Raw genomic sequence first — 56,357 nt, forward strand, 5'->3', positions numbered from 1 at the left:
GGCGATCCACTCGGCGCCCTCGTCGGGGATGAGGTCGGGCGTGATCAGGCCGGAGCCGCCCGCCTCCGCGAGGTCCGTCGCGAAGCGCTCGACCCCGTACTGCAGCACGGGGTTGTAGTACGTCATCACGAGCACGGGGACGTCGACGCGCGCGCGGATCTCGCGGACCGCGTCGAAGCCGTGGCGCAGGCGGAAGCCGCCGGCGAGGGCCGCCTGGGTCGCCTCCTGGATGACCGGGCCGTCCATCACCGGGTCGGAGTAGGGCAGGCCGAGCTCGATCGCGTCGACGCCGTTCTCCGCGAGGGCGACGGCGGCGTCGATGCTCGTCGCGAGGTCGGGGAAGCCGGCGGGCAGGTAGCCGATCAGGGCGCCCGCCGACTCCTGGTTGCGCCGGCGGACGGTCTCGGCGACGCTCGGCCCGATGCCGCTCACGACTGCACCGCGCCCTGGTCGACCAGGCCGAAGTAGCGCGCGGCGGTGGTCATGTCCTTGTCCCCGCGGCCCGAGAGGTTGACCAGGATGGTCGCGTCGGGGCCGAGCTCGCGGCCGAGCTCCAGCGTGCCGGCCAGGGCGTGCGCCGACTCGATCGCGGGGATGATCCCCTCGGTGCGGCTGAGCAGCATCAGGGCGTCCATCGCGGCGGAGTCGGTGACCGCGCGGTAGTCGGCCCGGCCGATGCTGGCGAGCCAGGCGTGCTCGGGACCGATGCCCGGGTAGTCGAGGCCGGCCGAGATCGAGTGCGACTCGACGGTCTGGCCGTCCTCGTCCTGCAGCAGGAGGCTGCGGGCGCCGTGCAGGACGCCGGGGCGGCCCTTGCTGATGGTCGCGGCGTGGCGCGGGGTGTCGATCCCCTCGCCGCCGGCCTCGAAGCCGACGAGCCTCACCTCGGGGTCGTCGAGGAACGCGTGGAAGATGCCCATCGCGTTGGAGCCGCCGCCGACGCAGGCGGCGACCGCGGTCGGCAGGGCGCCGGTGAGGGCGAGGACCTGCTCGCGCGCCTCCTCGCCGATGATCTTCTGGAAGTCGCGGACGAGCGCCGGGAACGGGTGCGGACCGGCGACGGTGCCGAAGACGTAGTTGGTGGTGCCGACGTTGGTGACCCAGTCGCGCATCGCCTCGTTGATCGCGTCCTTGAGAGTGCGCGAGCCGGTCGTCACGGGGATGACCTCGGCGCCGAGCAGGCGCATGCGGGCGACGTTGAGCGCCTGGCGCTCGGTGTCGACCTCGCCCATGTAGACGACGCAGTCGAGGCCGAAGAGCGCGGCGGCGGTGGCCGTGGCCACGCCGTGCTGGCCGGCGCCGGTCTCGGCGATCACGCGGGTCTTGCCGATGCGCTTGGTCAGCAGCGCCTGGCCCAGCACGTTGTTGATCTTGTGCGAGCCGGTGTGGTTGAGGTCCTCGCGCTTGAGGATGATCCGCGCGCCGCCCGCGTGCTCGGCGAAGCGCGGCACCTCGGTGATGATCGAGGGCCGGCCGGTGTAGCTGCGGTGCAGCTCCGCCAGCTCGGCCGCGAACTCGGGGTCGACCTTCGTGCGCTCGTACTCGGCGCTCAGCTCGTCGAGCGCCTCGACGAGCGATTCGGGGACGTAGCGCCCGCCGAAGTCGCCGAAGTACGGGCCGAGTTCATCCCGGAGTGCCATGGCAGTGCCGCCTATCAGTGGATCGTGGATCAGTGCGGATCGTGGCTCGCGCGGTTCGCGGCCCTCTGCGCCGGAAGGGGCTCAGTGGGCCAGGAAGCCGGCGAGGGTGGCGACGGGGTCGCCACCGGTGACGAGGGCCTCGCCGACGAGGACGACGTCCGCGCCGGAGCGGCGGTAGTGCGCGACGTCGTCGGCCGAGAGGACCGCCGACTCCGCGACCTTGACCGCGTCGGAGGGGAAGCGCTCGGAGAGGCGGCCGAAGAGGTCGCGGTCGAGCTCGAAGGTGGAGAGGTCGCGGGCGTTGACGCCGATCAGGCGGGCACCGATGTCGGCGGCCCGCTCGAGCTCGTCGCCCGAGTGCGTCTCGACCAGCGGGGTCATCCCGAGCTCGAGGACAAGGGCGTGCAGCTCGGCCAGCACGGGCTGCTCGAGCGCGGCGACGATGAGGAGGACGAGGTCCGCCCCGGCGGCGCGCGCCTCGAGCACCTGGTACGGCTCCGCGATGAAGTCCTTGCGCAGCACCGGGATCGAGACCTTCGCGCGGACGGCCTCGAGGTCGGCGAGCGAGCCCTTGAAGCGGCGCTCCTCGGTGAGGACGCTGATCGCGCTCGCTCCCCCGAGCTCGTACCGGCCGGCGAGCAGCGCGGGGTCGGGGATCGCGGCGAGAGCGCCGCGGGACGGGCTGGAGCGCTTGACCTCGGCGATGATCCGCACGCGCTCGGCGGGGGCCAGCGCAGCGAGGGCGTCGAGGGCGGGCGGGCGCTCGGCGGCGCGGCGCTCGAGGACCTCGAGCGGGACGGTCTCGCGACGCCGGGCCGCATCGGCCAGGGCGCCGGCGGTCAGATCGCCGAGCACTCTACGCGCGCGCCTTCGGATTGGCCTTCGCGCCGTCGACCCCGTAGCCCAGGCGGGCCAGGATCACGCCGACGAGGAGGCCGATCACGACGACGCCGGCGGACAGCCAGACGACGAGCGGCAGGTCGAACCAGAAGGCGATCGTGCCGACCGTGAAGCCGACCAGCATGATGACGACGGCCGTCCACGCTGCGGGCGAGTGGCCGTGGTTGTCGTCGTCGTGCTCGGTGCTCATGGCTCTCCTCCTGGACGTGCATCGGAACCACAGCAGTCTAGCGGCTCGGGGCTGAAGGGCTCCGCCGCCGGGCGGGGTCTGCGGAGGGCTTGCTCAGCGGGCGGACGTGGGGTCGTCGCCGCGGGACAGCTCGTCCCAGGAGACGACGGGATCGATGTCGCCGTCGTCGGTCCGCACGGTGGTCGCGCCGTGGCCGTAGCCGTCGGCGGGCTCGAACCGGGAGACGCGCTTCTTCCTCGCGCCGGGCCAGCGCCGGACGGTGACGAGCACGACGACCCCGATCACCGCGGTCAGCACTCCGGCGACCAGTGCGACGAGCGGCCAGGCGGTGACGGAGGACGAGGCGACGAGCGCCGCGACCGACTCCCGGCCCGCGATCGCGGTCGCGTCGGTGACCAGCGACGAGCCGGCGCGCACGGGATCGGCGAGCGCGGTCGAGGCGGCCAGGACGACGGAGCCGCCGAGGACGATCTGCAGCAGCCCGAGGACGATCCGGAAGGCCGGCCCGGCGATGGCGAGGGCGGCCGCGAGAGCGAGCCCGGCGAGGGCCAGGGCCGACAGGGCCGGCGCGGCGACGGTGCCGACGACGGAGAGCGCCCGGCCGTCGCCGACGCCCGGGGTGAGCACGAGGGTCGCCCAGGGCTGGGTGGAGGCGGTGAGCTCGAGCGCGGCGAGCAGCACGATCCCGAGGATCGCGGAGTACTTGAGGCGCCGGCCGCTCACGCCTGCGGCCCGAGGTCCGTCACCGGGGCGAGCGGATCGACGTCGAAGCAGGAGTGCTCGCCGGTGTGGCAGGCGGCGCCGATCTGCTCGACCTGCACGAGCAGCGTGTCGGCGTCGCAGTCGAGCGCGGCTCCGCGGACGTACTGGGCGTGACCGGAGGTGTCGCCCTTCCGCCAGTACTCCTGGCGCGAGCGCGACCAGAAGGTGACCCGGCCCTCGGTCAGCGTGCGGCGCAGCGCCTCGCGGTCCATCCAGCCCAGCATCAGCACCTCGCGGGTGTCGTGCTGCTGGATCACGGCGGGCAGGAGGCCGCTCGCGTCGAAGGCGGCGCGGTCGAGGACCGCGGTCAGGTCGTCCGGAGCGGTCGTGTCGGTGCTCATCGGCGGATCTCGATCCCGGAGTCGTCGAGGGCGCGCTTCACGTCGCCGATCGTCAGCTCGCGATTGTGGAAGACGGAGGCGGCGAGCACCGCGTCGGCGCCCGCCTCGATGGCGGGGGCGAAGTGCTCGACCGCACCGGCGCCGCCCGAGGCGATCACCGGAACGGTGCTGAGCTCGCGCATCGCGCTGATCAGCGGCAGGTCGAAGCCCTGCTTGGTGCCGTCGGCGTCGATGGAGTTGACCAGCAGCTCGCCGGCCCCGCGCTCGACGGCCTCCGCCGCCCAGGCGAGGGCGTCGAGCGTCGTCTCGCGGCGACCGCCGTGGGTGGTGACGACGAAGCCGGAGGGCGTGGCGTCGCTCCGCTTGACGTCGAGCGAGAGCACCAGCACCTGCGCGCCGAAGACGTCGGCGATCTCGCCGATCAGCGCGGGGCGCGCGATCGCGGCGGAGTTGACCCCCACCTTGTCGGCGCCGTGGGCGAGCAGGCGCGAGACGTCCTCGACGCCGCGCACTCCCCCGCCGACGGTGAGCGGGATGAAGACCTGCTCGGCGGTGGCCCGCACGACGTCGTAGGTGGTGGAGCGGTCGTCGACGGTGGCGGTGACGTCGAGGAAGGTCAGCTCGTCGGCGCCCTGCTCGAAGTAGAGGCGGGCGAGCTCGACGGGGTCGCCGGCGTCGCGCAGGTTCTGGAAGTTGACGCCCTTGACGACGCGGCCGGCGGCCACGTCGAGGCACGGGATGACGCGGACGGCGAGACTCATCGCTCCCCCTCCTAGAGGCGTGCGGCGTGGATCGAGGTGACCAGGATCGCGCGGGCGCCGAGGTCGTAGAGCCGGTCCATCACCTGGTTCATGTCGGCGCGCGGCACCATGACCCGCACGGCGACCCACTCGGGGTCGTGCAGCGGCGAGACGGTGGGCGACTCGAAGCCGGGCGCGAGCGCGGTGGCGGTCTCGAGCAGCGCGACGGGGCAGTCGTAGTCGAGCAGCACGTACTCGCGGGCCACGAGGACGCCCTGCAGGCGGCGCAGCAGGACCGGGATGCCCTCGGGCTCGCCCGCGCCGGAGACGAGGACGGCGGTCGACTCCAGGATGACGGGGCCGAAGATCTCCAGGCCCGCCTTGCGGAGGGTCGTGCCGGTCTCGACGACGTCCGCGATCACGTCGGCGACGCCGAGCTGGATGGCCGACTCGACCGCGCCGTCCAGGCGGATGAGGGTGACCTCGACGCCGTGCTCGCGGAGGAAGCGGCCCACGAGGCCCGGGTAGCTGGTCGCGACGCGGAGGCCGTCGATCTGCTGCAGCTCGGTGTAGCGGCCGGCCGGTCCGGCGAAGCGGAAGGTCGAGTCGGCGAAGCCGAGGCTGGCGATCTCGCGCGCCTCGGAGCCGGAGTCGATCAGGAGGTCGCGGCCGGTGACGCCGACGTCGAGCGCGCCGGAGCCGACGTAGGTGGCGATGTCGCGCGGGCGGAGGTAGAAGAACTCGACGCCGTTGCGCTCGTCGACGACGTGCAGCTCCTTGGGATCGCGGCGGCCGGTGTAGCCGGCCTCGGCCAGCATCTGGCCGGCGGTCTCGGAGAGCGAGCCCTTGTTCGGGACGGCGACGCGCAGGAGCGCGGGCGCGGCGGTGGTGCCGGTGGTCTCAGGAGTGGTGGGGGTGGGGGTGGTCGTGGTCACGACGGGACGTCCTCTGGAGGTCGAGGGTGATTCGGTGAGCGGAGGCGCGACGGCGCCTCGGAGAGCGTGGGAGCGCGCGGCGACGTGGCGGCGGCGCACTCCGGCGAACGGGGGGACGCTCACAGATGTCGGTAGACGTCGGCCGTCGTCAGGCCCTTCGCGAGCATCAGCACCTGCAGGTGGTAGAGCAGCTGCGAGATCTCCTCGGCCGTGCGCTCGTCGCCCTCGTACTCGGCGGCCATCCACACCTCGGCGGCCTCCTCGACGATCTTCTTGCCGATGAAGTGCACACCGGCGTCGAGCTCGCGGACCGTGCCCGAACCCTCGGGACGCGCGGCGGCCTTCTCGCCCAGCTCAGCGAAGAGGTCGTCGAAAGTTTTCACCGGGGAAGTCTATACGCGGCGGCGGACCGGCGAGGGCGGCCGGGTCAGTGGCGGTGCAGGAGGGAGGACGCGGTGTCGCGGAGGGCGGCGATGGCCGCCTCCGGGTCGTCGGCGCCGAAGACGGCGGAGCCGGCGACGAAGGTGTCGGCGCCCGCCTCGGCGGCGATCTCGATCGTGCCGGGGGCGATGCCGCCGTCGACCTGGAGCCAGACGTCGAGGCCGGTGCGGTCGACGACCTCGCGCAGCGCGTGCAGCTTCGGCATCGTCTCCGCCATGAACGACTGGCCGCCGAAGCCGGGCTCGACGGTCATCACGAGCACCTGGTCGAACTCGGGCAGCAGGTCGAGGTAGGCGTCGACGGGGGTGCCGGGCTTCAGCGCGATGCCGGCGCGCGCGCCGATCTCACGGAGACGGCGCGCCAGCGCGACGGCGTCGCGTGCGGCCTCGGCGTGGAAGGTGACGGAGTAGGCGCCCGTCTCGGCGTAGCCCGGCGCCCAGCGGTCGGGGTCGTCGATCATCAGGTGCACGTCGAGCGGGCGCGGCGAGACCTCCTGCAGGCGCTGCACCATCGGCAGGCCGAAGGTGAGGTTCGGCACGAAGTGGTTGTCCATCACGTCGACGTGCACGAGATCGGCCCCGGCGATCCGCTGCAGCTCGGCCTCGAAGTTCACGAAGTCGGCGGACAGGATGCTGGGGTTGATCCGTGCGGGCATGCTCCCCAGCCTAGGCCGGGCGGCCGGGCCGTCAGGCCGGGCTGCGGCGCAGCAGCTGGATGAACATCGCGTCGGTCCCGTGCCGGTGCGGCCAGAGCTGCGCGTGCAGCGCGCTCTCGGCGAGCGGCAGCGGCGCGCGGGTGATGCCGCGGAGGACCGCCGGGGTGTCGACGAGCTCGAAGCCGCCGGGGTGGCGCTCCGCGGCGAGGGCGAGCACGCGCTTGGTCTCGCCGAGGTGCGGCGAGCAGGTGACGTAGGCGAGCAGGCCGCCGGGCGCGAGCGCGGCGAGGGCGGAGTCGAGCAGCTCGCCCTGGAGGGCCGCGAGCGGGGCGACGTCGTCGGCGGTCTTGCGCCAGCGCGCCTCCGGACGGCGGCGGAGGGCACCGAGTCCGGTGCACGGGGCGTCGAGCAGGATGCGGTCGAAGGCACCGGGCTGCTCCTCGCCGAGGGTGCGGCCGTCACCGGTGCGGACCTCGACCGTCGGGTCCACGGCGGCGAGGGCCTGGCGGACCAGTCCAGCCCGCGCGGGCACGACCTCGTTGGCCAGCAGCGTCGCGCCGCCCGCGCGTGCCTCGGCGGCCAGCAGCGCCGCCTTGCCGCCGGGGCCGGCGCAGAGGTCGAGCCAGCGCTCGCCCTCGCGGACCGGCTCCGCGCGGGAGAGCGCGAGCGCGGCCAGCTGCGAGCCCTCGTCCTGGACGCGCACCCGGCCCTCGTGCACGGGCGCGATCGCCTCGGGGTCGCCTCCGGTGCTGACGAGGCCGACCGGCGAGTAGCGGTCGGGCTCCGCGTCGGGCAGCTCGGCGGCCTCCGCGAGACCGGGCAGGGCGACGAGGTTCACCCGCGGCGCCGCGTTGTCGGCGGCGAGCAGCGCCTCGAGCTCGTCGGCGGCGCCCTCCGCGGCGAGGGCGCGGCGCAGGGCCTTGACGATCCAGACGGGATGCGAGGTCGCCGCGGCGAGCCGGTCGTCGCCCGAGGTCGCGGCGTCGGCGACGCGCTGCTGCCACTCCTCGTCGCTCGAGCGGGTCACCGAGCGCAGCACTGCGTTCGCGAAGGCGACGGCGCCGCGGGAGGAGCCGCCCGCGACGAGCGCGACGCTCTCGTTCACGGCGGCGTGCGCGGCGACGCGGGTGCCGAGCAGCTGGTGCACGCCGAGCCGGAGCGCGTCGAGCACCGGGGCGTCGATGGTCTCGACGGCGCGGCCGGCGGCGAGGGCGATCACCCGGTCGTAGTAGCCGGAGAGGCGGAGCGTGCCGTAGCAGAGCTCGGTGGCCAGACCCGCGTCGGCCGGCGACAGCTCGGCGGCGCGGATCCGGGCGGGCAGCACGAGGTTGGCGTAGGCGTCTCCGCCGCTGACCGCGAGCAGGACGTCGTAGGCGACCTGCCGCGCCGGAGCGACCGCGGTCCGGGCGCTCACGCGAGCACCGTGCTCTCGCGGAGGCCCCGGGCCCAGGCGGCGCCGGGCATCGCGGTCTTGCCGGCGGGCTGCACCGAGACGAGCTCGACCGCGCCGTCGCCCGTGCCGACCAGGGCCCTGCCGGCATCGAGGAGCACGGCGCCGGGCGCGAGGGGAGCGTCCGTGCGCGCCTCGTCGACGGCGAGCACCTTGAGCCGCGCGTCGCCGACCGTCGTCGACGCGCCGGGTTCAGGAGTCACCCCGCGGACCAGCGCGAGGATCCCCGCGGTCGGCAAGGTCCAGTCGATCCGGCCGTCGGTCACGTCGAGCTTGGGCGCGAGGGTCACCTCGCCCGACTGCGGCACGGCGACCGCGGTGCCGGCGGCGAGCCCGTCGACGACCTCGCCGGTCAGCCCGGCGCCCCGCTCCGCGAGCACCTCGAGCAGCTCGCCGGCCGAGCGCCCGGCGACCTCCTCCTGGATCACGGCGAAGACGTCGCCCGCGTCGAGCTCGGCCACCAGCTGGAAGACCGCCGCGCCGATCCGCTGCTCCCCCGCCATCAGCGCGCGCTGGACCGGTGCCGCCCCGCGCCAGCGCGGCAGCAGCGAGAAGTGCAGGTTGATCCAGCCGAGGCGCGGCACCGCCAGCAGCCGCTCGCGGACCAGGCCGCCGTAGGCCACGATCACGCCGAGGTCCGGCTCGAGGGCGGCGATCCGGTCGGTGACCTCCTCGTCGAGGCGGTTCGCCGTGAGCACCGGCAGGCCGAGCTCCTCGGCGACCGCGGCGATCGGCGAGGGCGTGAGCACGCGCTTGCGACCCACGGGCGCGTCCGCCCGGGTGACCACCCCGACGATCTCGTGCTCGGAGGCCGCGAGGGCGCGCAGGGTGGGGACGGCGGCAGCCGGCGTGCCGGCGAAGACGAGGCGCACGAGGAGCTCCTGAGCGTGGGGGTCGAGCGGAGAACGGGTCCGGGAGGGACGGGTCTAGAGGATGTCGGGGTCGTCGAGCCGGACGCGCAGCTTGGGCGCCGGCCGGAAGCGGCCCGGCGTGGTGGGCGGCCGGCGGCGGCGGGTCGCGTTGCGGATCACGGCGGACCGGAGGCGGGCGGCGACCTCCGCCCCGCGAGCGTAGTCGAAGCGCACGATCGCCCGGACGGAGCCGTCCTCGAGCCCGACCGGGCCGAGCACCTCGTGCCGGTCCGCCTCGTCGAGCGCGTCGAGCGCCTCCGTCACCGCGTGCGCGTCGCCGCTGACGGTCGCGAGCCGGACGGCCGGCGGGAAGCGCAGCTCGCGCCGCTCGATCAGCTCGGCGCGGAGGTACTCGTCCTGGCGCCAGGTCGCGAGGGCCGTCGCGAGGCGCCCGGCGACGCCGACCAGCAGCACGGGAGCGCCGGGGCGGGCCAGCGCGGCCGCGTTCGACCAGGTGCGCAGGGCGTCGTCGGCGACGCGCAGGCTCTCCCGCGCGAGCATCCGCTCGCCGTCGAGCAGCAGCACGGCGTGGTAGCCGCCGTCGGCCCGGGGCTCGCCGCCGCGGGTGGCGACGACGAGCGCCGGTGTCCCGGGCACGGTGAGGATGGGGTGCGCGCCGTCGGCGACGACGACCTTGACACCCGGGAACGCGCGGCCGAGCTCCTCCGCGGTGCGGCCGGCGCCCAGGCTCACCAGGCGCAGCGCCGTCGCCTCGCAGACGGAGCAGTGCCAGTCGGCGGCGATCAGTCCGCACCAGCCGCAGCTCGGCCGCGCGCCGGCCGCGTGCACGGCGAGCGGACCCTGGCAGCGGTTGCAGCGCGCCACGGTGCGGCAGCGCGCGCAGGCGACCACCGGTGCGTAGCCCGGGCGGGCGACCTGGACGAGCACGGGACCGGCGTCGAGCGCGATCCTGGCCTGCCGCCAGGCGGTCGAGGGGATGCGCGCGGCCTGGTCGTGCTCGTCGGCGGCCGTCTGCTGCGCGGTGGGCACGACGTGCGGGCGCCGCGACGGGCGGGGCTGCACCGGAGCGGCGAAGCCGAGGCCGACCAGCCGCTCCACCTCGACCGTGCGGGTGTTGCCGAGCAGGACCAGCCCGGCACCGCTCTGCTCCTGCCGGACGAGTGCGACGTCGCGGGCGTGCGCGTAGGGCGCGAGCGGCTCGGCGAAGAGCGGATCGCCGTCGTCCCAGAGCGCGATCAGACCGAGCGCCGAGGACGGCGCGTAGAGCACCGAGCGGTTGCCGACGATCACCCGCGGGCCGGGAGTGAGGCAGCGCAGGAACGCGGCGTACCGGCCCGCGCCCTTCTGCCGCGCGTCGAGGCGGACCACCGCGGCCTCGGGCACGTGCTCGGCGAGGGCCTGCTCGAGCTGCTCCTGGTCGCGGTAGTCGGGCACCGCGAGGATCGCGTCGCGGCCGGCGTCGAGCGCGGTGCGGGCGAGCTCGGCGAGCGTCACCGCCCAGCCGCCGACCCAGGCGCCCGAGGCCAGCTGCACGGGCGCGGGCACGGCGTTCACCGCGAGGCGACCGCCGTCGAGGAGACCGTCGAAGGTCTCCGCAGGGTAGCCGGTCACCGTGCCGGGCACGGTGCCGTCCGCGACCGGGTCGGCCGGGGCGGAGTCCGCGTCCGCCTCGGACGGGGTGGCGGCCGCGTCCGCCTCGGACGGGACGGCGGTCGCCGCCGCCTCGGCGAGGGCCGCGAGGTGCGCCCGCTCGACACGGACGTGGCGCCGCGGCACGGCGAGGCGCAGCACGTCGCTCGCTCCCCCGGCGGCGCGGTCAGCGACGCGCCGGGCGAGAGCCCAGACCTCGGGAGTCAGCACGACGAGCGGCGAGACGAGCTCCTCGAGCTCGCTCAGCGCCCCCGCGTGCTCGGAGCCCTGGCCGACCTCGACGACGAACGCGTCGGCGATCCGCCCGCCGGTGCGCAGCGGCACCCGTACCCGGACGCCCGGGCGCACACCCTCGCGCAGCGCCTCGGGGATCGCGTAGTCGAGCAGCCGGTCCAGCTGCGGGAGCGGCGAGTCGAGGAGCACGCGCGCGACGCGCCCCTCCGGACCGGTCACCGCCTCCCCCGCCGCGGCGGCGCCTACGAGAGACCCGCGGCGGAGCGGAGGTCGTCGACGCGGTCGAGGCGCTCCCAGGTGAAGTCGGGCAGCTCGCGGCCGAAGTGCCCGTAGACCGAGGTCTGCGAGTAGATCGGACGCAGCAGGTCGAGCGCGTGGATGATCGCGGCGGGACGGAGGTCGAAGACGGAGCGGATCGCCTCGGTGATCTGCTCGTCGGGCAGCGTGCCGGTGCCGAAGGTCTCGACGTAGAGGCCGACCGGGGCGGCCTTGCCGATCGCGTAGGCGACCTGCACCTCCATCCGGCGGGCGAGCCCCGCGGCGACCGCGTTCTTCGCCACCCAGCGCATGGCGTAGGCGGCCGAGCGGTCGACCTTCGACGGGTCCTTGCCCGAGAAGGCACCGCCGCCGTGGCGCGCGGCCCCGCCGTAGGTGTCGACGATGATCTTGCGGCCGGTGAGCCCGGCGTCGCCCTGCGGGCCGCCGATCTCGAAGCGGCCGGAGGGGTTGATCAGCAGGCGCACGGCGGAGGAGTCGAGGTCGACGCGCTCGAGGACGGGTCGGATCACGTGCTCCTCGATGTCCGCGTGGATCGTGGCGGTGCTGACGTGCTCGGCGTGCTGGGTGGAGAGGACGACCGTGTCGATCGTGGCCGGCGTCGTGCCGTCGTAGCCGATGGTGACCTGCGTCTTGCCGTCGGGCCGGAGGTAGTCCAGCTCGCCGGTCTTGCGGACCTCGGCCAGGCGCTCCGCCAGGCGGTGCGAGAGCCAGCTGGGCAGCGGCATGTACTCGGGGGTCTCGTCGGTGGCGAAGCCGAACATCAGGCCCTGGTCGCCGGCGCCCTGGCGGTCGAAGGCGTCGTCGTCGGTCGCGTCGCCGCGCACCTCGAGGGCCGTGTCGACGCCCGCGGCGATCTCGGGCGACTGCTGACCGATCGAGACGGACACGCCGCAGGAGCGGCCGTCGAAGCCCTTGAGCGAGGAGTCGTAGCCGATCTCGACGATGGTGTCGCGCACGATCGCGGGGATCTCGACGTAGCCCGAGGTGGAGACCTCGCCGGCGACGTGCACGAGGCCCGTGGTGACGAGCGTCTCCACGGCGACCCGGCTGCGCGGGTCCTCGCGCAGGAGCGCGTCGAGGATGCGGTCCGAGATCTGGTCGCAGATCTTGTCGGGGTGACCCTCGGTCACGGACTCGGAGGTGAACAGGCGGAGGGGGCCGGAGGTCATGTCGAGCGTCTCATTCCGTAGGGCGCGGCAGCCGGAGCTGTCTCGATCCGGTGCAGTCCCGCACCGGGCTCGCCCTCTCACCGGGGGCGGACCGGGCCAGGGAGGCGCCCTAGCGCGCGACCACGTCGAGGACGCGATCGGCGACCGACGCCTTGCTGCCGGAAGCCTCGATCACTATATCTCCGGCCCGATCGAGGACCACGACGGTGTTGCTGTCGCTCTGGAAGCCCTCGGCCCAGCCGACCCTGTTGAGGACGAGCAGATCGCAGCCCTTGCGGGCGATCTTGGCGCGGCCGAGCGCGAGCATCGCGTCACGGTCGGGCTCGGTCTCGGCGGCGAAGCCGACGATCACCTGCCCGTCGGTCTTGGCGGCGGAGATCTCGGCGAGGACGTCCGGGTTCTTCACGAGCTCGAGGACGAGGCGGTCGCCCTGCTGCTCCTTCTTGATCTTCGCCTCGGAGACGTCGGCCGGACGGTAGTCGGCGACGGCGGCGGCCATGATCACGATGTCGGCGTCGCGGGAGGCGACCAACGCCGCCTCGCGCAGCTCGAGCGCTGTCCCGACGGGGACCACTTCGACGCCGCCGGGCGCCTCGATGTCGAGGTTCGCGGCGAGGAGGACGACCCTCGCTCCGCGCGCGGCCGCGGCGACCGCGAGCGCGACGCCCTGCCGGCCGCTGGAGCGGTTGCCGACGAAGCGGACCGGGTCCAGCGGCTCGCGGGTGCCGCCGGCGGTGACGAGGACGCGCAAGCCCTCGAGGTCGCGCCGGGCGGCGGTGGCACGCGCGTGGACGGCGAGGGCCTCGGCGACGATCGTCGCGGGCTCCTCCATCCGGCCGGCTCCCGAGTCGGCACCGGTCAGCTGGCCGACGGCGGGGCCGACGACGTGGACGCCGCGGGAGCGGAGCGTCGCCATATTGGCGACGGTGGCGGCGTTCGCCCACATCTCGGTGTGCATCGCCGGAGCGACCACGACCGGAGCGGTGCTGGCGAGCACGGTGTTGCCGAGCAGGTCGTCGGCGAGGCCGGTGGCCAGCTTGGCCAGGGTGTGCGCCGTCGCGGGGGCGATCACGATGAGGTCGGCCGCCTGGCCGATCGCGACGTGCCGCACCTCGGCGACGCCCTCGTAGAGCTCGGTGTGCACCGTGTTCCGCGAGATGGCCTCGAGCGTGGGCTTGCCGACGAAGCGCAGCGCGGCCTCGGTGGCCACGACGTGGACGTCGTGGCCCTCGAGGACCAGTGCGCGGACGACACCGACAGCCTTGTAGGCGGCGATGCCGCCGGTGATCCCGACGACGACGTTCAGCCGTGCGGCCCGTCTCGATGACCGCATGTCGCGGAGCGCCCCCGGCCGGGACTACTCGTCGAGGGGCTCGGCGACGGGACGGGCGACGAGCTTGTCCTCGTTGATCTCGTGCAGGGCGACGGAGAGCGGCTTGTCGTCGATGGTCGAGTCGACCAGCGGGCCGACGTTGTCGAACAGGCTGCCCTCGTGCAGGTCGGCGTAGTAGTCGTTGATCTGGCGCGCGCGCTTGGAGGCGAAGATGACGAGCGCGTACTTCGAGTCGACCTTCGAGAGCAGCTCGTCGATGGGCGGGTCGATGATGCCGAGGTTGTTGGCCATGGTGTCTCCTAGCGTGGCGCGAAGCGCCGATCTGCGGCTCCGGAGCGGCACGGCGCGCGATCACCGGGGAGGGCGATCGGGGCGTCGGCCCGGAGGTGGTCGGTGGTCTCGGTCTCAGCGGCCCGGATCGGCGGGCGTGCTGTCGGCACGAGGCGACATCAATTCTACGACCTCGCGGGCCGCTTCGGGCACGGTGCTGTTCACGACGGCGAAATCGAACTCGTCCTGCGCGGCCAGCTCGACCTTCGCGGTCGCGAGCCGGCGCTCCTGCTCCTCCGCGCTCTCGGTGCCGCGGCCGACCAGGCGGCGGACCAGCTCGTCCCAGCTCGGCGGCAGCAGGAAGACCAGCCGGGCGTCGCTCATCCGCTCGCGGACCTGCCGCGCGCCCTGGATGTCGATCTCGAGCATGACCTGGCGGCCGGCGGCGAGGGCGGCGTCGATCGGGCCGCGCGGCGTGCCGTAGCGGTAGGCGTTGTGCACCGTCGCGTACTCGAGGAACTCCCCCGCCTCGACCATGCGGTCGAACTCGGCGTCGTCGACGAAGTAGTAGCTGACGCCCTCGACCTCGCCGGGGCGCGGGGCGCGGGTGGTCGCCGAGACCGAGAGCAGCACCTCGGGGTAGTTCTCGCGGATGTAGCTGGAGACGGTGCCCTTGCCGACCGCGGTCGGGCCGGCCAGCACGACGAGCCGGTTGCGCTCACCGCGGCGCTGACGCGACTCGCGCTCCTCCAGGAACGCGCCGAGGCCCTCGACCTGGCGGCGGCCGAGACCGCCCAGGCGCTTGGACGGCGCGATGCCGAGCTGCTCCATCACCCGGGGCGTCTTGACCACGCCGAGGGCGGGCACCGCGCGCAGCAGCTCGCTGACGCGCATCCGTCCCTCGACGCCGGTCGGAGCCTCCTGCGCGGCCGCGAGCACGGCGGTGGCGGGGCGATCGCCGGCGGCGACGCCCTTCTTCACCTGGGCGCGGGCGCGGCGGGCGGCGATCGCGGCCTCCGAGGCGGCGCGGCGGTCCACCGCGGGCGGCGCCGGGCGGCGCGCGGCGGAGGTGCCGTCGGGGGCGTCGGCGGCGGGATCGATCGGGCTGACGGCTTCAGCGGACAAGGGTCTCCTGGAGGTGTGCGGCTCGGCGGTCGATCTCGGCGGCGATCCCGTCGGGTCCGGCGCCGAGGACACTGCGCGATTCGCTCACGATCGTCGAGGCGGCCAGCGCTCCGAACAGCCTCGACGCGTCCGCGGTGTCGGCGCCCTGGTGGCCGAAGCCGGGCGCCAGCACCGGCAGTGCGGGGCGGAGCGGAGTGCCCGTGCCGATGCCGTAGTCGCCGAGTGCGACCGTGGCCCCGAGCACGACGCCGACCGAGCCGATCGACGAGCGCGCGTGTCCCGCGTTCCAGGATGCCACGTCGGCCAGCACCGCGTGCGCCACCGTCGAGCCCGCGGCGGGGCCGTCCTGCAGCAGCGCGCGCTGCACCGGCCGCGCCTCGGCGTTGGAGGTCGCGGCGAGGACGAAGACGCCCTTGCCCGCCTCCTCGGCCAGCGCGAGCATGCCCTCGAGCGAGCCGACGCCCTGGTAGGCGGCGGCCGTCATCGCGTCGGCCTCGAGCGGCGAGCCGGGGCGCAGCCACGCCTCGGCGTAGGCCGTGACGCTCGTGCCGATGTCGCCGCGCTTCGCGTCCGCGATGACCAGCAGGCCCGCGGCGCGCGCGTCGGAGAGGACGCGCTCGAGCGCCGCGTAGCCCGCCGAGCCGTGCCGCTCGAAGAACGCGACCTGCGGCTTGACCAGGCCGACCCGGCCGGCCGACGCCTCGACGACGCGCCGGCCGAAGGTCTCCAGTCCCGCCGCGCTGTCGTCCAGACCCCAGGCGTCGAGCAGGAACGCGTGCGGATCGATCCCGACGCAGAGCTGGCCGAACGCGTCGAACGCGGCCTCGAGCCGGGCGCCGAAGGATCCGGCGCCCGGCTGTGCGGCGGCGTCCGTCACGCCGTGCGCTCCGCCCGGCGGATCGCGTAGTCCTGCAGGCTGGTCACCTCGAACGGCTCCGCTCCGGCGTCGAGCGAGGCGACGGCCGCGGCGAGCTGGGCGATCGTGGTGAACAGCGGCTTGTCCGCGGCGACCGCGGCGGCGCGGATCTCGTAGCCGTCGGCGCGGGAGGCGCCGCCGCTCGGCGTGTTGATCACCACGTCGACCTGGTCGCGGTTGACGAGCTCGACGATCGACGGCGCGTCGTCGACGGCCTCCTCGCTGTACTTGCGCACGACCCGGGCCTGGATGCCGTTGCGGTTGAGCACCTCCGCGGTGCCCTCGGTGGCGAGGATCTCGAAGCCGAGCTGGCGCAGGCGCAGGGCCGGCAGCACGATCGAGCGCTTATCGCGGTCGGCGACCGAGATGAAGACGGTGCCGCTCGCGGGCATGCCGCCGTAGGCCGCCTCCTGGCTCTTCGCGAAGGCGCGGGGGAAGTCGCGGTCGATGCCCATGACCTCGCCGGTCGAGCGCATCTCGGGGCCGAGCAGCGAGTCGACGATCTTCCCCTCCTTGGTGCGGAAGCGCTTGAACGGCAGCACCGCCTCCTTCACCGCGATCGGCGAGTCCATCGGCACGTCGGAGCCGTCGCGCTCGGGCAGCAGGCCCTCGGCCTTGAGCTCGGCGATCGTCTCGCCGACCATCAGGCGCGAGGCGGCCTTCGCGAGCGGGATGCCGAGCGCCTTCGAGACGAACGGCACGGTGCGCGAGGCGCGCGGGTTCGCCTCCAGGACGTAGAGCACGCCCTGGCCGATGGCGAACTGCACGTTGAGCAGGCCGCGGACGCCGACGCCCTCGGCGATGGCGAGGGTCGCCTCGCGGACCTTGTCGATCTGCTGACGGCCCAGGGTGACCGGCGGCAGGGTGCAGGCCGAGTCGCCGGAGTGGATGCCGGCCTCCTCGATGTGCTCCATCACGCCGCCGATGTAGAGCTGCTCGCCGTCGTAGAGCGCGTCGACGTCGATCTCGATCGCGTCGTCCAGGAAGCGGTCGACGAGCAGCGGGTGCGTCGCGTCGATGATCCCCTCGTCGGCCATCCGGGCGAAGTAGTCCTCGAGCTGCGGGGAGCCGTAGACGATCTCCATCCCGCGGCCGCCGAGCACGAACGACGGGCGGACGAGAACGGGGTAGCCGATCTCGACCGCGACCGCGAGGGCGCCCTCGAGGTCGGTCGCCGTGCCGTTGCGCGGGGCGAGCAGGCCCGCCTCGTCGAGGATGCGGGAGAACGCGCCGCGCTCCTCCGCGAGGTCGATGTTGGCGGGCGTGGTGCCGAGGATCGGCACGCCCTCGGCCTCGAGGCCGGCGGCGAGGCCGAGCGCGGTCTGGCCGCCCAGCTGCACGACGACGCCGACCAGCTCGCCGGACTGCGACTCCGCGTGGATGACCTCGAGCACGTCCTCGAGCGTCAGCGGCTCGAAGTACAGGCGGTCGGAGGTGTCGTAGTCGGTCGAGACCGTCTCGGGGTTGCAGTTGATCATGATCGTCTCGAACCCGGCGGCCGAGAGCGCGAAGGACGCGTGCACGCAGGAGTAGTCGAACTCGACGCCCTGGCCGATGCGGTTCGGACCGGAGCCGAGGATGACGACCTTGCGGCGGTCGGCCGCGACGACCTCGGTCTCCTCGTCGTACGAGGAGTAGTGGTACGGCGTGAGCGCCGGGAACTCGCCCGCGCAGGTGTCGACCGTCTTGTAGACCGGGCGGACGGCGAGGTCGTAGCGGGTGCGGCGCACCTCGGCCTCGTCGAGACCGCGCAGCTGCGCGATCTGCACGTCGGAGAAGCCGTGGTCCTTCGCCAGGCGCAGGACGCCGGCGTCGAGGCCGTCGTGCTCGCGCACCAGCTCGGCGATCTCGTTGATCAGCACGATCTGGTCGAGGAACCACGGGTCGATCTTGGTGGCCTCGAAGGCCTGCTCGACGCTCGCGCCGAGGCGCAGCGCCTGCTGCACGGTGACGATGCGGCCGTCGGTCGGGGTCTTCGCGATCTCGAGCAGCTCCTCGACCGAGCGCGACTGGTCGCCCCAGTGGAAGGAGGAGCCGCGCTTCTCGAGCGAGCGGAGCGCCTTCTGCAGCGCCTGCGCGTAGTTGCGGCCGATCGCCATCGCCTCGCCGACCGACTTCATGGTCGTGGTCAGCGTCTTGTCGGCGGCCGGGAACTTCTCGAAGGCGAAGCGCGGCACCTTGACCACGACGTAGTCGAGGGTCGGCTCGAAGCTGGCCGGCGTCACCTTGGTGATGTCGTTCGGGATCTCGTCGAGGCGGTAGCCGATCGCGAGCTTCGCGGCGATCTTGGCGATCGGGAAGCCGGTCGCCTTCGACGCGAGCGCCGAGGAGCGCGAGACGCGGGGGTTCATCTCGATCACGATGATCCGGCCGTCGGCGGGGTCGATCGCGAACTGGATGTTGCAGCCGCCGGTGTCCACGCCCACGTCGCGGATGATCCGGATGCCGATGTCGCGCAGCTTCTGGTACTCGCGGTCGGTCAGGGTCAGCGCCGGGGCGACCGTGATCGAGTCGCCGGTGTGCACGCCGACCGGGTCGACGTTCTCGATCGAGCAGACGACGACCGTGTTGTCGGCCGTGTCGCGCATCAGCTCGAGCTCGTACTCCTTCCAGCCGAGGATCGACTCCTCGAGGAGCACCTCGGTGGTCGGGCTCTGGTGCAGGCCGTCGCCGACCATCCGCACGAGCTCGTCGACGGAGTGCGCGAAGCCGGAGCCGAGGCCGCCCATGGTGAAGGACGGGCGGATGACCAGCGGGTAGCCGAGGTCCTCGGCGAAGCCGATCGCCTCCTCGACGGTGTGCGCGATGTACGACTTGGCGACGTCGGCGCCCGCGTCGAGCACGAGCTGCTTGAAGATCTGGCGGTCCTCGCCGCGGTTGATCGCCTCGAAGCTCGCGCCGATCAGCTCGACGTCGTACTTCTCCAGGATCCCGAGGTCGTGCAGCTGGATCGCGGCGTTGAGCGCGGTCTGGCCGCCGAGGGTCGGCAGGATCGCATCGGGGCGCTCCTTGGCGATGATCGCCTCGATCGCCTTCGGGGTGATCGGCTCGACGTAGGTCGCGTCGGCGAAGTCCGGGTCCGTCATGATCGTCGCCGGGTTCGAGTTGACGAGGATGACGCGGACGCCCTCCTCGCGCAGCACGCGGCAGGCCTGGGTGCCGGAGTAGTCGAACTCGACCGCCTGGCCGATCACGATCGGGCCGGAGCCGATGACGAGGACGCTTCTGATGTCTTCCCTGCGGGGCATTACTTCTGCTCTCCGGTGGTCGAGGCGGTGGTGGTGTCGGTGGAGTCCGCGCGGGCGGGCTCGGCGCCGCCCTGCTCGGCCGTGCGCTGCACGACCATGGCGCGGAAGCGGTCGAAGAGGTGGTTGGAGTCGTGCGGACCGGCCGCCGCCTCCGGGTGGTACTGGACCGAGAACGCGGGGATGTCGAGGCAGCGCAGCCCCTCGACGACCGAGTCGTTGAGGCTGTAGTGGCTGACCTCGACCCGGCCGAAGCCCTCGGGCGAGTCGAGCTCGCCGTCGATCGGGGCGTCCACCGCGAAGCCGTGGTTCTGCGAGGTGATCTCGACCCGGCCGGTCAGCTTGTCGAGCACCGGCTGGTTGATCCCGCGGTGGCCGAACGGCAGCTTGTAGGTGCCGAAGCCGAGCGCGCGGCCGAGCAGCTGGTTGCCGAAGCAGATGCCGAAGAACGGCAGGTCGGCGCGGAGCGTGGTGCGCAGCAGGTCGACGTGGCGATCGGAGGCCTCCGGGTCGCCGGGACCGTTGGAGAAGAACAGCGCGGAGGGGTCGAGGGCGAGCACCTGCTCCGCGGTCGTCGACTCGGGCAGGACGTGCACGTCGAAGCCGCGCTCGGAGAGGTAGTGGACCGTCGAGGTCTTGACGCCCAGGTCGATCACGGCGACCGAGCCCACGCGCTCGCCCTGTGCGGGCACGGTGTAGCGCTCCTCGGTCGAGACGGAGGAGGAGAGGTTCAGCCCCGCCATCTGCGCGCCGCCGAGCACCAGCGCGAGCTGCTCCTCCTCGGGGAGGGCGAGGTCCTCGCCGGAGAACACGCCGGAGCGCATCGAGCCGAGCGAGCGGATGTGCCGCGTGATCGCGCGGGTGTCGACGCCGGAGATGCCGACGATGCCGTCCTTCTCCAGGTCGTCGTCGAGCGAGCGCTGCGAGCGGAAGTTCGAGACCACGCGGGAGGGGTCGCGGACGACGTAGCCGGCGACCCAGATGCGGCGCGACTCCTCGTCCTCGTCGTTCATCCCGGTGTTGCCGATGTGCGGGGCGGTCTGCACGACGATCTGACCGGCGTAGGACGGGTCGGTCAGCGTCTCCTGGTAGCCGGTCATGCCGGTCGCGAAGACGATCTCACCGAGCGTGCGGCCGCGTGCGCCGTAGGCCTGACCCGAGAATCGTCGCCCGTCCTCGAGGACGAGGACGGCGGTGGGTTCGGTGCTGAGGCGTGTGGTTGGCACGGACTAGGAGCCCTTCTGGGTCGAGTCGGAGCCGCCGTCGGCGGATCCGGGGTGGGAGGGGGAGGAATCGGGGCCGGCGAGCCGCTGGAGCTCGTCGATCAGGCGTCGTCGGAGCGCCGGGTCGGCCACGCGGAGGTAGCTGTCCACGACATCGTCGCCGCGGGGTGACCAGGAGAGCACGAGCAGCCCGCCCTCCTCGACGACGCGGTCGATGGCGTAGGAGCCCTCGCCGGCGCCGCGCAGGAGCGCCGCGGGGATCACGGTCTCGCGCTCGCCGACCGGGGCGATCACGACGCCGCGCTCGTGCAGCCGGAGCGTCGCCCGGCCGCGGAAGCCGAGGCCCGGCAGCACCACGCGCTCGAGCGGCTGCTCGAAGCGGGTGGTCGCGACGTAGGGCAGCTCGACGGCCTCGCGCTCGGCGCCGAGCGACGCGGCGGGCACGGCCTCGGGCGCGAGGGCGGCCGAGCGGCGCCGGCGCGCGCGCCAGGACAGCGCCATCCCGAGGAAGACGAGCGCGACGACCGCGGCGATGACGAGCGCGATGGCGGTCCTATCCACGGGCGACCCTCGCTGCCGCGGCGACGGTGGCCGCGTCGACGAGCTCGCCGTCGAGAACCGTGGGGACGCCCCGGTGCAGCGTCGCGACGACGCGGCCCGGCAGCTCGCGACCGAGGTAGGGCGAGTTGGTGCTGCGCCCGCGCAGGTCCTCGGTGGAGAAGCGGCGGCGCACCTCGGTGTCGTAGAGCACGACGTTGGCGGCGGCGCCCACGGCGAGGCCGTGCTGGTAGCCGTCCAGCCGGCCGATCCGCGCGGGGGCGGAGGAGAGCACGCGGGCGACGTCGGCCCAGCTCAGCCGGCCGTCCTCGACCACCGCGGCGTGCACGACGCTCAGGGCGCTCTCGAGGCCGACCATGCCGAACGCGGCGGCGTCCCACTCGCAGTCCTTCGCCTCGACCGGGTGCGGGGCGTGGTCGGTGGCCACGATGTCGATCGTGCCGTCGGCGAGGGCCTCGCGGAGGGCGAGCACGTCCTCGTCGCGGCGCAGCGGCGGGTTGACCTTGAAGCGGGCGTCGTAGCCGGCCGCGCCGTCCACCCCGGCGATCAGCTGCTCGGAGAGGAGCAGGTGGTGCGGGGTGACCTCGGCCGTCACATCGATGCCGCGGGCCTTGGCCCAGCGGATCACGTCGACGGAGCCGGCGGTGGAGACGTGGCAGACGTGCAGGCGCGAGCCGACGTGCTCGGCCAGCAGCACGTCACGGGCGATGATCGCCTCCTCCGCCACGGCCGGCCAGCCCTGCAGCCCGAGGGCGCTGGAGACGGCACCCTCGTTCATCTGCGCGCCGACGGTGAGCCGCGGCTCCTGCGCGTGCTGGGCGACGACGCCGTCGAAGGCCTTCACGTACTCGAGCGCGCGGCGCATCAGCAGGGCGTCCGAGACGCACTTGCCGTCGTCCGAGAACACGCGCACCGCCGCCCGGCTGCGGGCCATCGCGCCGAGCTCGGCGAGCGACTCCCCCGCGAGGCCCACGGTGACGGCGCCGATCGGGCGGACGGTCGCGTAGCCGGCGTCCTCGCCGAGGCTCTGCACCTGCTCGACGACGCCGGCCGTGTCCTGCACCGGCGAGGTGTTGGCCATCGCGAAGACCGCGGTGAAGCCGCCCGCGGCCGCGGCGCGCGTGCCGGTCAGCACGGTCTCGCTCTGCTCGAAGCCGGGCTCGCGGAGGTGGGTGTGCAGGTCGACGAGGCCCGGCAGCGCCAGGAGCCCGTCGGCGTCGATCACGCGAGCGCCGCTCGAGTCGACATCGGTGCCGATCTCGACGATCGTCCCGCCGTCGATCAGGACGTCGGCCGTCGACTCGTCGGCGAGCGTCGCGCCCGAGAGGAGGATCCTCGTACCGGTCATCACAGGACCTCCCTTTCACCGGACAGCAGCAGGTACAGCGCCGCCATCCGCACGGACACCCCGTTCGCGACCTGCTCGAGCACCGTGGAGCGGCTCGAATCGGCGGCGGCCGAGGAGATCTCGACGCCCCTGTTCATGGGTCCGGGGTGCATCACGATGGTATCCGGGCCGAGGCGGGCGAGCCGCTCGTCGTCCAGGCCCCAGATGCGCGCGTACTCGCGGCCGTTGGGGAAGAAGCCGCTCGACATCCGCTCGAGCTGGATGCGCAGCAGCATCACCACGTCGGGCAGCCCGGAGTCGATCGCGTCGTCGAGGTCGAAGCGGATCGTGGCCGGCCAGTCGAGCGTGTCGACGGGGACGAGCGTGGGCGGGGCGACGAGGGTGACCTCCGCCCCGAGCGCGGTCAGCAGCCAGACGTTGGAGCGGGCGACCCGCGAGTGCAGGATGTCGCCGACGATCGTGACCGCGACGCCGTCGAGGCTCTTGCCGCGGGAGGCGGACGCGCCGTGCAGCCGGCGGCGGATGGTGAAGGCGTCGAGCAGCGCCTGGGTCGGATGCTCGTGCGTGCCGTCGCCGGCGTTGAGGATGGCGGCGTCGATCCAGCCGCTCGCCGCGAGCACCGCCGGGGCGCCGGAGGCGTGGTGGCGGATCACGACGCCGTCGGCGCCCATCGCCGCGAGGGTCTGCGCGGTGTCCTTGAGGCTTTCGCCCTTCGAGACGCTGGAGCCCTTGGCGCTGAAGTTGATGACGTCGGCCGAGAGCCGCTTCGCCGCCGCCTCGAACGAGATCCGGGTGCGGGTGGAGTCCTCGAAGAAGAGGTTGACCACGGTCTTCCCGCGCAGGGTCGGCAGCTTCTTGACCTCGCGGTTCTGCACGTCCGACATGTCCTCGGCGATGTCGAGGAGGCCGATCGCGGTGGCGCGGTCGAGGTCGCGGGTGGAGAGCAGGTGCCTCATCGGGTGCCCCCGTCCGGGGCGGACTCGATCGCGACGGTCTCGATCGCGACCAGGTCCTCGCCGTCGGTCTCGACCAGGCGGACGTTGATCCGCTCGCTGAGGCTGCTGGGCAGGTTCTTGCCGACGAAGTCCGCGCGGATCGGCAGCTCGCGGTGGCCGCGGTCGACCAGGGCGGCGAGCCGGACGGCGCGCGGGCGGCCGATGTCGCTGAGCGCGTCGAGGGCCGCGCGGATGGTGCGGCCGGAGAAGAGCACGTCGTCGACGAGGACGACCGTGCGGCCGTCGATTCTCGCCGGGACGGCGGTGCGCGCGGGCGTCCGCGTCGGGTGGTGGGCGAGGTCGTCGCGGTACATCGTCACGTCGAGCGAGCCGGAGAACACCGGGGCGGCCCCGGGCTCGATCCTGGCGATCGTGTCGGCGATCCGCCGCGCGAGCGCGACTCCGCGGGTCGGGATCCCGAGGATCACCAGCGACTCCGCGCCGCGATTCGACTCGAGGATCTCGTGAGCGATGCGCGTCAGAGCGCGCGTGATGTCAGCGCTGCTGAGCACGATTCGTGCCGTCACACCGACCTCCTTCCCCGTCTCTCTGGACGGCCTTAAAGGAAATGCCTCCCCGAGTATAGGGGTCCGCCTGCTCCCGCCCGGCCGCAGCAGCATGCTGGTCGAGGAGCCGTCCGCAGGACGGCGTCTCGAGAGCCACCACCGTCGGCACGGCGGTCTGCACCGCACCCGTCCGGTGATGGTGGACCTCGATACGCTCGCTCCGCGGGCTACTCGATCATCATGCGGGCGCGCACGGCCCGCATGCTCCCGATCGAGCAGCGCCGCAGGCGCCCCTCGACCGCGGCGTCACGCCGTGGCGCGCGACTCGGCGACGGAGGCGAGCAGGCCGTTGATGAAGCCGGCCGAGTCGTCGGTCGACAGCAGGGTCGCCGCCTCGACGGCCTCGGAGATCGCGACGCCGTCCGGGACCGCGTCGTTGTGCAGGATCTCCCAGACGCCGATCCGGAGGATCGCGCGGTCGACCAGCGGCATGCGCGACAGCGTCCAGCCCTTGGCGAGCTGCGCGATCAGCGCGTCGATCTCGTCGGCGTTGTCGATGACCCCGTCGACGATCTCGCGGGCGTACAGCCAGGAGGCCTCGCGCGCCGGCTCGTTCGCGGCCCGCTCGGCCTCCGAGCGCAGCGACTCCGAGAAGGAGATCTGCCGGACGTCGGCGTTGTAGATGATGTCGAGGGCGCGCTTGCGCGCCTTCGTCCGAGCACTCACGGGAGCCCCGGCTCAGCTGACGCGGCCGAGGTAGTCGCCCGTGCGGGTGTCGACCTTGACCTTGGTGCCCTGCTCGAGGAAGAGCGGGACCTGGATCTGGTAGCCGGTCTCGACGGTCGCGGGCTTGGTGCCGCCGGTCGAGCGGTCGCCCTGCAGGCCCGGCTCGGTGTAGGTGATCTCGAGCACGACGGAGGCGGGGAGCTCGACGTAGAGCGGGTCGCCGTCGTGCAGCGCGAGGGTCAGGTTCTGGTTCTCGAGCATGAAGTTCGCCGCGTCGCCGACGACGGCCTCGGGGACCGTGATCTGGTCGTAGTCCGAGGTGTCCATGAAGACGAAGTCCGCGCCGTCGCGGTAGAGGTACTGGAAGTCGCGACGGTCGACGTTGGCCGTGTCGATCTTGGCGCCGGCGTTGAAGGTCTTGTCGACGACCTTGCCCGTCAGCACGTTCTTCATCTTGGTGCGCACGAACGCGCCGCCCTTGCCCGGCTTCACGTGCTGGAAGTCGATGACGTTCCAGAGCTGACCGTCGATGCTGAGGACGGTGCCGTTCTTGATGTCGGTGGTAGAGGCCATGCGAAGGGGGATCCGTTTCGTGGAAGTCTGCTGATCGGCCGATCCGGCCAACCCATCGAGTGTAGTCGGTCCGGCCCGCAGGCGGCCGGGCGGCCTCCCCCGGCCGGACGATGCGGTCCACGGGCGCCCGGAGCAGACTGGAGGGACGCCCACGACCGAGGAGGTCGCATGATCCTCAGCACCGCTCACTCCGGGAGCGTCTCCGCGGCGCTCCGCTCGGACTTCTTCGCACCGACTCTCCCGGGCCAGAACATCGTCCCGCCCTGGTACTCCGCCGTCTTCGTGATCGTCCCGGTCGTCATCGTCGCCGTCTTCGTCCTGATCATCGCGCTGATCGTCCGCAACGCGCGCCGGGCGAAGCAGCTCGGCGTCGACCCCACGACGATGCAGACCGACATGGCCGCCCGCTACCTCCGGCACGGCGTCGGGCCGGCGGAGTCCTCGCTCACCGACCGGCTGGCCGAGCTCGACCGCCTGCGCGCCGCCGGCACGATCAGCGCCGAGGAGCACGCCCGCGCCCGCGAGGCCGCGCTCACCGGCGACCGCGGGGCGGACGACCGGCGGGGCTGACCCCGCGCGGCGCTGCTACGCGCCGATCTCCTGGTACGCCGCGAACAGCAGCGACGTCTCCGGTCCCTGCAGGATGCTCGGGCGCGCGAGATCGTCGAGCACCACGAAGCGGAGCATCCCCGCGCGCGACTTCTTGTCGCGCTGCATCGCGGCGAGCAGCGTCTCCCAGCGGCCGAGCGGGTAGCTCGTCGGCAGCGTCAGCGACTCGAGGACGCTGCGCTGGCGATCGACGACCGCGTCGCTGAGCGAGCCGGTGAGCCGTGACAGCTCGGCGGCGAACATCATGCCGACCGAGACCGCCGCGCCGTGGCGCCACTGGTAGCGCTCGGCGTGCTCGACCGCGTGGCCGAGGGTGTGCCCGTAGTTCAGGATCTCGCGGAGGCCCTTCTCGGTGAAGTCCTCGCTCACGACGCGCGCCTTGATGCCGATCGACAGCTCGACCAGGCTGCGGAACTCCTCGGACGTCGGGTCGGTCGCCAGGTCCACGTCCGACTCGATGATGTCCAGGATCCGCGGCTCGGCGATCATGCCGTACTTCACGATCTCGCCGAAGCCGGCCAGGATCTCGTTGCGCGGCAGGCTCGTCAGCACGTCGAGGTCGGCGACGACGGCGCGGGGCGCGTGGAAGGCGCCGACCAGGTTCTTGCCCTCGGCCGTGTTGATGCCGGTCTTGCCGCCCACGGCCGCGTCGACCATGCCCAGCAACGTGGTCGGGACCTGCACGAGATCCACCCCGCGGAGCCAGGTCGCGGCGACGAAGCCGGCCAGGTCGGTGATCGCGCCGCCGCCGAAGCCGACGACCGCGTCCGTCCGGGTGAAGTCGGACTGGCCCATGACCTGCCAGCAGAAGGCCGCGACCTCGACGCGCTTCGCCGCCTCGGCGTCCGGCACCTCGGCGAGCAGCACCTCGTAGCGGTCGAGGAGGCTCTCGCGGATCTCCGCGGCCAGCACCGCGAGCGTCGGCGGGTGCACGATCAGCACCTTGGCCGCTCGCGGGCCGATCGCGTCGGCGAGGCCGTCGAGGAGGCCGCGGCCGACCGTGATGTCGTAGCCGTTCTCTCCCGTGACGGTGAGGGCGGTGGCGCCGTCGTTCATGCTCTTCTTCCGGTCGGGCGGCCGGTGGGGGCCGCCGGTTCTGTGGTGCTGGTGGCTTCGGTGGTTCTGGTGGAGTCGGTCGTGCTGGTGCTGGTCGGTTCAGTGGCGGCGGGTGCGGGACCGGGGTCGCCGGCGGCCGCCTCGCGCTCGCGCACCCAGGCGGTCACCTCCGCGGCGAGGGTCGTGATCGGCCGGCGCGAGGAGTCGACGACGGTGTCGGCGAGGGACTCGTAGACCGCCCGCCGCGATTCGAAGATCCGCGTCCAGTCCGCGACACCGCCGCGCACCAGGGGGCGGCCGGAGCCGAGCCGGTCGCGCACGGCCTCGGCGGTCGTGGTCAGCAGGACGACGGGGACGCCGGCCAGATCCGCGCGGGTGCCCTCGTCCAGCACCGCTCCCCCGCCCAGGCTCAGCACGACGCCGCGGCGGACGGCCTGCTCGACGACCCGGCGCTCCTCCACGCGGAAGGACGCCTCGCCGTGCAGGTCGAAGTACGCGGCGATCGGACCGTGCCTGCGCACGAACTCGGCGTCGGAGTCGATGAACTCGGCCGCGAGGGCCTTCGCGACCCGCTTGCCGATGGTCGTCTTGCCGGCCCCCATCGGGCCGATCAGGACGACACGGGCTCGGGCCGCGCCGGTATCGTGACCCGCCATCAGCGGGCCCGGCCCGGTAGGTGCTCGGGCATCAGACGAGACCGAGCGCCGGATCGCTGGCGGCGAGCGTGCGCAGCTCCTCCGGGATCGCGTCGAGGTAGCCCTGCAGGTTGCGGCGGGTCTCCGTGACGCTGTCGCCGCCGAACTTCTCCAGCACGGCGTTCGCGAGCACCAGGGCGACCATCGCCTCCGCGACGACGCCCGAGGCGGGCACCGCGCAGACGTCGGAGCGCTGGTGGTGCGCGCCGGCCGCCTCACCGGTCGCGACGTCGACCGTGCGCAGCGCGTGCGGGACGGTGGCGATCGGCTTCATGCCGGCGCGGACGCGCAGGACCGTGCCCGTGCTCATGCCGCCCTCGGTGCCGCCGGCGCGATCGCTCGAGCGGCCGATGCCGCCTTCGGCGACGAAGAGCTCGTCGTGCGCCTCGGAGCCGCGGCGGGTGGTGGTGAGGAAGCCGTCGCCGACCTCGACGCCCTTGATCGCCTGGATGCCCATCAGCGCGGCGGCCAGCTGCGCGTCGAGCCGGCGGTCCCAGTGCACGTAGGAGCCGAGCCCCGGCGGCAGGTCGTAGGCGAGCACCTCGACGACGCCGCCGAGGGTGTCGCCGTCGTCGTGCGCACGGTCGACCTCGGCCACCATCAGGGCGCTGGTCGCGGCGTCGTGGCAGCGCAGCGGATCGGCGTCCAGCGCGTCGACGTCGGCGGGGGTCGGCAGGGCCGAGCCGTCCGGCACGCGGACCGGGCCGATCGCGAGGGTGTGGCTGACGAGGGTGATGCCGAGCTCGCCGAGGAAGCGGCGGGCGACGGCGCCGAGCGCGACGCGGGCGGCCGTCTCGCGGGCCGAGGCGCGCTCGAGGACGTTGCGCGACTCCTCGAAGCCGTACTTCTGCATGCCGACCAGGTCGGCGTGACCCGGGCGCGGGCGGGTGAGCGCGGCGCCGCGGCCCTTGGGCAGCGTCTCGGGGTCGCGCGGCTCGGCCGCCATCACGTCGACCCAGCGCGACCACTCGGTGTTGCCGATGCGCAGCGCGATCGGGCCGCCCGTGGTGGCGCCGTGGCGGATGCCGGACGAGACGTTCAGCTCGTCCTGCTCGAACTTCATCCGGGCGCCGCGACCGTAGCCGAGCTTGCGCCGGGCGAGGTCGGCGCGGACGTCGTCGAGGGAGACGGGGACACCCGCCGGCAGTCCTTCGAGGACGGCGACGAGTTCGGGACCGTGGGATTCCCCGGCCGTGAGCCAACGGAGCATCCTCCGATTCTCGCACACGCCTCCCACCGGACTCGCGCCTCGCAGGCTCAGAGGGCGGAGTCCGCCGGGAGAGTCGCGCGCATCGCCGCGAGCACGGCGTCCTCCTCCGCCAGCGGCACGGCCGGGTCGCCGCCGACGAAGACCCGCACCTGCAGCAGCGCCTGGTGCAGCAGCATGCCGAGGCCCGAGACCACCGGCGAGCCGGCCGCGCCCCAGCGCACCGCGAGCGGGCTGGGCCAGGGCGAATAGGCGACGTCGAAGAGGGTCGAGCCCGCCACGACGGCGTCGGGCACGACCAGCTCGGCGGAGGCGCCGCCCGGCAGTGTCGAGACGAGCAGCGGTGCGGCGTCCGTGCCGTCCCACTCCGAGAACGGGCGGACGTCGAGGGCGACGCCGACGGCGGCCGCGATCGCGGCGAGCGGAGCGGCCTTCTCCGGCGAGCGGAGCGTCACCGTCACCCGCGCGGCCCCGAGCTCGGCCGCTGCGGCGAGGGCGGAGGCGGCGGTCGCCCCTCCCCCGAGGATCTCGACGCGCTCGGCCGAGAGCACCCCCGCCTCGCCGAGCGCTCGGACGATCCCGGCCACGTCGGTGTTGAAGCCGCGCAGCCTCGGCACGTCGGCGGAGCGGTCGAGCAGCACCGTGTTGACGGCGCCGGTCGCCCGGGCGACCAGGTCCTCCTCGGCGAGCAGCGGCCGCACCGCGTGCTTGAGCGGCATCGTCAGCGACAGGCCGTGCCAGAGCGCGACCGGATCGGCGACGACCGCGTTGAGCGTCGCCTCCGTCGCCTCGACCGCGGTGTAGCTCCAGTCGAGCCCGAGCACCCGGTAGGCCGCCGCGTGCAGCTCGGGTGAGCGCGAGTGCGCGATCGGCGAGCCGAGCACCGCCAGCCGGCGCCCGCCCGGCGCCGACTCCGCGGTCACTGGTACTCCGGGTGGTCCCGCATCCACGCCTGCCACTGCGCCACCGCGGCGTTGTGCTCGGCGTCGGTCGTCGAGTAGACCGTCTCGCCGGTCTCGAGGTTCACCGTCACGAAGTAGAGCCAGGTGCCGTCCGCGGGCTGCAGCACGGCCTGGATGGCGACGTCGCCCGGGTTCGAGATCGGCGCGGGCGGCAGACCGTCGCGCTGGTAGGTGTTGTAGACGTTGTTCGCGTCGTTGCGCTCGGCGTCGGTCGTGGTCACCCGGTCGGTGGCTCCGGTGCCGTAGGCGACGGTCGCGTCCGACTGCAGGCGCCAGCCCTGGTCGAGGCGGTTCTGGAACACGCGCGCGACCTTCGGGAAGTCCTCGGCGACGCGCGCCTCACGCTGCACGAGCGAGGCGAAGACGACGGTGCGATAGCGGTTCTCGACCGGCACGCCCGCCGCGTCGAGCGACTGGTACATCCGGTTCACGAGCGTCTGCAGGATGTCGTGCGCCGAGGTGCCCGGGTCGATGTCGTACGTCGCCGGGAAGAGGAAGCCCTCCAGGCTGGTCGCCTCGGCGGGGAGTCCGTAGGAGCCCCAGTCCGCGGCGGCGGCCTCGAGATCGGCGAGCGCGACGCCCGAGCCGTCCGCGATCAGCGGCAGCGCACCCGTGAGCGAGGTGCCCTCGGGGATGACGAAGGTGTTCGCCAGCCGGGTCGACTCGGAGTCGAGCAGCGCGGACAGCGCCGCCTTCGCGCTCATCTCGGCTTTGAGCGAGTAGGCGCCCGGCTGGAAGACGGGCTCGGGGTTCTCCGCGAGCAGCAGCTCGTAGAACGGCGTGTACGACTTGATGACGCCGTCCGCGACCAGGTTCTCCGCGATGGTGCTGCCGCCGTCGCCCTGGTGGATGGTGAAGACGACCTCGCTCGTGCCGGTGCCGGTGAAGTCGGTCGGCTCCGGCTCCGCGAAGAGCGCGCGGACCGGCTCGACGAAGATCGTCACGGCGATCGCGACGAGGGCCACGAAGACGCCGAAGGCGAGGAGCCCGCCGATCAGTCCGCGATGACTGCGGCGGGGCGTGCTGGCGCGCTTCTTGCGGCGTCGGCGCGTCGAGGCGGCGGCGTCGGGATGCGCGGCGGCGACGGACTCGCCGCGGTCGCGCGGGGCGCCGACCTCGGGGCCGGCGAACAGGTGGTCGAGAGGGTCGTGCTCCGCCTCAGAGGCGGGGCGCTGCTCCGGGCTGTGCGGGAGCTGACTCTGCTGATCGGCCTCGGCTGCGCGGGCGGCGCGGCGGCTCGGGGGGACGTCGGTCACGGGTGGGTCGTCCTTCGTTCGGTTCGAGCGCAGACCCGGCGGGGGAACCGGACGAGCGCTCGGAATCGATGGCGTGCTGCAGGATCACCACGGCGGCGACCTGGTCGATCACGGCGCGGGAGCCGCGGGTGCTGCGTCCCGAGCGGTGCAGAGCGCTCTGGGCGCTCACCGTCGAGAGCCGCTCGTCCACGAGCCGCACCGGGGCGGTCGGGACGGCGGAGGCGAGGCGCGCCGCGAAGGCGCGGGCGTCGTCCGTCGAGGCCGTCTCGGCCCCCGACAGCGACAGCGGGAGGCCGACGACGATCGCCGTCGCACCGAACTCGGCGGCGAGGGCCGCGATCCGGGCGACGTCGGCGCCGTCCGGCGCCTCCGCGACGCGCGCGACCGTCTCCACCGGCACGGCGAGGAGGCCGTCGGCGTCGCAGCGCGCGACACCGATGCGGGAGCGGCCCACATCGATGCCGAGCCGGACGCCGAACCTCTCCATCTAGCGGGTCGCCTCCTCGACGACGGCGTCCAGCGCGGCGCCGATGGCGGACACGTCCGAGCCGCCGCCCTGGGCGAGGTCGTCCTTGCCGCCTCCGCCGCCGCCGAGGATCCCGGCGGCCCGACGGGCGAGCACGCCCGCCTTCCGGCCGAGCTCGCGGGCGGCGGGGGTGGTCGCGACGATGACGGCGGGCTTGCCGGCGACGTCGGCCGCGAGGGCGACGACGGCCGCCTCCTGGCCGAGGCGCTCGCGCACCGAGATCACGAGCGAGCGCAGCTCGTCGCCGGAGCCGGCCGTGCCGACGTTCTCGGCGACGATCGTGACGCCGTTGATCGAGCGCTTCGTGGCGGCGATGGCGGGGACGCGCTCGGCCAGGGCGCGGGCCTCGAAGCCGGCGATCCGCTTCTCGGCGGCCTTGAGGCTCGCGACCAGCTCGGCGATGCGGTCCGGCAGCTGCTCGCGCGGCGTCTTGAGCGAGGACGAGATGGTGCTGACCAGCGCGCGCTCGGCGACGAGCTCGCTCAGCGCCTCGCGGCCGACGAGCGACTCGACGCGGCGGTTGGTCGAGCCGACCGACGACTCGCTGATCAGGCTGATCAACCCGATCTCGGCCGAGGTGCCGACGTGGGTGCCGGCGCACAGCTCGCGCGACCAGGGGCCGCCGATGTCGACGACGCGGACGACCTCGCCGTACTTCTCGCCGAAGAGCGCCATGGCGCCGAGCGCCTTGGCCTCGTCGAGCGGGAGCTCGCGGGTGACGACCTCGAGGTTGTCGCGGATCGCGCCGTTGGCGATGTCCTCGATCTCGCTGCGGGTCTCGAGCGAGAGCGCCTGGTTCCAGGAGAAGTCGAGGCGCAGGTAGCCGGCCTTGTTGAACGAGCCGGACTGGTGCGCCTGCGGGCCGAGCACCTGGCGCAGCGCCGCGTGGATGAGGTGGGTGCCGGAGTGCGCCTGGCGGGCGCCGCGGCGCCAGTCGCGGTCGACGACGGAGGTGGCGGCGTCGCCGACCCCGACCTCGCCGCTCGCGACCTGGACCTTGTGGCTGATCAGGCCCTTGACGGGCTTCTGCACGTCGAGGACCTCGAGGTCGAAGCCGTTGCCGACGATGCGGCCGGCGTCGGCCTCCTGGCCGCCCGACTCCGCGTAGAGCGAGGTGGCCTCGAGGATCACCTCGGCGATGTCGCCGGCGACCGCCTTCTGCACCGCGTGCCCGCCGACGATGAGGCCGAAGATCCGGGACTCCGTGTCGAGCACGTCGTAGCCGGTGAAGAGCGTCTCGCCCTTGGCGCGGAAGTCGGCGTAGACGGAGAGGTCGGCGAGGGCGTTCTTCTTCGACTTCGCGTCGGCCTTCGCGCGCGTGCGCTGCGCCGTCATCAGGGAGTCGAACGCCTCGCGGTCGACGCTGAGCCCGGACTCCTCGGCGATCTCGAGGGTGAGGTCGATCGGGAAGCCGAAGGTGTCGTGCAGGAGGAAGGCGGTGTCGCCGGGCAGCGTCGCCGCCTCCGCCTTCTTGGTCTTCAGCACGGCGAGGTCGAGGATCTCGGTGCCGGCCGCGAGGGTTCGCAGGAACGCCTCCTCCTCGCCGTAGGCGCTGGTGGAGAGGCGCTCGAACTCGGTGGAGACCTCGGGGTAGGCCGACGCCATCGCGTCGCGCGAGGCGGTGAACAGCTCGGGGAAGGTCGCGGTGTCGACGCCGAGGAGGCGCATCGCGCGCACCGTGCGGCGCATGAGGCGGCGCAGGATGTAGCCGCGGCCCTCGTTCGACGGCGTCACGCCGTCGGAGAGCAGCATCAGCGACGAGCGCACGTGGTCGGCGATGACGCGCATCCGCACGTCGTCCTCGTGCACGGCGCCGTAGCGGCGGCCCGACAGCTCGGCGGCGCGGTCGAGGACCGGGCGCACCTGGTCGATCTCGTACATGTTCTCGACGCCCTGCTTGAGGAACGCGACGCGCTCGAGGCCCATGCCGGTGTCGATGTTCCTGCTCGGCAGCTCGCCGAGGATGTCGAAGTCGACCTTGCTGGTGCCCTGCCCGCGCAGGTACTGCATGAAGACGAGGTTCCAGATCTCGACGTAGCGGTCGTCGTCGGTGGCGGGGCCGCCGTCGATGCCGTAGGCGGGACCGCGGTCGAAGAAGATCTCGGAGCAGGGGCCGGCGGGGCCGGGCTGGCCGGTGGACCAGTAGTTGGTGTCCTTGTCGAGGCGCTGGATCCGCTCGTCGGGCAGGCCGGCGATCCTCTTCCAGAGCGCGATGGCCTCGTCGTCGTCCTTGTAGACGGTGACCCAGAGGTCCTTCTCGTCGAAGCCGAGGTTCCCGTCGCTCTCACTGCCGGTGAGGAGCTCCCAGGCGTAGCCGATCGCCCCCTCCTTGAAGTAGTCGCCGAAGGAGAAGTTGCCGTTCATCTGGAAGAACGTGCCGTGGCGGGGGGTCTTGCCGACCTCTTCGATGTCGTTCGTGCGGATGCACTTCTGCACGCTGGTCGCGCGGCTGTACGGCGCGGGCACGACCCCGGTGAGGAAGGGGACGAACGGCACCATGCCGGCGACGGTGAAGAGGAGGCTCGGGTCGTCGCTGACGAGCGAGGCGGAGGGGACCACGGTGTGCCCGCGGCTTCCGAAGAAGTCGAGCCAGCGGTTGCGGATGTCTGCGGTCTGCATGGGTTCCGTTACGTTTCGGTCGATCGGATCGACGCGGGTGTCTGTCGGGCCTGCGGGGCCTGTCGGGCCTGCAGGGTCTTTCGGGCGAGGCGGGGCGTCAGCCCTCGCCGATGGCGGCCTTGAGCTCGGCCTCGCGCTGGTGGTAGCCCTCGGAGACGGCGTCGCCGAGCTCCTTCGCCGTGCGGTTGAGGTCCTCGAAGAGCCGGGCGCCCGCCTCGGTGCGGGCCACCTGGTGCGCGACGGCGAAGCCGAGACCGATCCCGATGACGATCAGCACGATGTTCTTCACGGCGTTTCCTCCCACACAGCTTTGCGTTCCACACGGCGGTCGGCCCGAGGGCGCGACGACCCCCTCGATTGTAGGGCGCGAGCGGCGGCCTACTTCGAGGACGACCTGCGGGTGCGCCGAGAGCGGCGCGCGGCGCCGCGTCCGACCGCGGCACCCGCCTTGTCGGCCGTGCGGCCGGCGACGAGGACGGCGCGGACCCCGGCGGTGAAGCCGGCGAGCTTGATCAGCGGGCCGCCGATGGTCGCCGCTGTCAGGGCGACGAGCGCGTTCACGTTGCCGGTGACCTCGGCCACGTCCTTCGTGATGGTGTCGACTCGGGCGAGCTGCTGGTTGGCCTCGCGCAGCGTCGACGCCGACTCGTCGAGGATCGGGGTCAGGCCGTCGCTGGCCTGCTTGATCGCCTCGCTGGTGCTGTCGAAGACCCGTCCGAGCTTCCAGAGCGGGATCGCGGCGACGGCCACGAGGATCGCGAACACCCCCGCGGCGATGAGCCCTGCGATGTCTCCACCGGACACGATGACCTCCGTTTCGGCGCCGCCGGATGCGGCACCCCAGCCTACCGACGGCGCGCGGCGGCCCCGGTCCGGCCGGGTGCGGCACCGGCAGACCTCCGGCATCCGGAAGGACCCCCGGCACGTCGAGACACCCGGACCCTGCGAGCCGGAGCTCGGATCGCGGGCCGGACCGACGCGGCTGCACGGCGGCGGCTGCGCGCCGAGCAGGCCCGGGAACGAGGAAAGGCCCCGGCAGGAGCCGGGGCCTTTCCAACGGGGGTGCGCTGACTAGCGGGCCGCGTAGTACTCGACGACGAGCTGGACTTCGCAGGTCACGGGGACCTCGGCGCGCTTCGGGCGGCGCAGGAGCGTCGCCTGGAGCTTGTCGATCTCGACCTCGAGGTAGCCCGGGGTCTTGGGGAGGACGTCGACGTGTCCGCCGGCGGCCGCGACCTGGAACGGCTCGGTGCCCTCGGAGCGGGTCTTGACGTGGATGACCTGGCCCGGCTTCACGCGGAAGGAGGGGCGGTCCACCGTCTGGCCGTCCACCATGATGTGGCGGTGGGTGACGAACTGGCGGGCCTGCGCGGTGGTGCGGGCGAAGCCCGAGCGCAGCACGAGGGCGTCGAGACGCATCTCGAGGAGCTCGACCAGGTTCTCACCGGTCAGGCCCTGGGTGCGGCGCGCCTCCTGGAAGGCGATGCGCAGCTGCTTCTCGCGGATGCCGTACTGGGCTCGCAGACGCTGCTTCTCCCGCAGGCGGACGGCGTAGTCCGAGTCGGCCTTGCGCTTCGAGCGGCCGTGCTCACCGGGAGCGTAGGGACGCTTCTCGAGGTAGCGGGCGGCCTTCGGGGTCAGGGGGATGCCGAGGGCGCGCGAGAGGCGCGTCTTCGAACGGGTACGTGAGGTGGTCGACACTGTGGTCCTTCCAGGGTCTGAGAGGTTCGGTCGCAGTCCTCGTCCGCCGGCTCCGGGAGGAGGGCGGGCGCCGAGGTCGTGTCCCCCCGCGGGTGCGGGAGGCAGGGTGACCGCGGTGGCGGACTGCGCGATTCAGAGGGATGCGCTGCTCCGCTCGGCTACAGAGCGGTGGGCAACCTCGCAAGACTACCAGGCGCGGGCGCCGGCGTCACGCGCCGGTTCGAGGCCGCCGCCCGCGATCGTCAGCCTCGGCCGCGGATGATGCGGAGCAGCTTCGCCAGCCGGGCCGAGACGTCGCGCTCGTTGCCGTGCTCCGTCGGCGCGTAGTAGCGCGCGCCGCGCAGCTCGTCCGGCAGGTACTGCTGCTCGAGGACGCCGAGCTCGGCGTCGTGCGGGTAGCGGTAGCCCTTGCCGTGGCCGAGCCGCTTGGCGCCCGGGTAGTGCGCGTCGCGCAGGTGCGGCGGCACCCGGCCCGCCTTCCCCGCGCGGACATCGGCGATGGCCCTGTCGATGGCGGTGTAGGAGGCGTTCGACTTGGGGGCGGTGGCCAGGTGGACGACCGCCTGGGCGAGCGGGATCCGCCCCTCGGGCATGCCGATGAACTGCACGGCGTCGGCCGCCGCGATGGCGACGACGAGCGCCTGCGGGTCGGCCATCCCGATGTCCTCGGAGGCCGAGACGATGATCCGGCGGGCGATGAAGCGCGGGTCCTCCCCCGCCTCGATCATCCGGGCGAGGTAGTGCAGCGCGGCGTCGACGTCCGAGCCGCGGATCGACTTGATGAAGGCGCTGATCACGTCGTAGTGCTCGTCGCCGTTGCGGTCGTAGCGCAGCAGCGCGCGGTCGACGGCGCGGGCGACCACCTCGACGGTGATCAGCGGGAGCTCGGGCTCCTCCGCCTCGGCGGGCTCGGCGGGCTCCTCGTCGTCCTCGTCCTCGTCGTCCTCGTCCTCGACCGCCGACGCCCGCGCGACGCGGTCGGCCTCGCGCGCCTCCGACCGGGCGGAGGTGGCGGCGGCCTCGAGCGCGGTGAGCGCCCGGCGGGCGTCGCCGGAGGCGAGGCGGACGATGCTCGCCCGCGCCTCGTCGTCGAGCCGCACCGAGCCGCGCAGGCCGCGCTCGTCGTGCAGCGCCCGGTCGACGAGCAGCCCCAGATCGTCGTCGTCGAGCGTGTTCAGGGTGAGCAGCAGCGAGCGCGAGAGCAGGGGCGCGATCACCGAGAAAGACGGGTTCTCGGTCGTCGCCGCGATCAGGATGACCCAGCCGTTCTCGACACCCGGCAGCAGCGCGTCCTGCTGCGCCTTCGTGAAGCGGTGGATCTCGTCGAGGAAGAGGACGGTCGAGGTGCCGTAGAGGTCGCGGGTGGAGAGCGCCTCCTCCATCACCTGCCGCACGTCCTTGACGCCGGCCGTCACGGCCGAGAGCTCGACGAAGCGGCGGCCGCTGGAGTGCGCGACCGCCTGCGCGAGCGTCGTCTTCCCGGTGCCGGGAGGGCCCCAGAGGATCACCGAGACCGCGCCGCGCTCGCCAGTGGTGTCGGCCGCGAGGGCCACGAGCGGCGAGCCCGGGGTGAGCAGGTGCCGCTGCCCGGCGACCTCCTCCAGGCTGCGAGGACGCATGCGCACGGCGAGCGGGGTCGCCCCGGAGCGGAGTCCGGCCTGCTGCATCGTCATCGCACCAGCGTAACGACGGCCTCCGACAGTCGCCCCGGCGCCCACCCGGCTCCCGGCGCCGCCGTGTCCGGCGAGGGTGCGGCGATTCTCGTAGGCTCGACGCGCTCCGCGCTCGCGCGGAGCCGCGCCGGACGCAGGCGCGACGCACGACGGCGGAGGAACACGTGGCCCAGGGCAGGACGAACGATCGCGAGGCGCGCACACGACTGAGGGCCTACCAGGCACGGCAGAGCCTGCACCGCACGCGTGCGAAGCGCCGGGTCCGCGACAACGTCGTCGCGGCCGTCGCGGGCGTGATCGTCATCGCCCTCGCCGTCGTCGCACAGCTCCTCTACTTCTCCGGCGGCCCCGGCACCCCCGTCGCCGAGCCGACGTCCTCCGAGAGCGCCACGCCCTCCCCCACGCCCGCGGCGACCGGCCAGAACACCGGCGACGTCCCCTCCGCGGACATCGCCGAGGGCCGCGACTGGAACGGCACGATGTCGATCGACAGCGACGAGCTGGGCATCACGCTCGCCGGCGCCGCCGCCCCGCAGGCCGTCTCCTCCTTCCTCTCCTTGGCGCAGTCCGGCTTCTACGACGGCGTCTCCTGCCACCGCCTCACCACCGAGGGCCTCTACGTGCTCCAGTGCGGCGACCCGAACGGCGACGGCACCGGCGGCCCCGGCTACAGCTACGGCCCGGTCGAGAACGCCCCCGCCGACGGCGTCTACCCCGCGGGCACCATCGCGATGGCCCGCCAGGGCGGCAACGGCTACAGCCAGGGCAGCCAGTTCTTCGTCGTCTACCAGGACACCCAGCTCCCCGAGGACGCCGCGGGCGGCTACACCGCGGTCGGCCGGGTCACCTCGGGCCTCGACGCGCTGATCGCCGATGTCGTCGCCAAGGGCACGGCGGACGGCTCCAGCGACGGCGCCCCCGCCGAGCCGGTCGCGATCGGCGGGATCTCGCTGCAGTAGCCGTCGACGACGGGCCGCCTCCGCACGCCGGTGGCGACCCGCGGGACCGCGCACGACCGGCGGCGCGGGGAGTGCAATAGGCTTGTCGTCACTGCCCGTTCGCGGCTGAGCGCGGTCGTCGGCCTCCGGCTGTCGAGCACCGAGGCCGAGGGGCGGGACGACAGCGAAAGGCGGCACCCGATGCTGACTCCAGATGGCGACATCGACACCGTGTCCACCCCCGACACCGTGTCCCCCGACGACAGCCCGTCCTCCGAGACGACGGCCGTCCCCGAGAGCAGCGGCGCCCCCGAGGGCGCCGACGCCCCGGCCGAGACGGACGCTCCCGAGAGCGGAGGGGACTCCCCCGAGGCGGCGACGTCCGACTCCGAGACGAGCGCGGCGGTCATGCCCGACGACGCGACGGCATCGGACGAGGCGCCGACCCCGGACGGGGCTGCGACCTCCGACGAGACGGCCACCTCCGACGAGACGGCCACCTCCGAGGACGCGACGACCTCCGAGGAGGTCGCGGCTCCCGAGGCCGCGGCGCCCCCCGTCGTGCCGACCGCTCCCCGTCCGCAGGCCGGCGACCGCCGCCCCTGGGGCCGCGTCGGCGACGACGGCACGGTCTACGTCCGGGTCGGCGACGAGGAGCGCGAGGTCGGCCAGTACCCCGACGCGACTCCCGAGGAGGCCCTCGCCTACTACGAGCGCAAGTACACCGAGCTCGCCGGGCAGGTCTCCCTGCTCGAGCAGCGGGCCAAGCGCGGCGCTCCGGCCAACGACGTCTCGCGCGGGGTCCAGACGCTCACCGCGGCCATCTCGCAGGCGCACGCCGTCGGCGACCTCGCCGCCCTGCAGACCCGCGTCAGCGCGCTCAGCGGTTCCGTCGAGGACCTGACCGAGCAGCAGGCCGCCGAGACGAAGGCCGCCCTCAGCGACGCCATCGCGCACCGCGAGGCGATCGTCGCCGAGGCCGAGGCGCTCGCCGCCGTCGACCCGGCGAAGACGCAGTGGAAGCAGGCCAGCGCCGCGATCGACGACCTCTTCGCCCGCTGGCAGAGCCACCAGCAGCAGGGTCCGCGCCTGCCCAAGAACGACGCGAACGAGCTGTGGCGCCGCTTCCGCGGGGCCCGCACGACGATCGAGCAGAACCGCAAGGCGTTCTTCGCCGACCTCGACTCGGCGCACCGCGAGGCCAAGTCGGCCAAGCAGGCGCTGATCGACCAGGCCGAGGCGCTGGTCTCCCGCGGCGCCGACGCGATCCCGGAGTACCGGGCGCTCCTCGAGCGCTGGCGGGTCGCCGGTCGCGCGGGCAAGCGGTTCGACGACGCCCTCTGGGCGCGCTTCAAGGCCGCCGGCGACGCGATCTACGGTGCGAAGGCCGAGGTCGTCGCGCAGGAGAGCGTCGAGTACACCGAGAACCTCGACCTCAAGCTGGCCCTCCTCGAGGAGGCGGAGCCGCTGCTGCAGGAGCCGGACCGCGAGAAGGCCAAACGCGTGCTGCTCTCCGTCCAGGAGCGCTGGGACGCGATCGGCCGTGTGCCGCGCGAGCAGGTGCGCACCGTCGAGGACCGCCTCCGCAAGGTCGAGGCGCACGTGCGCAAGCTCGACGAGGAGCACTGGAACCGCAGCAACCCCGAGCGCAAGGCCCGCTCCGAAGGTCTCGCCTCGCAGCTGACCGCCGCGATCCAGAAGCTGCAGGACGAGCTCGACGAGGCGAAGGCCCGCGGCGACCGCGCGGCCATCGCCCAGGCCCAGGAGGCGCTCGACGCCCGCAAGGTCTGGCTGGACGCCCTGGGCTGATCCCGCGGAGCGGATCCCTCCACAGATCCGCTCGGAGCTCCCCCGAGGGGAGGTGCGTCGTCCACCATGGGCGGATGACGCGCCTCCCCTCCGTTCTGCTCCCAGGACACCTGCCGCTCGCCGAGCTGTGCGCCGCGCGGCTCGACGGCGAGGTGGTCGCGCTCGACGAGGGCTTCCTCCTCGCCGACCTGCCGCTCGGACCGCCGGAGCGGGGGGCGGCGCTGCTCGCGGTGCTGCCGAAGGGGACGGTCGCCGATCGCACGTCCGCCGCCTGGGTGCACGGCGCCGTGACAGACGCACCGCGGGTGCACAGCGCCTCCATCGACCGGCGGAACCGCCTGCACCCGCCGATGCTGGCGCGGGTGCGCTTCCACGAGGTGCGCCTCACCGACGAGGACGTCGTCGTGCTCGGCGGCTGCCCGGTGACGACGCCGGAGCGGACGCTGATCGACCTCGCGCGCACCCGGGACGCCGCCGGCGACGGACTCCTGCGCGCCCTGGCCGCCGTGACCGCCACTCCGCTCGCCCGCGTGCTCGAGCGCCTGGAGACCGGCGCACCGGTCGCCGGCCGCAGGATCGCCCTCGAGCGGCTGCGGAGCGCCCTGCGCTGAGGCCGGCACCGGCGCCGGGACTGCGCCCGGCACCGGCGCCGGGACTGCGCCCGGCACCGGCGATCAGGCCGCGGTCAGCCGGCGTTGACCCGGTACACGTCGTACACCGCGTCGATCCGGCGCACGGCGTTGAGCACGCGGTCGAGGTGCGTCGTGTCGCCCATCTCGAAGACGAAGCGGCTGATCGCCAGTCGGTCGCTCGAGGTCGACACGGTGGCCGACAGGATGTTGACGTGGTGCTCCGAGAGCACCCGCGTGACGTCGCTCAGCAGACCCGATCGGTCCAGCGCCTCCACCTGGATCTGCACCAGGAAGATGCTCTTGGAGGACGGCGCCCACTCGACGTCGACGATCCGCTCGGGCTCCTTGAGCAGCTCCTGCACGTTGTGGCAGTTCGCCTGGTGCACCGAGACGCCGGCGCCGCGGGTGACGAAGCCGACGATCTGGTCGCCCGGCACCGGGGTGCAGCACTTCGCGAGCTTCACCAGGATGTCCGGCGCACCCTTGACCAGGACCCCGGACTCGCTGCTGCGGCTGCGCGGGCGCGGGGAGCGCGGCAGCGTCACCTCGTGCTCGTCCGACTCCGGGTCGCCCTGGATCGTCGCGACGACCTTCTCGAGCACCGACTGGGTCGACACGTGCCCCTCGCCGACGGCCGCGTAGAGCGCCTCGACGTCGTTGTAGCGCAGCTGGCTGGCCACCTCGGTGAAGGTGTCCTGGCTCATCAGCTTCTGCAGCGGCAGGTTCTGCTTGCGCATGGCCCGCGCGATGGAGTCCTTGCCCTGCTCGATCGCCTCGTCGCGGCGCTCCTTGGTGAACCACTGGCGGATCTTGTTGCGGGCCCGCGGGCTCTGCACGAAGTTGAGCCAGTCCTGGCTCGGGCCGGAGTCGGGGTTCTTCGAGGTGAAGACCTCGACGACGTCGCCGGTGGTCAGCGAGGACTCGAGTGGCACGAGGCGCCCGTTGACCTTCGCGCCCATCGTGCGATGGCCGACCTCGGTGTGCACGGCGTAGGCGAAGTCGACCGGGGTCGCACCCGTCGGCAGGCCGATGACGCGCCCCTTGGGCGTGAAGACGTAGACCTCCTTCGCGCCGATCTCGAAGCGGAGGGAGTCGAGGAACTCGTTCGGGTCGGTCGTCTCGGACTGCCAGTCGGAGAGGTGCGCGAGCCAGGCGAGGTCGGTGTCGTTCGAGCCGGAGGCGACCTTGCCCGTCGCCATCTGCTCCTTGTACTTCCAGTGCGCCGCGATGCCGAACTCCGCGTGCTGGTGCATCTCGTTGGTGCGGATCTGGATCTCGACCGCGCGGCCCTTCGGCCCGATCACGGTCGTGTGCAGCGACTGGTAGAGGTTGAACTTCGGCGTCGCGATGTAGTCCTTGAAGCGGCCGGGCATCGGACTCCAGCGCGCGTGGATCGAGCCCAGCACGGCGTAGCAGTCGCGCACGGAGTTCACGAGCACGCGGATGCCGACCAGGTCGTAGATCTCGTCGAAGTCGCGGCCGCGGACCACCATCTTCTGGTAGATCGAGTAGTACTGCTTCGGCCGGCCGACGACGCGGCCGCGGATCTTGCCCGCCCGCAGGTCCTCGCCGATCAGGTCGATGATGCTCTGGACGAACTCCTCGCGCTGCGGGGTCCGCACCTTCACGAGGCTCTCGATCTCGTTGTAGATCTTCGGGTAGAGCACCGCGAAGGACAGGTCCTCGAGCTCCCACTTGATCGCCTGGATGCCGAGTCGGTTCGCCAGCGGCGCGTAGATCTCGAGAGTCTCGGTCGCCTTGCGGGCCGCGGACTCGGCGGGCACGAAGCCCCAGGTGCGCGCGTTGTGCAGACGATCGGCCAGCTTGATGATCAGCACGCGGATGTCCTTGGACATCGCGACGATCATCTTGCGGACCGTCTCCGCCTGCGCGCTGTCGCCGTACTTGACCTTGTCGAGCTTGGTGACGCCGTCGACGAGCATGGCGACCTCGTCGCCGAAGTCGGCGCGGAGCTCGTCGAGCTTGTAGTCGGTGTCCTCGACGGTGTCGTGCAGGAGGGCCGCGGCGATGGTCTTCGAGCCGATGCCGAGATCGGCGAGGATCTGCGCGACGGCCAGCGGGTGCGTGATGTACGGCTCGCCGCTGCGGCGCTTCTGATTCGCGTGCGCCCGCTCGGCGACGGAGTAGGCCCGCTCGATCAGCGCGATGTCGCTCTTGGGATGGTGCGTGCGCACCGTCCGCACCAGGGTGTCGACGGCGCCGGAGGGCTGCGCGCGCGAGAAGATCCGCGGGACCAGCCGGCGCAGGGCGGCGGTCGAGGACGTGGTCGTGGTGTCGCTCACGCGGAGATCTCCATCGCCTTATTATCGCCCGTCGCGCGGGCACCCGTGACCGGTCCGCCGGGAGCGGACAGGCCCGCGCTCAGTCGATGCGGCCGGGCCGCCCCGCGTCGTCCACGACGTCCCCGCCCGCGGCGGCCCACGCGGTCATCCCCGCGTCGATGTTCGCCGTCTCGTAGCCGGCGCCGTCGAGCGCCCGGACGACCATGGCCGAGCGGACGCCGGAGTGGCAGACGACGAGGATCGCCGCATCGCGCGGGAGCTCCTCCTGCCGCTCGCCGATGCTGCCCATCGGGATGTGGTGCGCCGCGGGCGCGTGCCCGAGCGCCCACTCGTGCGGCTCGCGGACGTCGAGCAGCCAGACCTCGTCGCGCGCGACGAGTCCGATCGCGTCCTCAGCGCTGACCTGCGCGTAGTCGGCCACGATCAGCCCTGCACGGCCGGGGCCGCGGCGCGCTCGCGCGCGGAGACGACCCGCTTGTCGTGCTTGCCGATCTCGGCCTCACCGCTGCGCAGCTGGGCGTAGAGCGGGGCCGCGACGAAGATCGTCGAGTAGGTGCCGACGATGATGCCGATCAGCAGCGCGAGCGAGATGTCGCGCAGCGTGCCGGCGCCGAGGACGAAGGCGCCGATCACGAGGATCGCCGCGACCGGCAGGGCGGCGACGATCGAGGTGTTGATCGAGCGCACCAGCGTCTGGTTCTCGGCGAGGTTGACCGTCTCGGAGAACGTCTTCGTCGTGCTGCCGAGCGCCTCCGCGGTGTTCTCGCGGATCTTGTCGAACACCACGACCGTGTCGTAGAGCGAGTAGCCGAGGATCGTCAGCAGTCCGATCACCGCCGCCGGCGACACCTCGGTCCCGGTGATCCCGTAGACGCCGGCCACGATCACGAGGTCGTGCAGCAGCGCGACGATCGCGGCGAGCGACATCTTCCAGGTGCGGAAGTAGGCCCACATCGCCAGGGCCGCCAGGATCACGAAGATGATCAGGCCGCGAACGGCCTGCTGCGTGACGTCCGAGCCCCAGGCGGCGCCGATGAAGGACGACGCGACCTGCTCCGTCGGGACGGAGTAGGCCTCGGACAGCGCGTTGCGGACCTGCGTCGACTCGTCGGTCGAGAGCTGGCTGGTCTGGACGCGGATCGAGTCGTCGCCGACGATCGAGACGCGCGGAACGGCCTCGGGCGAGACCGAGGTGACGGCGTCGGTCGCGGCGGTCTGGTCGAGGTTCTGCGGTGACGTGACCGTGAACTCCGAGCCGCCGGTGAACTCGATGCTGAAGTTGAAGCCGCCGCGGGCCGCCGTGCTCAGCACGGTGAGCAGGATGATCGCGATCGAGATGAGGTACCAGGTGCGCCGGCGGCCGACGAAGTCGACCGAGCGCTTGCCGGTGTAGAGGTCGTTTCCGAACTGCGAGAAGCTGGCCATCACGCGTCCTTCCCGTTCGAGTCGTTCGAGGAGCTGCGCGCGGCGGCCGCCTCGGCGGCCTTGCGCTCGGCGATGGTCTGGCGGCGGGCCGCCTCGCGCGCGGCGGAGGAGCCCTTGCCCGTGGCGCCCTTGCCCGCGACGACCGCGTCCTGCGGCCGGAACGCGGCGCGGCCGCGGTAGACCGCGCCGAGTGCACGCGGATCCAGTCCGGAGGCCTTGTGGCCCTCGGAGAAGAACTTGGTCGTCGCCAGCAGCTGCAGCATCGGGTGGGTGAAGAGGATCACCACCACGAGGTCGATCAGCGTCGTGATGCCGAGCGTGAGCGCGAAGCCGCGGACGCTGCCGACCGCGAGGGCGAAGAGGACGACGGCAGCGAGCAGGTTCACCATGTCCGAGGCGAAGATCGTGCGCAGCGCGCGCCGCCAGCCGGCCTCGACCGAGGACTCGAGCCCGCGGCCGTCGCGCAGCTCGTCGCGGATGCGCTCGAAGTAGACGATGAACGAGTCGGCCGTGATGCCGATGGCCACGATCAGACCCGCGACCCCCGCGAGCGAGAGGCGCAGTCCCTCCCGCCAGGAGAGCAGCGTCACGACGAGATAGGTGACGATCGCCGCCACCATCAGCGAGGCGATGGTCACCGCGCCGAGCACGCGGTACTGCGCGACCGAGTAGACGACGACGAGGATGAGGCCGATCAGACCCGCGAGCAGGCCGCTCGCGAGCTGGGTGGAGCCGAGCGTCGCGGAGATGCTGTCCGAGCTCTGCACCTGGAAGCCGATCGGCAGCGCGCCGTACTTCAGCTGATCGGCGAGGGTCTTCGACGACTCCTGGGTGAAGGAGCCGGAGATCTGCGCGTTGCCGTCGGTGATCGCGGCGTTCGTGGACGGCGCCGAGATGACGCGGCCGTCGAGGACGATCGCGAACTGGTTCTGCGCGCCCTGCAGGCCGACGAGACGGGAGGTGACGTCGCCGAAGGCCTGGGTGCCCTGGTCGTCGAAGGAGAGGTTGACGGCCCAGGTGCCGGTGCTGGCGCCGGAGGACGTCGTCATCAGGCCGTTCGAGGCGTCGGAGATGTCCTCGCCGGTGATCTCGACCGGGCCGAGGATGTACTTCACGGTGTTCGTGTCGTCGCAGGTGATCAGAGGCTGATCGAGCGGCGCGAGGTTCGGGTCCTGGTCGTTCAGGAACGCGCAGTCGAACGACGTGTACTGCGCCTCGAGCGCCGGCGTGACGTAGGCGAGGTCGCTGGCGCTGGTCGGCGCGGCCGTCGGCTCGGTGGCGAGCGAGGGGTCGACCGGGGTCGGCGTGGGCGACGAGGTGGACTCGCCGCCGACCGAGCTGTTCGTCGCCTGGCTGGCCACGAGGACGGGGCGGAAGTCGAGCTTCGCCGAGGCCTCGATGCGCTGCAGCGTCTCGTCGTCGGGGGTGCCCGGGATGGAGACGACGATGTTGCTCGAGCCCTGGGTCGTGATCTCGGCCTCGGAGACGCCCGAGGCGTCGATCCGCTGGCGGATGATCGAGACGGCCTGCGTCAGCTGCTCGGAGGAGACGGTGTCGCCGTCCGTGAGCTGGGGCTGCAGCACGATCTGGGTGCCGCCCTCGAGGTCGAGCGCGAGCTTCGGCGTCCAGGAGCCGCCTCCGAAGACGACGGCGGCGGCGTTGAGGCCGACGAGCGCGAGGATCAGGACGCCGAGCCAGCTCAGCGAGCGCCTGGCCTTCCGGACGGGGGTTGATGCGGCCACCCAGGGCTCACCTTCTTCTTCGGTCGGCGCCGGCTCTCCGGCCGACGCTGGCTCTGCGGTCGACGTCGATCCTCGCGCAGGCGCCGACCCCGAGGGTGGCGCCGGTCGTCCGATCGACGGTCTTCGTTCCGGGGCGCACCCCGGACGTGGAAGGGCGGGCGGGATGCCGATGCACCCTGCCCGCCCTGGAGACTACTGCGCGTCGGGCCTGCGGTCGCGCTCGACCGGGTCGACCAGCGGGTCGGACGTGTGCGCGGCGTCGCGCTCGCCGAACGCGGGCGACTCGACGGCCGCCACGGTCTCGGTCCCGTCCTCGTCGGCGACGACCACGTTCTCGGCCGGGTCGATGAGGCGGGCGATCGCCTGGCGGTGGATCGTCAGGAGCGTGCCGGGGGTCGACTCGATGACGATCTTGTTCTCGTCGTCGTCGATCGAGACGACGGTGCCGAACAGTCCGGAGCCGGTCATCAGCTCGACGCCGGGGACGAGCCCGGTCTTCATCTTCTCCGCGTCGCGCTGCCGCTTCTTGTTGTTGCGGAACATGAAGATGATCATCACGGCGAGAAGCAGGACGAGCAGGATGATCGTCGGATCCATGGGTGAGCCTTCCGGAGTTGAGGGTGACCCGCCGCGGGCACGAGTGCTGTGTGCACAAGGGGTGGCGCTGGCGGATCGAGCGGCCCGTCGGGCCTTGAAGATTATAGGTCATCTCCGAACAGGGGCCGCTGGGAGGCCGCGGCCGCACCCCCGCGCGGATCCACGCCGAAATGCCGGTAGGCGGCCGGCGTCGCGACGCGCCCTCGCGGCGTGCGGGTGAGCAGCCCGATCCGGACGAGGAACGGCTCGACGACCGCCTCGACCGTCTCCGCCTCCTCGCCGACCGAGACCGCGAGCGTGTTGAGGCCGACCGGCCCGCCGTCGAAGCGGGTGAGGACGATGTCCATCACGGCGCGGTCGAGGCGGTCGAGGCCGAGCTCGTCCACGTCGTAGAGATCGAGCGCCGCGCGCACGGCGGTCACGTCGGCGCGGCCTCCGTGCACGAGCGCGAAGTCGCGGACCCGGCGCAGCAGGCGGTTCGCGATCCGCGGGGTGCCCCGGCAGCGGCCGGCGATCTCGGCGACCGCCTCGCCGTCGATGTCGAGGTCGAGCAGGCGAGCGGCGCGGGTGAGCACCTGGCGCAGCTCGTCCTCGGCGTAGAACTCGAGGTGGGCGGTGAAGCCGAAGCGGTCGCGCAGCGGATTCGGCAGGAGACCCGAGCGGGTCGTCGCTCCGACGAGGGTGAACGGCGCGAGATCCAGGGGGACGGAGGTCGCGCCGGCGCCCTTGCCGACCATGATGTCGATCCGGAAGTCCTCCATCGCGAGGTAGAGCATCTCCTCCGCGGAGCGCGCCATCCGGTGGATCTCGTCGATGAAGAGGATCTCGCCCGGCAGCAGCGAGGAGAGGACGGCCGCGAGGTCGCCGGCGTGCTGGATCGCGGGGCCGCTGGACATCCGCAGTGGCGAGGAGCTCTCCTCCGCGACGATCATCGCCAGGGTGGTCTTGCCCAGACCGGGCGGGCCTGCCAGCAGGATGTGGTCGGGGGTGCGGCCCTGCATCGCCGCCGCCTTGAGCAGCAGCTCGAGCTGACCGCGGACCTTGCGCTGGCCGACGAACTCGCCCAGGTTCTTCGGGCGCAGCGCCCCCTCGAAGGCGATCTCGGCCTCGGAGGCGACCTCCGGGCCCATCACGTCGTCGCCGCTCACGAGCGGGCCGCCGGACCGAGTCGGGCCAGCGCGAGCCGGAGCAGCGACTGCACGCTCGCCGCGTCGGACGCCTGGGCGTCGAGCAGGATCTCGTCGACGACCTCGGCGGCGACCCGCTCGGGCCAGCCGAGGCCGACGAGCGCCGACAGGACGCTCTGCGCGGCCGTCGCGCCCGGACCGGAGCCGCGGGCGGCGCGCGGGCGGACGGCGAGCTTGCCCGCGAGCGACAGGATGATGAGCTTCGCGGTCTTGGGACCGATGCCGGAGACCTTGCGGAAGACGGCGTCGTCCTCGTCGGCGACGGCCTGCGCGATGCGCTCGGGCTCGACCGCGCCGAGGACGCCGAGCGCGGACTTGGGGCCGACACCGGTGACGCCGATCAGGAGCTCGAAGATCTCGAGCTGCTCCTCGTCGGGGAAGCCGTAGAGGGTCAGCGAGTCCTCGCGCACGATCAGCGTCGTGGTCAGCACGGTCTCGTCGCCGACCCGCAGCTCGAGGGCGTGCTGCGGCGTGACGTTGACCGCGTAGCCGACGCCGTGGACGTCGACGACGGCGAGGCTCCCGCGGGCGGAGAGGACGGTGCCGCGGAGGGAGGAGATCACCGCGTCAGTCTAGAGGCTCGAACAGGCGTTCGAGTGGAGGCCTCCGCGGCGCGCCAGGCGCGCTGCGCCGCGGTCTCCCCCTCGGCGGCGGCGGGGCCCGCGGCCATCGGTCCGCGCCAGGCGTGGCAGACGGCGAGGGCGAGGGCGTCGGCCGCGTCGGCCGGCTTCGGCGGGGCGTCGAGCCGGAGGATCCGCTGGATCATCGTGGTGACCTGGCGCTTGTCGGCCGCTCCGTAGCCGGTGACCGCGGCCTTCACCTCGCTGGGCGTGTGCATGCCGACGACGAGGTCGCGGCGGGCGGCGGCCACCAGGGCGACGCCGCTGATCTGGGCGATGCCCATCACGGTGCTCACGTTGTTCTGGGCGAAGACGCGCTCGATCGCGACGGCGTCGGGCCGGTGCTCGTCGAGCAGCGCCTCGATCCCGTCGCCGAGGGCGAGCAGCCGGCGCTCGAGCGGCGCGTCGGGAGGGGTGCGCAGGACGCTGACGTGCACGAGCGTCGCCCGGCGGTCGCGGCCGACGTCGACGATGCCCACGCCGCACCGGGTGAGCCCCGGGTCGATCCCGAGGACGCGCATCAGCGCGCCCGCCGGGGACGAGCCGGGGTCACCGGGTCACTCCTCGTCGTTCTCGAGCTCGGCCCGGACCTCGGGAGTGATGTCGAGGTTCGTGTAGACGTTCTGCACGTCGTCCGAGTCCTCGAGGGCGTCGATCAGGCGGAAGACCTTGCGCGCCGTCTCGGCGTCGGCCTCGACCTGCAGCGAGGCGACGAACTCGACGTCGGCGGCGTCGTAGTCGATGCCGGCCTCCTGCAGCGCCGTGCGCGCCGGGACCAGCTCGGCGGCCTCGGTGCGGACCTCGAAGGACTCGCCGTGGTCGATGACGTCGTCGACGCCGAAGTCGAGGACCGCGCCGAGCACGTCGTCCTCGGTGACGCCGCCGCCGTGCGGGACGGTGATGACGCCCTTGCGCGCGAAGTTGTAGGCGACGCTGCCCGGGTCGGCCATGGTGCCGCCGTTGCGGGTCATCGCGGTGCGGACGTCCGCGGCGGCGCGGTTCTTGTTGTCGGTGAGGCACTCGACGAGCAGCGCGATGCCGTTCGGGCCGTACGCCTCGTACATGATCGTCGTGTAGTCGATGACCTCGCCGGTGAGGCCCGCACCGCGCTTGATCGCGCGGTCGATGTTGTCGTTCGGGACCGAGGTCTTCTTCGCCTTCTGCACGGCGTCGACGAGCGTCGGGTTGCCGGACATGTCGGCGCCGCCGATCTTGGCGGCCACCTCGATGTTCTTGATCAGCTTGGCGAAGGACTTCGCGCGACGCGAGTCCTTGATCGCCTTCTGGTGCTTGGTCGTGGCCCACTTGGAATGCCCGGACACGGTGCTCCCTCGGAAATCTCGATTCGTGCGACTCCCGCGGGCGCCGCTGATGGCTGGTCCAGTGTAATCGAGCGCCGGACGGGGCGGCCCGAGCCGCGCCCGCGTCGGGCGAGGCGCCCGGGCGCGGCCGCTCCGGCACGGATCCGGCCACCGTGGGCAGCCGCCGCCAGGAATGCCCGGAGAGGCGGGGACCGCCTCGATGATGGGCGCGGAGCGGAGCACGCACACGCGCCCTCCCTCCCTCCCGATCAGGACGACGAGAACGAGGACGCACGATGACGATGGAGAAGCACGACCGAGACGACCGCGGCCACGGCCCCGCACCGGCGCCGGACCTCCTCCGCCGATCGGCCCTGGCCGTCGCGTGGTCGACCCCGGTGATCGCCGCCGCCGTCGCGGCCCCGGGAGCGGCGGCGTCGACCTCCGTCGACGGGACCTTCGTCGGGGTCCAGGTGCTCGCGCCGCCCGACGCCGTCGGCCGCTTCGACGTCGTCCTCTTCCTGAACGCCAGGGCGCGCGTCGGGTCGCCGGTGGTGCTGCGGCGGCAGGCCCGGTTCACCATCACCACCGACCAGGACGTCGCGCGGTGGTCCGAGTGGGTCGTGCCGGACGGTCCTCGGGCCAGCCACATCGTGGTCCCTCCCGGAACGTACCCGAGCACGGCCTCCTACACGATCAACGGGGTGAGCACGGTCGTCGCCGACGCCGGCGTCCGCTCCTACGTCTCGTACCTCCAGGAGGATCCCCCCGGCCGTCATCGGGTGAGGGCGGCCGTCGAGAGGGGCCCGGTCTACCCGGGTCTCTACCCGTCGGCGGTCGGCCGCTACGGAGCGCGGTTCGGCGAGGCCACCGTCGAGACCTGACGAGCCGCTCCGGCCACCGCGGAGGCCCCGTCGTCCGCGACAGGGCTGTCGGCGGACGGTCGGAGTCGCCACCGAGACCGTGCTCCTCGGCGGATCCTGCCAGGCGGCACCGTCGCCGCCAGGAATTCCCGTCTTCCGGCCTCGGGTCGGAAGGGTGATGCGGGCGCAGGAACGCTCTGCGCCACCCCCGCTGTTCGAACGAGGACGAGGACACCCCATGACGCAGGACTTCCACCACGACGACGATCTCCGCTCGGCTCGGTCCCCGGGAATCGCGCGCCGCACCGCGCTCGCGGCCGCCTGGTCGACCCCGGTGATCGCCGCCGCCGTCGCCGCACCCGGCGCCTCCGCCTCCCCCGCACCGGTCGGCGTCGGCACCTTCGTCGGCGTCAGGTTCCAGGGGATCCTCCCCCGCGGCTTCCAGACCAGGGTCTACGTGAACGGGGACCGGACCGCCGCCGGGCAGATCGTGCTCGCGGAGGACGTCGAGGTCCGGATCACGGTCGAGCACGACGTCGAGTCCTGGGGGACCGGAGTCGTCCCCGAGGGACCCGGAATCGGGCGCTACCTGATTCCCGCCGGCTCCTTCCCGGCCAACTACAGCTACGCCCTCGGCTCCGGACGTGCTTGGGTCTCGCTGCCGAGCAGTTCCCCGACCACTCGCCTCACCGACAGCCCGAAGGGCACCTTCTCCGCGACCATCGCGATCGTGCGAGGACCGGTCTGGCCGGGCCCCGACCCCTCGGTCACGCTCGGATGGGGTCTGCCGTCCGCCACCCGCACCATCGACGTCTGACCGGAGCACCTCGCGGGATCCGTACAGGTGGCGCGGCAGGGACGTGACGGGGCCTCCACCTCCTCTGTCGCAGCCGGGAGGTTCGCCTGCGCCCACGGCGATCGACCGTCGCCGTGCGCGGCGGCGGATCGAGCCAGGTGGCACTTCGCCTGCCAGAGATTCATCACTCGCCTCCCTGCGCAGGCAGAGTAGCCGCGGCGCAGCGGCTCCCGCTGCAGTCCGGTCGACGCCAACGAGAACGAGGACCCACGATGACAGAAGACCAGCAGCGCCCGCAGCGCGACCGTCCCCGCCCGTCCGACTCGCCGGGAATCGCTCGCCGGACCGCGGTCGCCGCCGCGTGGACGGCCCCGGTGATCGCCGCCGCGGTCGCGGCCCCCGGCGCCTCGGCGTCTCCCGCTCCCGTGACGGCCTCGACCTTCGTCGGGGTGACGGTCACCTCGTTGAGGGTCGGCACCTTCGGCGTCACGGGCTTCATCAACATGATCGGGACCCCCGGGTCGGTCGTCCAGCTGGCGGAGGAGACCTGGATGGACATCACGACGGACCACGACGTCTCGCGCTGGGACGGCCGACTCGTCGTGATCGGTCCCCGGGCCGCCCGCCTGATCATCCCTGTCGGTCCCTACCCCGTGGCCCGGACGTACATGATCCGCGGCCAGACCGTCTCGCTCGCGTTCGCCGGCGCCACGTACACCTCCTCCCTCACTGCCGAGCCGAAAGGACGATTCATCGCGACGGCCACCGTCACCCGCGGTCCCGTCTACGTGGGGCCCGACCCGAGCGCCGCGAGCCAGTTCGGAGCGACGACCTCGACGGCGAGGGTGCCGAACTGAGACGACGCGCGCACCCGTCGTGTCGCAGCCGAGACGGGTACGACGACGTCCTGGAGTTCGAGTCGAGCGCGGGGCGCCACCCGCCGACCGCTCGACGGGAGGCGTCCCGAGCCAGTCGGCACAGTTCCCGCCGGCGATGTCCACGTCCCGCCCCGCAGTCGACTCGCCGTGGACACCGGAGACGTCCTCTCAGCGATACCCGCGCGCCGGCGATCTCCGTCCGTCCGACCCCGCCGGAGTGGTGCGCTACTTGAGCAGTCGGGAGAGGACGCGGTCGGCCAGCGGCTTCCCGCCGGTCTGGCAGGTCGGGCAGTACTGCAGCGTCGAGTCGGAGTAGATCACCTGGCGGATCGTGTCACCGCAGACCGGGCAGGCCTCGCCGGTGCGGCCGTGCACGCGCATCCCGAGCTTCTTCTCGCGCTTGAGATCGGCCGCGTGCAGCCCCTCGGCCCGCCCCAGAGCCTCCTCGAGGGTGTAGCGGAGCGCCGAGTACAGGCGGTCCAGCTCGTCGGGCGCGAGCGAGGCCGGCTTGAACGGCGACATCTTCGCGACGTGCAGGATCTCGTCGGAGTAGGCGTTGCCGACCCCCGCGATGCGGGACTGGTCGCGCAGGACCCCCTTGAGCTGGGCGCGACCGGCGGTCGCCAGGATCGCGCCGAGGATGTCACGGGTGAACTCCGGGTCGAGCGGATCCGGCCCGAGCCGCTCGACGCCGGGCACGTCCCGCGGGTCCGTCACGATCGAGATCGCCAGGCTCTTCTTCGTGCCGGCCTCGGTGATGTCGAAGCCGGAGCCGTCGTCGAGCATCAGACGCGCGGCGAGCGGGCCGCGGCCCGGCTTCACCGGCGCGGTCGGCCGCTCGGGGCGCCAGCGCACCCAGCCCGCGCGGGCCAGGTGCAGCAGCACGTGCACGTCGCCGACGGCGAGATCGAGGAACTTCCCGTGCCGGCTCACCCCGTGCACCGTCTCCCCCGCGAGAGACGACGGCGGGATCGCGACGGTCTTGAGCGCGGAGATCGCGAAGACGTCCAGGCGCTCGAGCACGCGGCCGCCGAGGCGCTCGTCGAGATCGCGCGCGAGCGCGTGCACTTCGGGGAGTTCGGGCATGCCCCTACTGTGCCGCGCCGAAGCGGGTGGCCGCGACCTTCCGCAGGAAGAGCTCGTGGAAGCGGTAGTCGCCGGTGATCTCGGGGTGGAACGCGGTGCCGAGCAGGGAGCCCTGCTCGACGGCGACGACCCGGCCGTCCGCCAGGGTGGCGAGGGCGCGCGCCCGCTCCCCCAGCTCCTCCACGACGGGGGCGCGGATGAAGACCGCGTGCATCGGCGGGTCGCCGATGCCGTCGATGTCGAGGTCGGTCTCGAAGGAGTCGAGCTGGTTGCCGAACGCGTTCCGGCGGACGGTCACGTCCAGGCCGCCGAAGCTGCTCTGGCCGTCGATGCGGTCGAGCACGCGGTCGGCCAGCATGATCAGCCCGGCGCAGGTGCCGTAGACGGGCAGCCCCGCGGCGATCGCGTCCCTCACCGGCTCGGCGAGGTCGAACAGGCGCGAGAGCTTGTCCATCACCGTGGACTCGCCGCCGGGGATCACGAGCCCCGCGACGGAGGCGAGCTCGGACGCGCGGCGCACGAGGACGACCTCGGCGCCGAGCTCGCGCAGCACGTGCGCGTGCTCGCGGAAGTCGCCCTGCAGGGCGAGGACGCCGACGCGGAGACCCTCCAGGGACTCCCGCGTCTCGCCCTCGCCTGCGACCGGCGCGCTCTCGCTACCAGCCACGCTCGGAGAGGCGGTGCGGCGCGGGCACGTCGGCGACGTTGATGCCGACCATCGCCTCGCCGAGACCGCGGGACGCCTCCGCGACGACCTTGGCGTCGTCGAAGAACGTCGTCGCCTTGACGATCGCGGCGGCGCGCTTCGCGGGCTCGCCCGACTTGAAGACGCCGGACCCGACGAACACGCCGTCGGCGCCGAGCTGCATCATCAGCGCGGCGTCGGCCGGGGTCGCGACGCCGCCGGCGGTGAAGAGCACGACCGGGAGCTTGCCGGTCTGCGCGATCTCGGCGACCAGCTCGTAGGGCGCCTGCAGCTCCTTGGCGGCGACGTAGAGCTCGTCCTTGGTCAGCGACTTCAGGCGGTTGACCTCGGAGGAGATCGTGCGGATGTGCTTGGTGGCCTCGGAGACGTCGCCGGTGCCGGCCTCGCCCTTCGAGCGGATCATCGCGGCGCCCTCGGTGATGCGGCGCAGGGCCTCGCCGAGGTTGGTCGCGCCGCAGACGAAGGGGACGGTGAAGTTCCACTTGTCGATGTGGTTCACGTAGTCGGCGGGCGAGAGGACCTCGGACTCGTCGATGTAGTCGACGCCGAGCTCCTGCAGGATCTGCGCCTCGACGAAGTGGCCGATGCGCGCCTTCGCCATCACGGGGATGGAGACGGCCGCGACGATCCCGTCGATCAGGTCGGGGTCGCTCATCCGCGCGACGCCGCCCTGCGAGCGGATGTCGGCGGGGACGCGCTCGAGCGCCATCACGGCGACGGCTCCGGCGTCCTCGGCGATGCGGGCCTGCTCCGCGTTGACGACGTCCATGATGACGCCGCCCTTGAGCATCTCGGCGAGCCCGCGCTTGACGCGGCTCGAGCCGAACTGCTCCGAGGCGGAGGAGGACGTGGGGGTGGTGTCGGTCATGTTCGCGAGTCCTGTTCTGTGCGGCGTCTTCCGCCGACGGCAGCGTCCAGTCTACGAGACGGGGCTGCTCGACATCGGCGCTGGACAAGCCGGGCGGGGCGGGTCTCGAGACGCCCCTGCGGGGCTACTCGACCAGCACGGTGCGCGGCCGCAGGGCTGCCGGCGAGGGCGGCCGCGGCGCGGCTGCTCGGCAGGCGCGGGGCGCGGCGGCGGGCTAGGGGCGCGGCCAGGCCGCGGCGATGCTCGTGCGGACGTCGCCGAGCAGCTGCGGCAGGGCCTTGGTGCGGGCGATGATGGGGAAGAAGTTGGCGTCCGTGGCCCAGCGCGGCACCACGTGCTGGTGCAGGTGGGCGGCGATGCCGGCGCCCGCGACGGCGCCCTGGTTCATCCCGAGGTTGAAGCCGTCGTTGTTCGAGACCTCGCGGATGACCCGCATGGCGGTCTGGGTGAGCGCGCCGATCTCGGCCACTTCCTCCGGAGTGGCCTCGTCGTACAGCGGGATGTGCCGGTACGGGCAGACCAGCAGGTGGCCCGAGTTGTACGGGAAGAGGTTCAGCAGGACGAAGGCGTGCTCGCCGCGCGCGACGATCAGCGCCTCCTCGTCGCTCAGCGTCGGCGCGACGCAGAACGGGCAGTCGTCGTCGCCGGGCTGGCCCTTCTGGATGTAGACCATCCGGTGCGGGGTCCACAGGCGCTGGAACTCGTCGGGCACGCCGGCGAGGTGCGCCGAGGACTCCGCGCCCTCGGGGACGGCGCCGTCGATCGGGTCGCCCATCCCTAGACCTGCGCCTTGGTCGCGATCGCCTCGCGGATCCGGGCGACGGCGTCGGCGACGGGGATGCCGTTCTCCTGGGTGCCGTCGCGGAAGCGGAAGCTGACCGCTCCGGCGTCGCGGTCCTTCTCGCCGACGATCAGCTGGAACGGGACCTTCTGCAGCGTCGCGTTGCGGATCTTCTTCTGCATCCGGTCGCTGGAGTAGTCGATCTCGGCGCGGACGCCGGCCTTCTTCAGCTGACCGACGACGTCCTCGAGGTAGGGCAGGTACTCGTCGGCGATCGGGATGCCGACCACCTGCACCGGCGAGAGCCAGACCGGGAAGGCACCGGCGTAGTGCTCGGTGAGGATCGCGAAGAAGCGCTCGATCGAGCCGAAGAGGGCCCGGTGGATCATCAGCGGGCGCTTCTTCGAGCCGTCGGACGCGGTGTACTCGAGCTCGAAGCGCTCGG

At 72.9% G+C, this 56,357-nt stretch carries 57 protein-coding genes and 1 pseudogene (2 of these 58 cut by a window edge); 7 read left to right on the forward strand and 51 right to left on the reverse strand.

The genetic code is table 11. The features are described from left to right. The 26 genes from trpA to efp form a co-directional block, all read right to left on the reverse strand. Positions 1–432: the 5' portion of a tryptophan synthase subunit alpha gene (gene trpA, locus HRK28_RS17775; protein WP_160089820.1), read on the reverse strand. The gene continues 369 nt to the left of window position 1, outside the view; only the first 432 of its 801 coding nucleotides appear in the window; the start codon lies at positions 430–432; its stop codon lies off the left edge, out of view. Continuing rightward, positions 429–1,640 (reverse strand): tryptophan synthase subunit beta, encoded by a 1,212-nt coding sequence (gene trpB, locus HRK28_RS17780; RefSeq protein ID WP_173252569.1) that lies wholly within the window; start codon positions 1,638–1,640, stop codon positions 429–431. Before trpB ends, trpA begins: the two co-directional genes overlap by 4 nt. Before the next feature lie 81 nt (positions 1,641–1,721). Further along, positions 1,722–2,495: an indole-3-glycerol phosphate synthase TrpC gene (gene trpC / locus HRK28_RS17785; protein ID WP_160089824.1), complete on the reverse strand. Its 774-nt coding sequence runs from the start codon at positions 2,493–2,495 to the stop codon at positions 1,722–1,724. 1 nt (position 2,496) lies between these two features. Beyond that, the gene (locus HRK28_RS17790) at positions 2,497–2,730 is read right to left on the reverse strand and encodes a DUF6704 family protein (RefSeq protein ID WP_160089826.1); all 234 of its coding nucleotides are present in this window, start codon (positions 2,728–2,730) and stop codon (positions 2,497–2,499) included. Positions 2,731–2,823: 93 nt separating this feature from the next. Then, the gene (locus tag HRK28_RS17795; protein WP_173252570.1) at positions 2,824–3,453 is read right to left on the reverse strand and encodes a Trp biosynthesis-associated membrane protein; all 630 of its coding nucleotides are present in this window, start codon (positions 3,451–3,453) and stop codon (positions 2,824–2,826) included. Then, a complete protein-coding gene (gene hisI, locus HRK28_RS17800; protein WP_160089828.1) occupies positions 3,450–3,833 on the reverse strand; it encodes a phosphoribosyl-AMP cyclohydrolase in 384 nt (127 codons plus the stop codon). Before hisI ends, HRK28_RS17795 begins: the two co-directional genes overlap by 4 nt. Continuing rightward, the gene (gene hisF, locus HRK28_RS17805) at positions 3,830–4,594 is read right to left on the reverse strand and encodes an imidazole glycerol phosphate synthase subunit HisF (RefSeq protein WP_160089830.1); all 765 of its coding nucleotides are present in this window, start codon (positions 4,592–4,594) and stop codon (positions 3,830–3,832) included. The genes hisI and hisF overlap by 4 nt, the downstream gene beginning before the upstream one ends. Positions 4,595–4,605: 11 nt before the next feature. Beyond that, on the reverse strand, positions 4,606–5,442 hold the full coding sequence (gene hisG / locus HRK28_RS17810) for an ATP phosphoribosyltransferase (RefSeq protein WP_217274914.1): 837 nt from the start codon (positions 5,440–5,442) through the stop codon (positions 4,606–4,608). A 185-nt stretch (positions 5,443–5,627) separates the two neighbouring features. Continuing rightward, a complete protein-coding gene (locus HRK28_RS17815) occupies positions 5,628–5,891 on the reverse strand; it encodes a phosphoribosyl-ATP diphosphatase (protein ID WP_055791842.1) in 264 nt (87 codons plus the stop codon). A gap of 44 nt (positions 5,892–5,935) precedes the next feature. Then, the gene (gene rpe / locus HRK28_RS17820; protein ID WP_173252572.1) at positions 5,936–6,604 is read right to left on the reverse strand and encodes a ribulose-phosphate 3-epimerase; all 669 of its coding nucleotides are present in this window, start codon (positions 6,602–6,604) and stop codon (positions 5,936–5,938) included. A gap of 31 nt (positions 6,605–6,635) precedes the next feature. Further along, positions 6,636–8,018, reverse strand: coding sequence for an RsmB/NOP family class I SAM-dependent RNA methyltransferase (locus HRK28_RS17825; RefSeq protein WP_244231621.1), 1,383 nt, complete (start codon positions 8,016–8,018; stop codon positions 6,636–6,638). Next, entirely contained in the window at positions 8,015–8,926 is a 912-nt protein-coding gene (gene fmt / locus HRK28_RS17830; RefSeq protein ID WP_173252573.1) for a methionyl-tRNA formyltransferase, read from the reverse strand. The genes HRK28_RS17825 and fmt overlap by 4 nt, the downstream gene beginning before the upstream one ends. A 54-nt stretch (positions 8,927–8,980) precedes the next feature. Further along, positions 8,981–11,029, reverse strand: coding sequence for a primosomal protein N' (locus tag HRK28_RS17835; protein ID WP_173252574.1), 2,049 nt, complete (start codon positions 11,027–11,029; stop codon positions 8,981–8,983). 23 nt (positions 11,030–11,052) lie between these two features. Then, positions 11,053–12,258, reverse strand: coding sequence for a methionine adenosyltransferase (gene metK / locus HRK28_RS17840; protein WP_160089838.1), 1,206 nt, complete (start codon positions 12,256–12,258; stop codon positions 11,053–11,055). Between the two features lie 109 nt (positions 12,259–12,367). Further along, a complete protein-coding gene (coaBC, locus tag HRK28_RS17845) occupies positions 12,368–13,564 on the reverse strand; it encodes a bifunctional phosphopantothenoylcysteine decarboxylase/phosphopantothenate--cysteine ligase CoaBC (RefSeq protein ID WP_173252689.1) in 1,197 nt (398 codons plus the stop codon). A 51-nt stretch (positions 13,565–13,615) separates the two neighbouring features. After that, positions 13,616–13,882: a DNA-directed RNA polymerase subunit omega gene (gene rpoZ, locus HRK28_RS17850; RefSeq protein WP_123446225.1), complete on the reverse strand. Its 267-nt coding sequence runs from the start codon at positions 13,880–13,882 to the stop codon at positions 13,616–13,618. Between the two features lie 114 nt (positions 13,883–13,996). After that, positions 13,997–14,962, reverse strand: a complete 966-nt coding sequence (gmk, locus tag HRK28_RS17855) for a guanylate kinase (RefSeq protein WP_173252690.1) — start codon at positions 14,960–14,962, stop codon at positions 13,997–13,999. Positions 14,963–14,975: 13 nt separating this feature from the next. Continuing rightward, positions 14,976–15,863, reverse strand: coding sequence for an orotidine-5'-phosphate decarboxylase (gene pyrF / locus HRK28_RS17860; RefSeq protein ID WP_160089840.1), 888 nt, complete (start codon positions 15,861–15,863; stop codon positions 14,976–14,978). Continuing rightward, positions 15,860–19,150 (reverse strand): carbamoyl-phosphate synthase large subunit, encoded by a 3,291-nt coding sequence (gene carB, locus HRK28_RS17865; protein ID WP_160089842.1) that lies wholly within the window; start codon positions 19,148–19,150, stop codon positions 15,860–15,862. The genes pyrF and carB overlap by 4 nt, the downstream gene beginning before the upstream one ends. Beyond that, positions 19,150–20,373: a glutamine-hydrolyzing carbamoyl-phosphate synthase small subunit gene (gene carA / locus HRK28_RS17870; protein WP_173252575.1), complete on the reverse strand. Its 1,224-nt coding sequence runs from the start codon at positions 20,371–20,373 to the stop codon at positions 19,150–19,152. The genes carB and carA overlap by 1 nt, the downstream gene beginning before the upstream one ends. Before the next feature lie 3 nt (positions 20,374–20,376). Then, a complete protein-coding gene (locus HRK28_RS17875) occupies positions 20,377–20,931 on the reverse strand; it encodes a hypothetical protein (RefSeq protein ID WP_173252576.1) in 555 nt (184 codons plus the stop codon). Further along, positions 20,924–22,276, reverse strand: coding sequence for a dihydroorotase (locus HRK28_RS17880; protein WP_160089848.1), 1,353 nt, complete (start codon positions 22,274–22,276; stop codon positions 20,924–20,926). Before HRK28_RS17880 ends, HRK28_RS17875 begins: the two co-directional genes overlap by 8 nt. After that, entirely contained in the window at positions 22,276–23,232 is a 957-nt protein-coding gene (locus HRK28_RS17885; protein WP_160089850.1) for an aspartate carbamoyltransferase catalytic subunit, read from the reverse strand. The genes HRK28_RS17880 and HRK28_RS17885 overlap by 1 nt, the downstream gene beginning before the upstream one ends. Next, complete coding sequence (gene pyrR / locus HRK28_RS17890) at positions 23,229–23,798, reverse strand: bifunctional pyr operon transcriptional regulator/uracil phosphoribosyltransferase PyrR (protein WP_367948467.1); 570 nt, start codon at positions 23,796–23,798, stop codon at positions 23,229–23,231. Before pyrR ends, HRK28_RS17885 begins: the two co-directional genes overlap by 4 nt. 285 nt (positions 23,799–24,083) lie before the next feature. Further along, positions 24,084–24,503 (reverse strand): transcription antitermination factor NusB, encoded by a 420-nt coding sequence (gene nusB / locus HRK28_RS17895; protein ID WP_160089854.1) that lies wholly within the window; start codon positions 24,501–24,503, stop codon positions 24,084–24,086. 12 nt (positions 24,504–24,515) lie between these two features. Next, positions 24,516–25,076 carry an elongation factor P gene (gene efp / locus HRK28_RS17900; protein WP_123446216.1) on the reverse strand — a complete coding sequence of 187 codons (561 nt, stop codon included), beginning with the start codon at positions 25,074–25,076 and terminating at the stop codon, positions 24,516–24,518. A gap of 168 nt (positions 25,077–25,244) precedes the next feature. On the opposite strand from efp, the gene HRK28_RS17905 reads away from it, so the two are divergent. Continuing rightward, positions 25,245–25,646 carry a hypothetical protein gene (locus tag HRK28_RS17905; RefSeq protein ID WP_173252578.1) on the forward strand — a complete coding sequence of 134 codons (402 nt, stop codon included), beginning with the start codon at positions 25,245–25,247 and terminating at the stop codon, positions 25,644–25,646. A 15-nt stretch (positions 25,647–25,661) separates the two neighbouring features. Here HRK28_RS17905 and aroB read toward each other — a convergent pair whose 3' ends face one another. The 11 genes and pseudogenes from aroB to HRK28_RS17960 all read right to left on the reverse strand — a co-directional run bounded on the left by aroB (position 25,662) and on the right by HRK28_RS17960 (position 37,380). Beyond that, entirely contained in the window at positions 25,662–26,741 is a 1,080-nt protein-coding gene (gene aroB / locus HRK28_RS17910; RefSeq protein WP_173252579.1) for a 3-dehydroquinate synthase, read from the reverse strand. Then, a complete protein-coding gene (locus HRK28_RS17915) occupies positions 26,738–27,397 on the reverse strand; it encodes a shikimate kinase (RefSeq protein WP_173252580.1) in 660 nt (219 codons plus the stop codon). Before HRK28_RS17915 ends, aroB begins: the two co-directional genes overlap by 4 nt. Positions 27,398–27,428: 31 nt before the next feature. Continuing rightward, positions 27,429–28,646 (reverse strand): chorismate synthase, encoded by a 1,218-nt coding sequence (gene aroC / locus HRK28_RS17920; RefSeq protein ID WP_173252581.1) that lies wholly within the window; start codon positions 28,644–28,646, stop codon positions 27,429–27,431. 47 nt (positions 28,647–28,693) lie between these two features. After that, entirely contained in the window at positions 28,694–29,566 is an 873-nt protein-coding gene (locus tag HRK28_RS17925; protein WP_173252582.1) for a shikimate dehydrogenase, read from the reverse strand. Further along, positions 29,563–30,861 carry an endolytic transglycosylase MltG gene (mltG, locus tag HRK28_RS20305; protein WP_173252583.1) on the reverse strand — a complete coding sequence of 433 codons (1,299 nt, stop codon included), beginning with the start codon at positions 30,859–30,861 and terminating at the stop codon, positions 29,563–29,565. The genes HRK28_RS17925 and mltG overlap by 4 nt, the downstream gene beginning before the upstream one ends. Positions 30,862–30,886: 25 nt before the next feature. After that, positions 30,887–31,348, reverse strand: a pseudogene (gene ruvX, locus HRK28_RS17935) (Holliday junction resolvase RuvX); the annotation flags it as partial. Further along, positions 31,349–34,006 (reverse strand): alanine--tRNA ligase, encoded by a 2,658-nt coding sequence (alaS, locus tag HRK28_RS17940; protein WP_173252584.1) that lies wholly within the window; start codon positions 34,004–34,006, stop codon positions 31,349–31,351. It lies immediately after the preceding pseudogene. Between the two features lie 97 nt (positions 34,007–34,103). Continuing rightward, positions 34,104–34,295 carry a hypothetical protein gene (locus HRK28_RS17945; protein WP_123446208.1) on the reverse strand — a complete coding sequence of 64 codons (192 nt, stop codon included), beginning with the start codon at positions 34,293–34,295 and terminating at the stop codon, positions 34,104–34,106. A gap of 89 nt (positions 34,296–34,384) precedes the next feature. Next, positions 34,385–34,810, reverse strand: coding sequence for a DUF948 domain-containing protein (locus tag HRK28_RS17950; protein ID WP_173252585.1), 426 nt, complete (start codon positions 34,808–34,810; stop codon positions 34,385–34,387). A 267-nt stretch (positions 34,811–35,077) separates the two neighbouring features. After that, the gene (gene rpsD, locus HRK28_RS17955) at positions 35,078–35,707 is read right to left on the reverse strand and encodes a 30S ribosomal protein S4 (protein WP_123446206.1); all 630 of its coding nucleotides are present in this window, start codon (positions 35,705–35,707) and stop codon (positions 35,078–35,080) included. Positions 35,708–35,949: 242 nt separating this feature from the next. Further along, positions 35,950–37,380, reverse strand: coding sequence for a replication-associated recombination protein A (locus HRK28_RS17960; RefSeq protein WP_173252586.1), 1,431 nt, complete (start codon positions 37,378–37,380; stop codon positions 35,950–35,952). A gap of 164 nt (positions 37,381–37,544) precedes the next feature. Between HRK28_RS17960 and HRK28_RS17965 the strand changes: the two genes are divergently transcribed. The 3 genes from HRK28_RS17965 (at position 37,545) to HRK28_RS17975 (ending at position 40,738) form a co-directional block, all read left to right on the forward strand. Next, the gene (locus tag HRK28_RS17965) at positions 37,545–38,339 is read left to right on the forward strand and encodes a peptidylprolyl isomerase (RefSeq protein WP_173252587.1); all 795 of its coding nucleotides are present in this window, start codon (positions 37,545–37,547) and stop codon (positions 38,337–38,339) included. A gap of 180 nt (positions 38,340–38,519) precedes the next feature. Further along, positions 38,520–40,127 carry a DUF349 domain-containing protein gene (locus HRK28_RS17970; protein WP_367948468.1) on the forward strand — a complete coding sequence of 536 codons (1,608 nt, stop codon included), beginning with the start codon at positions 38,520–38,522 and terminating at the stop codon, positions 40,125–40,127. 74 nt (positions 40,128–40,201) lie between these two features. Then, complete coding sequence (locus HRK28_RS17975; RefSeq protein ID WP_160089876.1) at positions 40,202–40,738, forward strand: type IV toxin-antitoxin system AbiEi family antitoxin; 537 nt, start codon at positions 40,202–40,204, stop codon at positions 40,736–40,738. A 74-nt stretch (positions 40,739–40,812) separates the two neighbouring features. Here HRK28_RS17975 and HRK28_RS17980 read toward each other — a convergent pair whose 3' ends face one another. From HRK28_RS17980 to HRK28_RS18020, 9 genes are all read right to left on the reverse strand, one after another. Beyond that, positions 40,813–43,062 carry a bifunctional (p)ppGpp synthetase/guanosine-3',5'-bis(diphosphate) 3'-pyrophosphohydrolase gene (locus tag HRK28_RS17980; RefSeq protein WP_123446201.1) on the reverse strand — a complete coding sequence of 750 codons (2,250 nt, stop codon included), beginning with the start codon at positions 43,060–43,062 and terminating at the stop codon, positions 40,813–40,815. Between the two features lie 79 nt (positions 43,063–43,141). Then, the gene (locus HRK28_RS17985; protein WP_367948469.1) at positions 43,142–43,483 is read right to left on the reverse strand and encodes a rhodanese-like domain-containing protein; all 342 of its coding nucleotides are present in this window, start codon (positions 43,481–43,483) and stop codon (positions 43,142–43,144) included. A 2-nt stretch (positions 43,484–43,485) separates the two neighbouring features. Further along, positions 43,486–44,487, reverse strand: a complete 1,002-nt coding sequence (gene secF / locus HRK28_RS17990; protein ID WP_173252588.1) for a protein translocase subunit SecF — start codon at positions 44,485–44,487, stop codon at positions 43,486–43,488. Next, positions 44,487–46,229 (reverse strand): protein translocase subunit SecD, encoded by a 1,743-nt coding sequence (gene secD, locus HRK28_RS17995; protein ID WP_160089880.1) that lies wholly within the window; start codon positions 46,227–46,229, stop codon positions 44,487–44,489. Before secD ends, secF begins: the two co-directional genes overlap by 1 nt. 192 nt (positions 46,230–46,421) lie before the next feature. Beyond that, positions 46,422–46,826, reverse strand: a complete 405-nt coding sequence (gene yajC, locus HRK28_RS18000; protein WP_173252589.1) for a preprotein translocase subunit YajC — start codon at positions 46,824–46,826, stop codon at positions 46,422–46,424. Between the two features lie 101 nt (positions 46,827–46,927). After that, positions 46,928–47,956, reverse strand: a complete 1,029-nt coding sequence (ruvB, locus tag HRK28_RS18005) for a Holliday junction branch migration DNA helicase RuvB (protein ID WP_173252693.1) — start codon at positions 47,954–47,956, stop codon at positions 46,928–46,930. A gap of 14 nt (positions 47,957–47,970) precedes the next feature. Continuing rightward, positions 47,971–48,576 (reverse strand): Holliday junction branch migration protein RuvA, encoded by a 606-nt coding sequence (gene ruvA / locus HRK28_RS18010; protein WP_123704431.1) that lies wholly within the window; start codon positions 48,574–48,576, stop codon positions 47,971–47,973. After that, positions 48,573–49,154, reverse strand: a complete 582-nt coding sequence (gene ruvC / locus HRK28_RS18015; RefSeq protein WP_160089884.1) for a crossover junction endodeoxyribonuclease RuvC — start codon at positions 49,152–49,154, stop codon at positions 48,573–48,575. Before ruvC ends, ruvA begins: the two co-directional genes overlap by 4 nt. Before the next feature lie 36 nt (positions 49,155–49,190). Further along, positions 49,191–49,955 (reverse strand): YebC/PmpR family DNA-binding transcriptional regulator, encoded by a 765-nt coding sequence (locus HRK28_RS18020; protein WP_160089886.1) that lies wholly within the window; start codon positions 49,953–49,955, stop codon positions 49,191–49,193. Between the two features lie 275 nt (positions 49,956–50,230). On the opposite strand from HRK28_RS18020, the gene HRK28_RS18025 reads away from it, so the two are divergent. The 3 genes from HRK28_RS18025 to HRK28_RS18035 all read left to right on the forward strand — a co-directional run bounded on the left by HRK28_RS18025 (position 50,231) and on the right by HRK28_RS18035 (position 52,450). Continuing rightward, positions 50,231–50,818, forward strand: coding sequence for a hypothetical protein (locus tag HRK28_RS18025; RefSeq protein ID WP_160089888.1), 588 nt, complete (start codon positions 50,231–50,233; stop codon positions 50,816–50,818). Positions 50,819–51,035: 217 nt separating this feature from the next. Further along, positions 51,036–51,614 carry a hypothetical protein gene (locus tag HRK28_RS18030; protein WP_173252590.1) on the forward strand — a complete coding sequence of 193 codons (579 nt, stop codon included), beginning with the start codon at positions 51,036–51,038 and terminating at the stop codon, positions 51,612–51,614. A 251-nt stretch (positions 51,615–51,865) separates the two neighbouring features. Beyond that, positions 51,866–52,450 carry a hypothetical protein gene (locus tag HRK28_RS18035; RefSeq protein ID WP_160089892.1) on the forward strand — a complete coding sequence of 195 codons (585 nt, stop codon included), beginning with the start codon at positions 51,866–51,868 and terminating at the stop codon, positions 52,448–52,450. Between the two features lie 246 nt (positions 52,451–52,696). On the opposite strand, the gene HRK28_RS18040 is transcribed toward HRK28_RS18035, so the two are convergent. The 5 genes from HRK28_RS18040 to thrS all read right to left on the reverse strand — a co-directional run. Continuing rightward, positions 52,697–53,557: an Fpg/Nei family DNA glycosylase gene (locus HRK28_RS18040; protein WP_173252591.1), complete on the reverse strand. Its 861-nt coding sequence runs from the start codon at positions 53,555–53,557 to the stop codon at positions 52,697–52,699. 4 nt (positions 53,558–53,561) lie between these two features. Next, positions 53,562–54,170, reverse strand: coding sequence for a pyridoxal 5'-phosphate synthase glutaminase subunit PdxT (pdxT, locus tag HRK28_RS18045; protein WP_173252694.1), 609 nt, complete (start codon positions 54,168–54,170; stop codon positions 53,562–53,564). Positions 54,171–54,213: 43 nt separating this feature from the next. Continuing rightward, positions 54,214–55,131 (reverse strand): pyridoxal 5'-phosphate synthase lyase subunit PdxS, encoded by a 918-nt coding sequence (gene pdxS, locus HRK28_RS18050; protein ID WP_160089896.1) that lies wholly within the window; start codon positions 55,129–55,131, stop codon positions 54,214–54,216. 214 nt (positions 55,132–55,345) lie between these two features. Continuing rightward, the gene (locus HRK28_RS18055) at positions 55,346–55,906 is read right to left on the reverse strand and encodes an HIT domain-containing protein (RefSeq protein ID WP_160089898.1); all 561 of its coding nucleotides are present in this window, start codon (positions 55,904–55,906) and stop codon (positions 55,346–55,348) included. Positions 55,907–55,908: 2 nt separating this feature from the next. Beyond that, positions 55,909–56,357 carry the end of a threonine--tRNA ligase gene (gene thrS, locus HRK28_RS18060; RefSeq protein ID WP_367948481.1) on the reverse strand. The gene runs 1,459 nt beyond the window's last position, so only the last 449 of its 1,908 coding nucleotides appear in the window; its start codon lies off the right edge, out of view — the gene reads right to left on this strand; its stop codon occupies positions 55,909–55,911.

Source organism: Rathayibacter sp. VKM Ac-2835, from assembly GCF_013266705.1.
Classification (GTDB): Bacteria; Actinomycetota; Actinomycetes; order Actinomycetales; family Microbacteriaceae; genus Rathayibacter.

Bases quoted from the DNA above. Each gene is read 5' to 3' on its own strand.
- trpB (WP_173252569.1), bottom strand. From the start codon at position 1,640: ATGGCACTCCGGGATGAACTCGGCCCGTACTTCGGCGACTTCGGCGGG.
- HRK28_RS17790 (WP_160089826.1), bottom strand. From the start codon at position 2,730: ATGAGCACCGAGCACGACGACGACAACCACGGCCACTCGCCCGCAGCG.
- hisI (WP_160089828.1), bottom strand. From the start codon at position 3,833: ATGAGCACCGACACGACCGCTCCGGACGACCTGACCGCGGTCCTCGAC.
- hisF (WP_160089830.1), bottom strand. From the start codon at position 4,594: ATGAGTCTCGCCGTCCGCGTCATCCCGTGCCTCGACGTGGCCGCCGGC.
- rpe (WP_173252572.1), bottom strand. From the start codon at position 6,604: ATGCCCGCACGGATCAACCCCAGCATCCTGTCCGCCGACTTCGTGAAC.
- metK (WP_160089838.1), bottom strand. From the start codon at position 12,258: ATGACCTCCGGCCCCCTCCGCCTGTTCACCTCCGAGTCCGTGACCGAG.
- rpoZ (WP_123446225.1), bottom strand. From the start codon at position 13,882: ATGGCCAACAACCTCGGCATCATCGACCCGCCCATCGACGAGCTGCTC.
- carB (WP_160089842.1), bottom strand. From the start codon at position 19,150: ATGCCCCGCAGGGAAGACATCAGAAGCGTCCTCGTCATCGGCTCCGGC.
- HRK28_RS17880 (WP_160089848.1), bottom strand. From the start codon at position 22,276: ATGACCGGTACGAGGATCCTCCTCTCGGGCGCGACGCTCGCCGACGAG.
- HRK28_RS17885 (WP_160089850.1), bottom strand. From the start codon at position 23,232: ATGAGGCACCTGCTCTCCACCCGCGACCTCGACCGCGCCACCGCGATC.
- efp (WP_123446216.1), bottom strand. From the start codon at position 25,076: ATGGCCTCTACCACCGACATCAAGAACGGCACCGTCCTCAGCATCGAC.
- HRK28_RS17905 (WP_173252578.1), top strand. From the start codon at position 25,245: ATGATCCTCAGCACCGCTCACTCCGGGAGCGTCTCCGCGGCGCTCCGC.
- aroB (WP_173252579.1), bottom strand. From the start codon at position 26,741: ATGAACGACGGCGCCACCGCCCTCACCGTCACGGGAGAGAACGGCTAC.
- HRK28_RS17915 (WP_173252580.1), bottom strand. From the start codon at position 27,397: ATGGCGGGTCACGATACCGGCGCGGCCCGAGCCCGTGTCGTCCTGATC.
- aroC (WP_173252581.1), bottom strand. From the start codon at position 28,646: ATGCTCCGTTGGCTCACGGCCGGGGAATCCCACGGTCCCGAACTCGTC.
- alaS (WP_173252584.1), bottom strand. From the start codon at position 34,006: ATGCAGACCGCAGACATCCGCAACCGCTGGCTCGACTTCTTCGGAAGC.
- HRK28_RS17960 (WP_173252586.1), bottom strand. From the start codon at position 37,380: ATGACGATGCAGCAGGCCGGACTCCGCTCCGGGGCGACCCCGCTCGCC.
- HRK28_RS17970 (WP_367948468.1), top strand. From the start codon at position 38,520: ATGCTGACTCCAGATGGCGACATCGACACCGTGTCCACCCCCGACACC.
- HRK28_RS17975 (WP_160089876.1), top strand. From the start codon at position 40,202: ATGACGCGCCTCCCCTCCGTTCTGCTCCCAGGACACCTGCCGCTCGCC.
- secF (WP_173252588.1), bottom strand. From the start codon at position 44,487: ATGGCCAGCTTCTCGCAGTTCGGAAACGACCTCTACACCGGCAAGCGC.
- yajC (WP_173252589.1), bottom strand. From the start codon at position 46,826: ATGGATCCGACGATCATCCTGCTCGTCCTGCTTCTCGCCGTGATGATC.
- ruvB (WP_173252693.1), bottom strand. From the start codon at position 47,956: ATGGGCCCGGAGGTCGCCTCCGAGGCCGAGATCGCCTTCGAGGGGGCG.
- ruvC (WP_160089884.1), bottom strand. From the start codon at position 49,154: ATGCGCGTCCTCGGGATCGACCCGGGGCTCACCCGGTGCGGCGTGGGC.
- HRK28_RS18025 (WP_160089888.1), top strand. From the start codon at position 50,231: ATGACGATGGAGAAGCACGACCGAGACGACCGCGGCCACGGCCCCGCA.
- HRK28_RS18030 (WP_173252590.1), top strand. From the start codon at position 51,036: ATGACGCAGGACTTCCACCACGACGACGATCTCCGCTCGGCTCGGTCC.
- HRK28_RS18035 (WP_160089892.1), top strand. From the start codon at position 51,866: ATGACAGAAGACCAGCAGCGCCCGCAGCGCGACCGTCCCCGCCCGTCC.
- HRK28_RS18040 (WP_173252591.1), bottom strand. From the start codon at position 53,557: ATGCCCGAACTCCCCGAAGTGCACGCGCTCGCGCGCGATCTCGACGAG.
- pdxS (WP_160089896.1), bottom strand. From the start codon at position 55,131: ATGACCGACACCACCCCCACGTCCTCCTCCGCCTCGGAGCAGTTCGGC.
- HRK28_RS18055 (WP_160089898.1), bottom strand. From the start codon at position 55,906: ATGGGCGACCCGATCGACGGCGCCGTCCCCGAGGGCGCGGAGTCCTCG.